This is a genomic window from Kitasatospora sp. NPDC088160, from assembly GCF_044741445.1.
Taxonomy (GTDB): domain Bacteria; phylum Actinomycetota; class Actinomycetes; order Streptomycetales; family Streptomycetaceae; genus Kitasatospora.
Genome location: NZ_JBIUSS010000002.1, coordinates 333,994 through 384,127 on the forward strand (window position 1 = coordinate 333,994; position 50,134 = coordinate 384,127).

Sequence of the window (50,134 nt, forward strand, 5' to 3'; positions counted from 1 at the left end):
GTCGTGATCAGCCCTGGAGGGCTCGCAACCACTGCATCAGGCCGTTCGGCGACTCCGCCCAGACCGTCGTGATCAGCCCTGGAGGGCTCGCAACGCTGACCTCCGGCGACAAGACCGCACGGAAGTGGCCGGTCGTGATCAGCCCTGGAGGGCTCGCAACAGGCGAACCGGCGGGCGTGGCTCGACCAGAACCCGGGTCGTGATCAGCCCTGGAGGGCTCGCAACACGCCCTGGCCGAGGCTGTCCGCCTGGCCGCCCGAGTCGTGATCAGCCCTGGAGGGCTCGCAACCGCAACTTCATCAGCCCTTTGAGGGGCAGCGCCAGTCGTGATTAGCCCTGGAGGGCTCGCAACACGTGGACCCCGGCGACGACGATCCGTGGGTGCCGTCGTGATCAGCCCTGGAGGGCTTGCAACAGGAGGGAGTAGGAGGAGGCGAGGTGGCCGCGTCCCGTCGTGATCAGCTCTGGAGGCCGTCCTTCGGAAGCGCACTGCTCCACTGCTTGAGCTCGACCACCACGTACGACGGTTCGCCCGTGCTCGGGTGGACGCCGGCGAGTATGACGTCGGCGCGCTTGCTGTTGAGGGGCAGCGAGTACTCGAGGAGTACCTCCACCATGCCGAGTCCGGCGTCCAGGAGCGCGTTGGTCAGAACCGGGATGCTCCGCTCCCAGGAGCGCACCTCGGACGGGCCGGGCTTGTGGCCGTGCTTGTGAACGAACTGGTCGATGAGACGCACGAACAGTGATCCGGCCAGGCTCTCGGCGGCGACCGCGGACGCGGAGTCGTGGAACAGCAAGACATGCTCCCAGGCAGCACGAAGAGACTCGTGTGGGTGGGGGCATGTCCCTGAAGGGAAGCCCGGCGGGCCGCCCTGACGACAGGGCCAAACCTACAACGGGGAGCCCGAACTCGTACCAGAACGTCTGCATGGGACTCGCTCTTCTACACGAACAACCCGTTCCGTTCAGCATCGCCGGGCGACTATGGGCTGAACTGTCGCCTCAGCAAGGCCAACTTGAGCGGTGGCCCTCCGTAGTATGGCCTCAGCCTGATAAGTTCCGGCTGCGCGCCCAAAGTGACGCCGCGCTGGTGCTTGACTCCTCCATACCGATTACTAGTCTCTTGGCGGCCTCGGCGGTCGGGGAAGCCATGCGGCGTCCATCCGCCGAGACAGTCGAGAATCGCAACAATTCTGACTCCGTCTGTGATGCTGGCTGCCGAACGTGGTCGCCCTTCCGCGGTTGCCGAGGATCGCAATGGCGGCATCGACTGGGTTCGCAATATCGAGGGTCGTGTGGCAGTCATCCTTCGGGGCGTCTGAGGATCGCAACGCCGATTACAAGACCAAGGAGATGACCGGCCAGGGTACGGTTGCCTTCCGGAGCAGCCGAGGACCGCAACGCGTAGGTCGCCGCCGGACCCCGGCCCGCCGGGCCGTGCCGGTCGTCTTCTCGGGCGGCCGAGCAACGGAACATCAGCCAGGCGCTGATGCCTGCGAACCAGCGCCGGCGGCGGTCGTCTTTCAGGCGACCGAGGATCGCAACTTGTTGGTGAGGGAGCCGCGCCAGTCAGCGGACTGATGGCGGTTGCTCTTCGGAGTTGCCGAGGCTCGCAACACCCAGTTCGTGTGGGCCCAGTTGCTGGACGAGTGGCGGTCGTCCTTCGGGGCGGCCGAGGATCCCAACACGCTTCGGCGGGTGATTCGGACAACGAATCGTCTGGTGACGGTCGCTCCCCAGGGCGGCCGGGAGCCGCAACGCCTTGCAGGTGGCGTCAGTCGGCCAAGCGTAGGAGAGTGGCGGTCGCCCCTCGGGGCGGCTGAGGATCGCAACATCCGGGTTGAGCGGGTCGGGGGTACCAGTGCGACGGGTGGCGGTTGCCCTCCCGGGCGGCCGAGGATCGCAACCCTGACGGCGGACGGCTCGCCGCCATCGAGAAACTGGTGGCGGCCGCCCTCTGGGGCGGCCGAGGATCGCACCGCCCACGCTGACCGCTTTACCATCGCCAGCCCGGCCTGTGGCGGTTGCCCTCCGGGGGTGACCGAGGATCGCAACACCGAGGACGGTGTCGAGCACGAGTTCAGCGAGGAGATGGCGGTCGCCCCGCGCTGCGACCGAGTATCGCAACCCCGACGGCGTGTGTCCGCCGACCGCCGACCCGGCGTGGCGGTCGCCCTCAGGGGCGGCCGAGTATCGCAACTTGCTGTCTCCGACGACGACCTCACTGGCGAGGCCGTGGCGGTTGCCCTCTCGGGTGGCCGAGGATCGCAACGGCCAGTTCCCCGAGGCGAACCTGACCGTCTTCCACGTGGCGGTCGTTCTCCTGGGCGGCTGAGGATCGCAACTGCTACCACCCCGGCGCCGCCGCCGATCTCCACCAGTGGTGGTCGTCCTTCGGGGCGACCGAGGATCGCAAGTTGCTCAACAGGTAGAGCGTGTCCGTCCTCGTGGCGTGCAGGTAGCCCTTCGGGACGACCGAGGATCATAACGTGTCGGTCGACTTGGATGATGAGGAGATGGAGCGTCGCGGTCGCCCCCCCCCAGGGCGACCGAGGATCGCAACACCAAGCGCGCCACTCCATCAAGGCCAAGATCAAAGGTGGCGGTCGTTCTCCGGGGCGACCGAGTATCGCAACCATCGTTCCGCGATCCAGCTCGTTTCCGGCGCGCCGCCGTGGCGATCGCCCACCCCGGAGCTGCCGCTGATCGCAACCCACACCTCAGCAGGGCATCGGCCTCGTCGGGACGTGGCGGTCGCCCCCAGGGCGGCTGAGGATCGCAACGACGGCGTCGCCTACCTGTGCCTCAGGGCCGCGTCGTGGCGGTTGCCCCCTCGGGCGGCTGAGGATCGCAACCGCGTGCACGCGGGTCAGGACAGTGATGGACCCGTCGGGTGACGGGGTTGCCGCGGACCTGGTCGGTAGATGGCAGTCGCCCCCTCAGGCGGCCGAGGATCGGACCAAGCTGGACGCCGCGAGCGTTCGGGACGTGTTGGGAGCGGCGGTCCCCGTTTCGGGGGCTGAGGATCGCAACAGCGACATCGACCAGAGCAGGTACGCCTGGGCCGAGGTGGCGGTCGCCCTCCGGGGGCGGCCAAGGATCGCAACCAGTCACCGTCCTCCCACTGCGCGCTGGCCAGGGCGGTGGCGGTCACCCCCGGGGCGACCGAGGGTCGCAATACCGGTATCTCGCCGAGCGCGGCCGGGTCGATCTCGTGGCGGTCGCCCTTCGGGGCAGCCGAGGATCGCAACTCGTACAGCGGGAGGCTTTCGGGGGTGGCGATCAATGTGGCGGTCGCTCTTCGGGGCGGCCGAGGACCGAAACGAGAGGAGCATGTCCGGCGTCGAGGCGGTGGCGGAGTAGCGGTCGCCCTTCGGGACGACCGAGGATTGCAACATCGCTTACGCCCGCGCCGACGTCCCCGCCCTGGTCATGACGGTCGCCCTCTGGGACGATCGAGGATCGCAACCCGTGCTGGCGGGTATGCCGGAGCAACATCAGGGCATGGTGGCGGTTGCCCTTCGGGACAACCGAGGATCACAATCAGTACGGTCCGCTGGTCACCGCGATGACTGAGGCCGGTGTCGGTCGCCCTCCGAGGCGACCGAGGGTCGCAACATCGTCTTGGTGGAGCGGGTCATCAGGGTCCGGATTGGGTGGCGGTCGCCCTTTGGGGCGACCGAGGATCACAACGATGAGTTCGCGCTCGAGCTGCGGGAGGAGGCGACGTGGCGGTTGCTCTTTGGGGTGACCGAGGATCGCAACGCCTCCAGGTCGGTGCGCAGCGCGCGGGCCCGGGCCGTCGTGGTCGCCATCCGGGGTAACGGAGGATCGCAACGGCATCCAGGATATGCTGCCCTGCCGCAAGGCCGACGTGGCGGTCGCTGTCTGGGGCGGGTGAGCGCGTCACCGGTGGTGGTAGCCAGTACCTGGGATTGCTACTTCTCCTCTGGGTAGTTTGGGCTTGTGCAGCGGCTTGGTCGCAGTCGTAACTCCTGTGTAGTGGCGGATGGGTAGCCTTGTGGGTCATGCGTGACGAGCCTCTCTATGCCCACTCGCCCAATGGTGCTGGCCGGTGGCATCTGTTGGGTGATCATCTTCGTGGGTCGGCTGAACTGGCTGCGCGGTTCGGTGCGGTGTTCGGTATGGCTGCCGCGGCTGAGTATCTGGCGCTTGTCCACGATGTGGGGAAGGGCGGGTGTGTGTGGCAGGGCCGGCTGGTGGAGGTTGCTGGTACCGGTGGGACGGTCGGGATCGACCACAAGAGGGCGGGGGTCCGTCTTGCGGCGCAGTGTTTGCCGGGGCCTCTTGCCGGGGTGGTGGAGGGCCATCACGGGGGTTTGCGGTCCTGGGGTGAGATGCGTGCTTTGCTGAGGGAGTTGCGGGCACGGCCCGGCGTTGTGGAGGAGGCGATTCGCCGGGTCGCGGCGGAGGTTCCCGAGATCGAGTCTGCGGGGATCGCGGTACCGCAGTGGCTGTCAGACCCCGACAGTGACAGCGACTTCGCTGATGTCGACCTGATGGTCCGGATGCTTTTCAGCTGCGTCATCGACGCCGATCGCCTGGACACCCGCGCGCACCGCCTGGGCCGGGTTCCGTATGTTCGCCCGGACGCGGACATGGCCGCTCTGGGCAAGCGGTTCGAGGAGGCCCGGAAGGCCATGCTCGCCGGCCGGCAGCCGTCGCGGATCGATGGGATCCGCACGAGCATCTACGAGCAGGCTGTGGCCGCGGCGGACGGTGAGCCGGGGATCTACCGGCTGCACGTGCCGACCGGCGGGGGAAAGACACTGGCCGCAGCCGCGTTCGGACTGCGCCACGCCGCGCGAAACGGTCAGCGGCGGATCATCGTCGCGGTGCCGTTCATCAGCATCACCGAGCAGAACGCCTCCGTCTACCGGAAGATGCTCGGTGAGCGGGACGTCCTCGAACACCACTCCTCCGTCGATCTCGAGCGTGCGGGGTGGGCCCGGTTGGCGGCGGAGAACTGGGACGCGCCGTTCGTGATCACTACCACGGTGCAGCTGTTCGAGTCCCTTTTCAGTCGTTCGCCGTCGAGGATGCGCAAGCTCCACCGGCTGGCCGGAGCGGTGATCGTCCTGGACGAGGTCCAGGCGCTGCCGGACCGGCTGCTGGTTCCCATCCTGTCCGCATTGCGGGGTCTGACCGAGCGGTTCGGCACGACGGTGCTGCTGTCGTCCGCGACACAGCCGGAGTTCAGCAGCATCGACGGCACCGGGCACCGGCACGTCATCCCCGACCCGGCGCCGCTCTTCTCGGCTCTCGAACGCGTCCGCTACGAGTGGCGCGAGGACACCACGCTGGCCGCCATGGCGAGCGAAGCCTCCCGGCACGAGCAGACGCTGATGATCGTCTCGACCACCCGCGACGCCAACGCCGTCCACGAGCAACTGCCCGAGGGTGCCCTGCACCTGTCCACCCGCATGACCTCGGGACACCGCCGGGAGACGATCGAGGAGATCCGAACGCTCCTGGCAGCCAAGCAGTGTGTCCGGGTTGTGTCGACGTCGCTGATCGAGGCCGGCGTCGACCTCGACTTCCCGATCGTCTTCCGTGCCTGGGCCCCGCCGGAGAACCTCCAGCAGGCGGCCGGCCGCTGCAACCGTGAGGGCCGCCTGCACCGAGGAACGGTCGTCGTCTTCAAAGCCCACGACAGCGGCAGGATCCCGGACCCGTCGTACATGCTCTCGCTCGGCATCGCCGCCAACCGCTTCGGCGACGGCCCCGGAAGGGCCGATCCGGACGACCTCACCGCACTCGCCCGCTACTCCAGGACCCGCTACCGGCTCCAGGGCCTCGCCAACCTCGGGGACCCGATCGAGGCGCTGCGCCGGGAACTCGACTTCCCCGCCGTGGCGGAGCAATTCGTCATGATCGGTGAGAGTACGGCGAGCGTCGTCCATGTCCGGCCCGAGCTGAAGCCCGAGGAGCAGGCTGCGGCCCGTGCTGCTATCGACATGCTTCGCACGGGTCAGCCCTGCGGGCCCGAGACCCAGCGCGTCCTGCAGCCCCACATCGCCGGCATCCCCAGGGCCGAGGCGGACGCGGCGCTGGAAGCCGGCCACGCGAAGCTCATCGTCGACGACCTCGTCGAGTGGGTCGGTCCCTACCATCCACAGCGTGGCATCGAGCCGCCGAATCGGTAGCGGTGCCCGGGCGGCTGCCGGCCCCGACCACTCTCGCCCGGAAGCGAGTCGGCTGGCCACGTCGCGAGGGACTCCCTGCGCCTCCTCGCCCTGAGCGTGCGGAGGCCTGACTGCGGTCCGGCGAGGACAGTCGGGTCGGAACGCGCGTGTTGGGTAGGCTCCCGGACCGTGGCGCCGCCTCCTCGGAGGGGTGGCGAGGATCGAAACACAGGCGTGCTGGTGTCTGTCAGCACGTTCGCGCCCCCGTCGGCTTGCCGGCGGGGGCGTCATTGTCAGTGACCCCTGATACACATTCGGCAACGACATGGGCCGTGGGCATCACGGTGCCGTCGAGGCTGTCAAGCCCTCCCGGGAAGCAGCTTCATAGGAGTGCTAGTGATGCTACGGTCCGTGTCTGACACATCGTCACATTGCCCTGGAGAGGGTGATTTCCTTGCCGAGCCATGCCCAGACGCGCTGGCCGGAGCCGCCGGTGACCGTCGAGCTGTGGGGACCACTGGCCTGCTTCACGCGACCCGAACTGAAAGTCGAACGGGTCAGCTACCCCGTCATGACGCCCTCCGCGGCCGTCGGAGCGCTCAGCGCCATCTTCTGGAAACCGGAGATGCAGTACGTCATCCAGTCGATCGAGATCCTCACCCCGATCGACTGGATCAACATCCGACGCAACGAGGTCAAGTCCGTCATCACCGCACCCCGCATCAAGGCCCTGCGCGCGGACCACAAAGAGCGCTACGACGTCGAGCACGACCGGGACCAGCGCAACACCGTGGCGCTGCGCGACGTCGCCTACCGGGTGAACACCCAGATCATCCCGACCCGCAGCGCCAAGGCACCGGCCGCCAAATACCGGGAGCAACTGCGGCGCCGCACCGAGCGCGGCGGGTGCTTCTCGCAGCCCTTCCTCGGCTGCCGGGAGTTCTCCGCGGGCTTCGGCCCCCGCGGATCATGGCCCGGCAGCCCCGCCGACACGAAGGCCGGCCCCATCGAGCGCACGGAGGAACTCGGTGTGATGCTGCACTCGATCAGGTACGGTGACCGCGGCCAGGAGACCTACCACTGGTTTCGCGCCCGCCTGGACAACGGCGTGCTCCACGTTCCGCGACGCCCTCTGGGCGACGACGAGGTCCACATGCCCGCCGGCTCCTGGCGAACCGGAGCCTGACCATGCTGCTGCAACGCCTCACTGAACGCGTCGCCGACCAGGAACACTCCTACACGAAACCGGCGACGATCAAATGGGCCGTGTTCCTCGACGGCGACCTGGCGGACCTCCAGGACATGCGAATGCCCAAGGGCGAGCCCGCGCTCCGCCTGGCCGTGCCGACCTCCACCCGCACGGTCGCCATCGCGCCGTGCCTGCTCGCCGACAACGCCCAGTACGTCTTCGGCGTACCGAAGGCCGACCCCAAAACCGGAGAGGTCAAGGAAAAGGACGCAGCCCGGGCGGCGAAATGCCGCACGGCCTTCGCCGACCTCGCCCGCCAGTGGGCAGCCGCCAACCCCGGCGACCCCACCGCTGAAGCCGTCCTCCGCTTCCTCGCCACCACCATCGACCTGCCGGCCGACATGGCCGCCGGCGACCTGGTCGCCATCAGCATCGACGGCCAGTGGGCCCACCAGCACCCGAGCGCCCTCCAGTTCTGGGCGGACAAGGTCAGCGACTCCAAAGGAGCCGGCAACACCGGACTTTGCCTCGCCTGCGGACACGAACGCCCGCTACTCGCCACCGTTCCAATCTCGATCGCCATGGGCGCCATCCCCGCCAAGCAGGCCAAGAGCACCCAACTCGTCAGCGTGAACACCGCCGCACAAGGCCGCGCCGGCGTCACCGCCGGACTCGCCGCCACGCCCCTGTGCGAGAGGTGCGGGACGGCCGCCACCACCTCACTCGGCGAACTCCTCGCCGACCCGAAACACCGCCGGCGCGCCGACACTGCGGTGACGGTCTGGTGGACCCGCGAACCCGTCAAATGCAACCACTTCGGCAACCTGGACGACCCACAGCCCGAGGACGTCACCAACCTCATCGGGAAGATCTTCAAACCGGGCACCGGGACCACCGAATACTCCGCCGACGTCAACAAGTTCTACTCCGCCACCCTCGGCGCGAACTCCTCACGCGTCGTCGTACGCGACTGGATCGACGTCCCCCTGCCCGTCATCGAAGACTGCCTCGGCCGCTGGTTCCGCGACCACCGATACCTCGACCCCTGGTCACCCCACACCACCCAGGACCACCCGGCCCCGGACACCGACCCGCGCTACCAGGCCTACCCAATCTGGCGACTCACCCTCGCCTGCGCCCGATGGGTCAAGACCGACAAGAAATACCACCCCAAGACCATCCCCGAAGGCCTCGACGAAGCACTCCTCCACAGCGCCCTCCACGGCACACCACCCCCCGCCTGGATGCTCCCCCGACTCCTCGCCCGCATCCGCGCCGACCGCCGCATCGACGGCCCCCGCACCGCCCTCCTACGCCTCGCCCTCACCCGCCACCACGCCCAGGAGCACGGCATGCCCGGCCTCGACCCCAACGCCACCGACCCCGCCTACATGTGCGGCCGCCTCTTCGCCACCCTCGCCGCAGTCCAACGCCGCGCCGCCAAAGACACCGGACGAACCGTCAACACCACCATCACCGACAAATACTTCGGCACCGCCATGAGCAGCCCCGCAACCGTCCTCGCCAACCTCCGCGCCGGCGCCGAGAACCACCTCCGCATCATCCGCCGCCGCAACCAGCCCACCGCCAACGCCCTCGAAGCCCGCATGCGCGACATCTACCACCACCTCAACGACGTCCCCCTGCTGCTCACCGTCCCCGAGCAGGGCCGCTTCGTCCTCGGCTACGAACACCAGCGTGCCGCCGACATCACCGCCGCACGCGCCCACAAGGCTGCCAAGGAGCAGGCCGCCGGGCCGGCCGAGCCCCAGCCCGCCGGGGCCGGCGCGCTCTTCGACGTCTCGGACCTCGTCGAAGCCTCCCCGGCCGATGCCGAAACCGTCTGACCACCCACCCACCGGAAAGCGAGAGCCCACCATGACGATCCCCGCCCACCTCGACCCCGCGCGCAAGCACGACTTCGTGTTCCTCTTCGACATCGTCGACGGCAACCCCAACGGCGACCCCGACAACGGCGGCGCCCCCCGCACCGACCCCATCACCATGCAGGGCTACGTCACCGACGTCGCCCTCAAGCGGAAGATCCGCAACACCGTCGCCCTCCTGAACGCCGGCCGCCCCGGCTACGACATCTACGTGGAAGCCGGCGTCGCCCTCAACGCCCAACACGAGCGCGCCTACGATACCGGCGGCGCCGCCAACGAGTCCGAAGCCCGCGACTGGATGTGCCAGACCTTCTACGACGTCCGCATGATGGGCGCCGTCATGACCACCGGCAAGAACCGCGACCGGACCGCCGGCCGCGTCCAGGGCCCCCTGCAGCTCACGTTCAGCAGGTCCATCGACCCCGTCACCACGATCGAAGTCCCCATCACCCGCGTCACCCCGACCCGAGTCGAGGACCTGGCCACCAAGCAGACGGAGATGGGCACCAAGAACATCGTCCCCTACGGCCTCTACCGCGGCGCCGGCCACTTCTCAGCCCCGCTCGCCGCCAAGACCGGCGTCACCAGCGACGACCTCCACGCCCTTTGGCAGGCCTTCGAAATGATGCTGGAACACGACCGCGCCGCCGCCCGCGCCTCCATGGCCCTGCGAGGCCTCTGGGTCTTCAGCCACTCCGACGCCTACGGCCAAACCCCCGCCCACAAGCTCCTCGATCGCGTGCACGTCACCCCGCTCGGCCACACCGCAGCACGCTCGTACTCCGACTACAAGGTAACCGTCGACGCAGACGTTCCGGAGGGAATCTCCCTCACGGCGCTCGTGGACTAGGTAGTGTCTGCTCAGCATCAGAAGGTCACCGGTGCTGTTGCTGGGCCCACGCTTGCTGGCGGTCGCTCTTAGGGACGGCCGAGGATCGCAACCGCAACGGCACTGTCGACCTTCGGACGGGCAAACTGCGGCGGTCGCCCTGGGCGGCCGAGGATCGCAACAAAACGCCGACGGCGAATCTGGGCGTCAACGGTGCTGCACCGACGGTCGCCCTCCGAGGCGGCCGAGGATTTGCAACGCGAGCGGCACCACATGGTCTATGTCGAGCTGTTTGGGTGGCAGTTGCTCTTGAGCGGCTGAGAATCACAACGCTGAATGGCTGATGGGCCTGCTAGCGGGGTGGGTCACTGGCGGTCGTCCATCGGGGCGGCCGAGGATCGCAACTTGTACGCGCCGGTGGTGCCGATGTAGGCGTACAGCAGCGGCGGTCACCCTTCGGGGCGGCTGAGGTTTGCAACATCTGTCGGGACAGTGGTGAGGAGTCGGTTTAAGAGAGGCGGCCCATCCTCCTCGGCGATCGGTGATCGCACCTGCCCTCGACACCTGGGTCATTGTCGTCGACATGGCTGCTGTCCTTGGGGAGAGCTGAGGGTTGAAACGTCGCCCCGGTCGGTGGCGGGCCAACTCGGCGGGGAATAGTGGTTGTCCCTCGGGGCGTCTGAGGATCGCATCGACAAGAAGGCCGACGAGAGTGCCATGGGCATGAATGTGGCGGTCGCCCCGCTGGGCGGCCGAGGATCGCAACGGCACCAAAGCCGAAGAGCTGGGCACAGCACTGTTGGCGGTCAACCCTGGAGTGGCCGAGGATCGCAACAGGGTCACGTCGGTGCCGGTGAACCCGGCCACCTGGTGGCGGGCGCTCTTCGGGGCGGCCGAGGATCGCAACTGGTACTCCGCTATCGACATGCTCTGGATTTCCTGGGGCGGCGGTCGCCCTCAGGGGGCAGCCGAGGATTGCAACATCGTCATCCTGCGCAAGGGCGATGTCCCCAGGCAGGTGGCGGTAGCCCTCCGGGGGCGGCCGTGGATCGCAACGGCACCAAAGCCGAAGAGCTGGGTCAGGCTCTGTTGGCGGTCGTCTTCCGGGGCGGCCGAGGATCGCAACACCTTGACGGGGCTGTCGTAGCGCTCCTTGATGTAGTTGTGGCGGTCGTCTTCCAGAGCGGCCGAGGATCGCAACCGTGTGATCGACGCAGCCAAGGCAGCGATGGCGCATTGGCGGCCGCCCTCCGGAGCGGCCGAGGATCGCAACCCTGACGCCACCGCAGCCTGCACCCTGTTGCGTGGTGGCGGTTGCCCTTTGGAGCGGCCGGGGATCGAAACGAGACACGGAACTCGGCGACCGGCCTGGTCGTGCGTCGTGGCGGTCGCTCTCTGGGGCGGCCCGGGATTGCAACTCCCGCGCCCAGGCCGAGGTGATGAACTGGGCGGCGGCGGTCGCCCTCGCGGGCGGCCGAGCATCGCAACGAATTCGATGTCGGCGAGAGTACCCACGCCGCAGGCAGTGATGGCCGCCCCTCGGGGCTGCCAGGGATTGCAACGGCCAGCTCGCCGGCCTGCTCACCCAGATCACCCAGTGGCGGTCGTCCTTCGGGGCGGCCGAGGATCGCAACGAACGCGCCTCGCGCATCCCGGGCGACCGCGCGCTGGTGGCGGTCGCCCTCCTGGGCGGCCGAGGATCGCAACAACGTCGCCCGCGTGCAGGAGTACCAGGCCTTGGCCGGTGGCGGTCGCTCTTCGGGGCGGCCGAGGATCGCAACGCGATGCCGCGCTGTCCGCGCACCCAGCGCCGGAGGGTGGTGGCGGTTGCCCTCTTGGGCGGCCAGGATCGCAGTTCCGGTGCGGTGCCGAGCTGGGCCCTGAGACGAGAGTGGCAATCGCTCCCTGGAGCAGCCGAGACCGAGTCGGGGGGACTTGCTGGGGACCACGCGTCGTTCACCACCGTCTCTGAGGCGCCTCTCGGTGAACGAACAGCGCGGGCTGTCTACCGTCTGACGTGCAGGGATGGCTATCGCCGGGCGACTGGGGGTCAAGGGGTCGCAGGTTCAAATCCTGTCGTCCCGACTTGCGTAACCGCAGGTCGGAGGCCGTTCTCATCTGAAGATGGGGACGGCCTTTTTGTGCGTGTCTCGGGGTAGTGGTCGCAGGGTGGTCGCACCTCGTCCGGCCGTGGAGCGCAGCCGGGCGCGGGCTGACCTAGTCAACTCGCCGCTGTATGGCTGGAGTTAGCGCACATGGCCCGATCGGCGGCCGGATCGTTAACCACTCACGACGTCCTGTGGAGGGTGACCCCGTGGCGCGGGGTTGACGCGGCCGGGCGTGAGCATCGTTCAATTTATGCGCCTCCTTCCGCTCTGTCCGCATTTTCCGGATCGGATGTCGGTGCGGGGGCGGCCTCGCAAGGCGGAGGTTTGCGACCACCATGCGACCACCACGCAGGCGGGAGCCGCCCTGGCCGGGTGGTCCTCCTTGCTGGGGCGCAAAGGGGCCCGGCAGGCCGTGGGCTTCGGGAGACGTTGTGCTGAGGGGTGGAGCGCGCCGGGTGCGGCTGGGGCAGATCTTCGGCGATGACGTGCCCCTGGGTGCGCTGGGTTCTCTCCTCCTGGACTGCTACAGCGTCCCCGGGAGCCAGGCTGTGCTTCACGGCGACCTGGCATGCCGCCAGTTGGGCCGGGTGCGCGGCTGCGCCGTGTTGGGCTCGCGGCCGGGCCGTTGTGCGGCTCCTGTGCGTGGACGTTGCCGGCAGACCATTCCGTGAGCGAGTTCGCGGTCGTGGTGGCAGGGCTGAGAACTCCTGCCGTGGTGGCGGGCGCCGGCGCGCCAGCGGGTCCGGTGACGGCATCAGGGCTGGCGGGCGCTGAGGCCGCCCAGGCGGTGCGGGTGTGGCGACGCGCGCAGTCGCGCGCTTGAGGGCTTTGCGGCCGCTGCCGCTTTCCCCTGGCTGGAGCCCTGGGCAGGGCCCAGGCTGTCCGCGCTGACCGGCGCGGTCGAGCAGGCTCGCGGAGCGGTTGCCCGCCGTGTTGACCCGCGCGAACTGCTGACGGCTGCCTGCGTGGCGGCCCTGCCCGTGCCGGTCGGGCTGCGGGAAGGGCTGCCGGCGTGTGTGGGGAGTTGGGGGGTCGACGGGGAGTGGCTGCTGCTGGAGGCGTGGATGCGCGGGCAGAGCGCCTGCGCCGAAGGCGAGGCGCCGGTGGCGGACTGCGTGCGGGCGGCGTCCGCAGCGGTCTACGAAGCGTTCGGCAGACGGCGCAAGGCGCGTGATGAGGCGCTGGACAACGTCCAGCGCCTCATCACGGCCTCGACCGACCAGGCATGGCGGCTCGCTGAAGAGGAGTACGCCGGGCCCGGACACCTGGTTCAGATGGCGCTCCCGCTACTTGAGAAGGAGCCGTTCACCGGTCGGGAGCACGATTTCCTCACCTTCTGGCAGGCCGAGGTGATAGCGGCCCACCAGACCGGTGTCGACTGGCTGGCTGGCCAGGTCTCGCTCACCGTCCCCCAGGCGGTGGCCGATCTGCTCCTGGGCAGCTGACACCCGGGCCGGTCAAGCAGCGTGGCGGGGCTGGAAACCGGGCCAGTCATCAAGGTCCGTGGCGGCCAGTTCGTAGGCATGGGCGAGCGCGTTGACCGCGTCGTCCGCAGCGTGCTTGAGCAGGTGCCCATAGATGTTGATGGTCGTCGCGATGGTCGAATGCCGCAGCGCCTTCGACACGATCGCGATGGACACCCCGGAGGTGATCATGATGGTCGCCACCGTGTGCCGCAGATCGTGAATCGTGATCTGCGGCAGCCCGGCCTCGGCCTGGCGGCGGCGCAGCTGGTCCAGGAGGTACTGCGGGTGCAGCGGGGCTCCGTCGACGTCCGCGAAGACGAGTCCACGCAGTGGTGCTCCCGGAGGGAGCAGGGACTGCTGGTGGTCGGCTTGGCGCTGCAGCGCGGCCAGGACCCGCGGGTTGGCGCTGACCCAGTTCCTGCTCGCCTTGGTCTTCGGCGCGCACAGGTGCAGTTCGTTGTTGTCGATGGTGGCCAGCGTCCAGCGGACGAAGATCTTGCGCTCCATGAAGTGGACGTCCTCCCAGTGCAGCCCCAGCACCTCCCTGCGCCGCATCCCGGTTCCCAGCATCACCTCGAACACGTCGGCGACCTGGTCGCGGTAGTACAGCTCGTTGTGACGCAGAAACGCCGCCGCCTGCACTGCGGTCCAGCACAGGCGCTCGGCCGCCGCCGGCCGCGCGCCGATGGCACCCTCGGCCGCGTTGTAGCCGATCAGACGTTCCTTGTGGACGGCATGATTCAGGGCACTGCGCAGCGTCGCCCCGAGCCGGTAGACCGTCGGCGCGCCGCGGCCCTGATCCCGCAGGTTGGCCTGCTAGGCGGCGACGTGCCGGGAGCGCAGGTCTTTCAGCCGCATCCGGCCGAACACTGGAAGAAGCTCCTGGCGGACGCACTTGGCGTAGGAGGCCGCAGTGGACGGCTTGAGCGTCTACTCCTTCAACGCCACCCACTCCAGCAGGAACGCACCGACCGTGAGCTTGCGGTCCTCGAATACGCCCGTCGCCTCCGCGTTCAGCACGCACTGCAGTGCGTACACGGCATCCTCCCGCGTCCCGTAACCGCTGCGCCGCCGGGTGCTGCGCCCCTCGCCGTTCGTCGGCATGTCCACCGCGTACGCCCAACTCCCGTGCAGGTCATCCGCCGCCAGTCGCGGGCAGCGCGCCCCGGTCGGACGTCGATCCGCGCCCCGGCAGCCACAGCGCCGATAGACCCGCCCACGCTCGAACTCAGCCGCAGTGCTCACCATTGAACTTTCCCTTCACGCAAGCAACTTCCGCCACATGCATGCCCGCCAAGCAGCCACGAAGTCGCACCGAGCAAAGGGGCCCGAAGCACACCCACAGCGCACGACACGGTGCTCACCCCAATCCGACTCGGAGCCAGGGTTGACCCGGCGGCGCTGGGTGCGCGCTCTGCCAATCTCGTGGGCGTAGCCGCAAGAGGCGACGCATCTGGGCACGTCGGGGTCAGGGGCAGCTGCCCCTCGGGCTCGTTGGCCCCCTCTCCGGCTGACGTGGTGCTCGCGCGGACCGGGTGGGCGACGGACTTCGGGCCGGGGATCTCGTGACGGGGGTCGCGGGGGCATGCAGCCCGGCGTGGCCACCGAACGCCTACCGCCGCAGGACCGCCTACACGGTGTCACCGAATGGCGGGGCAGCTGGGCTGGTCGATACAGCGCTGGTGCTCCAGCGGGCTCGGGAAGAAGGAGCCAGCGCGGATCTTGGGGATGGCCAGTTCCAGGTGGCCAGCCTGCGTGGTCAGGGGCTTGTCCCAGCGACGGTTGCGCCAGGCGGTGATGCGGGCCTCGGTGTGTTCGCCCCGCTCCGCGCCGATCCGGGCGGTGGCCTCGGCCTCGATGCGTTCCTGCAGGATCCGCTGGGCGAGAGTCCTGATCAACTCGATTCCGTCCGCTGTACGCAGTGACTCCATGAGACGGAGTAGGGCAGGCTAGGAAAAGGCCATCTCGCACCTCTCCTTTCAACGAGCACCAACTCGGAGAATTGCGCGGTGGCTGCTTCATGACCAGGGGTTGCACCAAGATCCCTGCTACACCACTCCACGGGACGCCATACTGCTCTGTCCGTCGCCTGCTTTGGGCGTCGCAGACCAGGAGCATAGAGGCGGCAGTCGGTTGCGCAGGTGTCCTTGCCAGGGAGACCGGGCAAGGACACCTTTCCAGTCAACCGCGCGCTTGCAGAAGCTGCCGCCGAGTGCCCCCGGTGCCCGGGAAGACCCGATGTACGCGGGGGCGCTCGTTCGACGTTGTCGCGCTACACGATCGCCCCGCGCCGAGCTTCGTCAAGGACGGCCTCGAGGAGGCCGGGCACGTCCCGACCGCCGAGGACGAGTTGGCGGTCCAGCAGGCGGTTCGCCGTCTCGCACGAGGTCTCGCTGACGAGCGCGCAGCCGTGGCATGCCGACAGGTTGAGCGAGGAGGAACCCTGATGGTCGCTCTCGATGCACACGGGATCGTTCGAGCAGACATCCGCGTCGTTGAGGGCGGCCAGTAGCAACGGGAGGAGCTTGTCGGTGGCGCCGAGTCGGACGAGTCCGCCGAGTGTGCCCTGGGCGTCGCCCGCAGCGGTGTAGATGAGGATGCCGGCGGTGCGGTCCGCACGGTCGGAGTTGGCGTAGACCCTTTCCTGGAGTGCCGCCGATGCGTAGCCGCTGGCGAACGCGAGCCGGCGGATGAGCAGGTGGGCGATCGTGTGCAGGGCGATGAAGCGGGGCTCGGGGGAGTCGAGCCGATGGGCCCACTGGCTCGCCGCGCGTCGGTCCACCAGGATGTCGGCCCGGTCACGAACCTTCGGCAGGTTCTCCCAGTGCGAGAGCCGCTCCTCGTCGAAACGGAGGAAGATCCCTTCACCGAAGACCTCGACGGCCGGGTAGACCGGCATACGCCGCCGGTCGGGACCGAGATCGGCGGGGATGAGGTCGGCCTCGGCGTCGTGGCGCCGGAAGCCCCTGAGGGCCCGTACCTCCCGGACGCGCCGGACCTGACCGATATTGACGAGGTGGCTCGTCAGAGAGGAGGGCCACTTCGGGCCGGCGGGGACCTTCCAGCCGTCGACGACGAAGTCACCGGCGCCGTCGTCCCTTCCGGCTTCGAGCTTCCCGAGGAACGCGGCCCACTCGCCGTCCTTCAGATCGAGGAGGGGAGTGTCCGCGGAGCCGTCGTCCCCGGCCGCGACGCGCAGGACCTCCTCCGCCGTCACGCCGACCTCGCCCGCGATCCATCCCGCCACCATCTCCGCCTGCGGACCGCCGTTGTCGGCGACCACCTTGTCGAAGTAGAGGTGGCCTCGGATGCGTTCCGTGACCTGTGCGGACTGCGGACGTTCCTCGGGGATGTCCAGGGCCGAGAGGCGTTCGGCGATGTAGTTGCCGGTGGCGCCGCGCTGGACGGCGATGAGCCGGTGGTCGCAGGCGTCCCCGGGCTTCGGCTCCTCCCACGGCTGGGTGCCGTCGCAACGGATGTAGTCGCGGTGCAGGGAGTCCTCGCCGGTCAGATCGGAGAGCGGGCGGGAACGCTTGCACGCGGTGCAGTGGACGCGGAGCGCGGCCAGGCCTTCACCGTGCCGCATCGAGCGGACGAACTTCAGCTCCGTGTACGCGCGGCAGTGTCGTACGACCTCGGTGACGCCGCCGTCGGAGCCGCGGTGCGCCCACTTGAACCAGGGGATGTCCTGGATGTGGCTGCCCTTGCGGCACACGGCGACGTAGCGCATCGGCACGAGCGCGCCGCCGCAGTCGCACTTGTTGATCCAGCGGCCGTTCTTCCGGCCGGTGACCTTGGAGAGTCGCGTGCACTGCTCGCAGAACCGCCAGGCGGGGAAGCGCCAGTAGAGCAGATGGTCGGTGTCCTTGGCCGCCCGCCCGGCGTGAGCGGGCGCCTGGCGCAGTACGCCGGCGCCCAGCCGCGCCAGCAGCCGGTCACAGCTGATCTCCGGGGCCCGTTTGCGGTCCCACCACGAGGTGTCGGGGGCGATCAGAGACTCCCCGAGCACGTCCACCACGGCCCCCACCCCGAAGGGCGTGATCGTCTCCGAGAGACGCAGGTCATGCAGGATTCGTTCCACGGTCGGCTCCTTCCGACGGCTCGCGTACCTGTACGGCGACGTTCGGTTCGACGGACCGCATCGAGTCGCCGACGAGCCATCCCTCCCTGTTCTGGTTGAATCGTTTCAGCAGCGCCCGGTCCTCGGACTTCTTGTACTCGTACAGCAGCGGGGCGTGGTCGTCACGGGCGCGATTCGCGCGGTGGTCCCACTCGTTCAGTAGTCGCCACACCTGGGCCTCGGTCTCCTCGGTCTCGACGGCCTCCGAGCGGCTTACCAGGGCGACGAACGCCGAGACGATCCGTTCGACCGACCCACGCATCCGGTCGTCGTGCAGATCGAGGCGGTCTGCGGCGTCGTTTGCGGCGAGGGACGGCAGCGAGTGCCGCAGCAGCGCCACGAGGGCGCCCGCCAACGACCGGTCACGGGACGCCGTCGACCAGGGGGTGACGCTCGTCGGCTCGACGTTGCGGTAGAGCGCTTCGTGGAAACCGCGAAAGGACTCGAAGTGTGAACGGTCCCGTGCCCGGTTGGAGCGGAACAACGTCGTGACGATGCCGTTGTTCTTCCCGCGGCCGACCCGGCTGGTGGCCTGGATGTACTCCGAGGTCGTCTTCGGCTGGCCGACCATCAGCATCAGGGCCAGGCGGGGGATGTCAATGCCGACGGAGAGCATGTTGGAGGACAGAACGACGTCGACGGCGTCTTCGGTGGCGTCGACGCTGCGGCCGAGTTCGCGCAGGTCGTTGGGCAGTTCCTCCGGGCCCCGCCTACTGGTGAGCTCCAGCACCCGCCCGGCCCTGACCCGGCGCAGCGGTAGGGCCAGCCGGTCCGAGCGCGGTTCGAGACGCCCGTTGACGTCGTCGACGACCAAAGACCCGGTGCGCCCGAGCTCGCGGAGGCTGTTGTGGTACATCACGGTTGTCCAGTACGAGTCGCGCGTCCCTCCCGAGTCGGGGGTCCGGGCGAGCACTTCCGGGATCTCGATCAGCGGCGCCGCCGCGGAGATGACCGCGGAGACCTGGGACAGGGACTGCGGCATCAGTCCGACGTAGAGACGGCCCTCGCCGCTCTCGACGGGACGGGAGAAGAAGGTGCGGTCCCCGTCGAGCCCCGCTGGCGGATACAGGGCGACCTCGCGCCCGTACAGCCCTCGGACCTGCTCGCCGGAGGCGCGGATCGTGGCCGTCGAGGCGATGATCTTGGGTGGGGTGTCACCCCGGCTCAGGAGCAGCTGGATCACGGCGTCGAAGACGGCGACCGTCGTGCCGAGCGGGCCCGAGAGCAGATGGAGCTCGTCCTGGATGATCATCGACGGTTGCAGGTACGGCCTACCGAGACCGAGGAGGGCGCCCGCCGCGGTGTTGAACTGCAGGCGGGCGAACTTGTCGACGGTCGCCAGCAGGATCGTCGGCGGATCCTCGTAGAGGACCTCATCGACCACGGCCACGGGGAGCCCTCGGTTGAACCGGCAGGCGCCGTCCGTGCAGTGGACGAGGACGTCGTTGCCGACGAGCCGGAAGCCGTACCGGGCCCGGTCCATGTTCCTGGATTCAGGTACGAGTGGGACGCCGCACCACGGACACCCCTCGATCTGGAACTTGTTCGCCTCCTCGGGCTTCGCGGCCTTGTGGAGACGGTCGAGGGCGCCCTTGGCGTCGGCCCTCGAACGGGGAGTGACCTCGTTGCCGACCCAGAGCCCGATGGAGAACCGGGCCATCCCCGCCGCCCGTGGGTCGTCGTGCCGCAGAAGCTCCATCGCACAGACGAGCGAGGCCGCGCGCTGGAACTGCTGGGCCGTCAGGAGGCGAAGCGTGTAGCGGGTGATGACCGCGGTGCCGGCGCCCTTGGTCCCGTGGACGAGCCGGCGGCGGAAGATCTCGACCGCCGCGAGACCGAGGTATGCCTCCGTCTTGCCGCCACCGGTGGGGAACCAGATCAGATCGACGAGTTCCCGGTCGCCGTGGGCCTCGTCGACGGTCGAGGCCAGCGCCACCAGCAGGAAGCCGAGCTGGAAGGGGCGCCACCGGGGCTCCTCCACGTTCTCCGAGGCCCCCTCGCGTCTGATCGAAGCCTGGCGAATCTGCAGCCTCATCGCAGCCATGCCCAGTGCGAACGCGATCCTCAGCTTCTCCTGCCCCGGGTCTCGCAGAAGGTCGACGCCGTCCGCCATCCGGTCCGCGGCGGCGCGTGCCCGGTCGGTGATCGCCCGCGCGACCGGGGCGTCCGCGCCGAAGTCCTTGACGCGCCCCTGCTGCTCCGAGACCCAGTCGGAGAAGGACCGGACGAACGCGTCGAGCATTGGCACGACCTCCTCCGGTCGGGTGTCGATCCGCGACAGGTTCTCCAGCAGCAGTGCCCGGGCCGCCTCCGAGTCGACGTCGAACCCGACGGTCTCCACGGTGGGCACCACGAACGACGGCACGGGGGCCAGGAGGACGCGCGTGCACACACCGTCCTCGACCTTCCAATCGGCCGCCATGCCGTGTCCCACCGCGTAGACCTTCTTGTCGCGGTAACGAAGGCGCAGTTCCGCCGACTCGTCGTCCACGTCGAAGGACCGCGGGACGTCGTACTCCAGGATCCGGCCGCCGGGAGCCGGCATGGCGTGGAGCGCGACCTGGAAGAGCATCCGGGCGATGTCCTTCCGGTCATTGTCCTGCGACTCCGACCGTACGCGTGCGTGGACCGTCACCAGATGGGCGTCTCCGTGGGGACGCCACCTCGAGCCGATCTCGAACTCGACGTCGCCCGCCCGGAGTGCATGCGGGGCGAGCTTCTGAGCGAGCTCCAGTCCCTTGAAGGAGAACGGGCGGCGCCGCCAGCGCGGTGGACCGTCGTCCGCGATCGGCTCGTACGTGCCTCCGGAGAAGTCGCAGAGCACCGTGGACTGGTCCGTGACGAAGGAGATCGCGACGGACGACGGGCGCCAGTCCTCGGCGAGGGGCGCGGACGCGGCGCCTTCCTCCACCTCTCCCCGGGGTACGTCCGCCTCGACGTCGTCGTCCGCGATCCCGGCCGTGGACGCCGGTTCCGTGGTGGGAGGACCGAACGGCGCGGGCGGGAACAGCATCCCGACGGCGTACTGCCGGTCCGGCAGGTTGAACACCACCTCTTCGTCGCCGCCGTCCGGTCCGACGTAGGCCGCTCGAAGGTGCTTCAGGGCGCTCCTCTGCGCCGCGGTCATGCTCATGCGGTCTCCAGCTGGTGTCGGACGAGCTGTTGGAGGCGCCGCCTGTCGTCCTTGGACGCGACGATGTGCAACGAGACACGGGCGCGGGTCACCGCGACGTAGAGCGCCGCCGTTCCGGCGTCGTCGAAAGTCGTGGGCAGATCGCAGACGACGACGTGTTCCGCCTCCAGGCCCTTGGCGTACCGCGGGCTCGTCACGACGAATCCGTCGTCTGTCCTGGCCGGAGCGGCACCGGACGCGACGTCGACAATCCAGACGTCGTCCTTGCGGACTCCGTCGGTGACCAGCTTCCGGGCGACGGCCGCGGCCTCGTCCATGCCGGTGTCCCCGTCGGGTGTGTGCCACTGGACCTTCTCGCCGTGCACGATGCCCGGGTCCCCGACGTCCGCGGCCAGGTACTCCTGGACCATGTGCACCATCGCCCGGGTATTGCGGACGTTGAGGCTGAGGTCGAACAGGGAGGCCTCGGGTTTGACGAGTTCGAGGACGTCCTCGTCGAAGTTGCCGTCGACGTGCGCCTGGTTGTTCATGTCGAGGAACATGCGCCATCGGCCCGCGGCCCGGCCGCCCGCGACGACCTGGTCGAGCGTGTCCATCGCCTCGGCGGTCATCAGGTCCTGTGCCTCGTCGACGAACACGGCGTCGTAGGTCTTGTCGGGCCCGAGCCGGTGGAACGGGACGACGTCGATGTCGAGGCCGACCACGTGGGGGGCGAAGAAACGCAGGAGCTCGGGGGAGTGGAAGGTGATCAGGACGGAGCGTCCCTGGTCCGCCTCCTGCTTGGCCGCTTCCGCGAGGACGAGTGACTTGCCCGTGCCGGCGCCGCCGAACACCATGATTCGGGGGTTGCGCGCCATCGAGGCGAGGACCCGGGTCTGGCCAGCGGTGGCGTGGTTCTGCTCCTCGATGACCGCGCCGCGCTGGGCGTCGACGACGGGCATGCGCGTGAACTCCCCGAACAGGCGCGTGCGCAGCTCCTCCGGCCGGGCGAGCCTCCGGTTCCCCGGAGGCGCCGCCGACGCCTTCGCGATCGCGTCGAGGGCGGCCGTCAGCCCCGCGACGGTCATGTCGTCCTTCGCCAGCCAGTGGGTCGGGCGCCATTCGATCGCGTGTGGGGGCGTGGGGATGTCGGGCGTGACGACGACGGCCTCGTGCGCGAACCAGCCGGCGCCCTCCTCCTGGAGGACGTCCCTCAGCGCGTACATGGCGGACTCGGCCTGCTTCATCGGAGGGTCGGACAACTTGTGCCAGTCGCCACGTCGGTCGACGCTGTACCACTTCCCGTCGTGCTTGCCGACCCCGCCCCCCTTCACCTCGACGACGATCACGACCTTCTTCCACAGGATGACGAAGTCCGCCTCCGCCCGCTGCTTGTAGGCGTGCGAGCGCAACCGCACCGAGTGGAAGGCGACGGCCTCGGGATCGCCCTCCACGTCCCGCAGCAGACGGGCGAGCCGGAGCTCGGCGTCGCTCGCGGCGTTGCGCTCGATGTCCTTCAGACCGGGAACCAGGATCACGCGCGCTGCTCCTGCCAGAGGTCCTCGTACTCGCGGTACCCGAGGAACGAGTTGATGTCTCCTCCGAAGTTGTCGGCCATGTCCACGATCAGGCACATCTCCTTTCCACCGTTCTTCGGGCCGCGCAGGCCGCGGCCGGCCATCTGGATGTAGGCGTTGGGGCTGAAGGTCGGACGGGCGATGTAGAGCGCCCGCACGCCCGGTGCGTCGAAGCCCTGGATCAACAGGTCGCAGTTGGCCAGGACGCGGATCTTCCGGTCCTTGAACCGTTCGATGATGTCGCGGCGCTCCTGCCGGCCGGTCTGTCCGCTCACCGAGGCCGCCTCCACGCCGCGGTATCGCAGCGTCGCGGCGAGTACCTGGGCCGACAGGACGCTCGGGGTGAACACGAGCACCGGCCAGTCCGGATCGCGGCTGATGATGTCCTCGACCAGGGTCTTCATCCGAACGTGGCTCTGGCCGATGCGGTCCAGAACGGTCGGACTGATGCGTCGCAGTCGTGTGGCCTCGTCACGCTCCTCGTCCTTGAGGACGACCTTGATGCCGTCGAGCACCTCGTGCTCGACCCGTGCCAGCACTCCGCGCGCGACGAGCTCCTCGTAGACGTTCCCCTCGAACGCCTTGAGCTTGTGCTTGCCGAACCGGCTGGCGAGAGCGGCGGTCCCCGTCGTGGACCTGCCCTTGAAGGGCGTCGCGGAGAGTCCCACCAGAGGCCGTTCCCAGCCGCGGCCGGCCACGCCGAGCCAGTTCAGGATCCGGGTGTAGCGCTCGGACTCGCCCGCTCGGTGCCCCTCGTCGACGATGACGGCCGAGGCCCTGCTCAACCACTCGTACTCGGCCGCGCCCAGGACGACGTCGAGCTTGGCGTCTGTCGCCACCACGACGCTGAACTCGGTGTCCGGCTGGTGTACGACGTTGTTCTCCCACAGACGCCCGATCGTCAGCGGACGCTCGTCACCGAGCCCCCGCCACACCGTGCTCCAGGTCTGGACGGCCTGCTCGCAGAGCTCCGACGACTGCGCGATCCACAGCACAGCGCCGCGGAGACGGCCCTCGATGAAGAGCGTGAGCACGGTCTCCACCGCGACACGGGTCTTGCCCGCACCGGTAGGCAGTTCCACCATCGCCTTCCGATGGCGGCCCCCCTCCTCCCGAAGAGTGAGCACGTCGGCCAGCCGGCGACTGATGTCGGCCTGGAAGTCGTGGAGGTCGTTGAGCTTCACGGCGCCCGGGACGACGAACTCGGCGGGCTGGCGTTCGGTCCGACGGCCGGCGTACTCGGCCGGAAACCCCATCCTCCGCAGCCAGGAGACGGTAAGAGCACCGCCGGCCCACGTCGTCGGAACGTCGGGGAAGCCCATGTCCCGGAACAGGGTGACGAGCAGTCTGATCGAGTCCGCGCCGTAGACCTTGAGGAAGAGGTCGGCGACGGAGGTGTCGTCGTCGACCAGACCCTGTGCCTCGAGCGCCTGCCACAGGCCCTTGGGCAAGGCGTCGCGCAGGTCGTCGGGGCCGATGTAGACGTCGAGCCGCTCCTCGTCGCTCGCGGCGGCGAGGGCCTCCTGACGGAGCAGTTCGAGTCTGTCGCCGATGCCGGTCTTGCGGACGTCCTCGAGCTCGGCGTTCGTCAGGCGCAGCTCGAAGGCGTCGTTGACGATGCGCAGGAGGCGTTGGTCGTCCGCGTCGCCGCGGGCGACCAGATCGTGCCCGTCGAGGTGCCACTCGAGCGAGTCGTCCTCGACGCCGTCGTCCTTGGTCACCCGCTTGACCACCTGGACGGCCCTGGTGATCGTGGCGTCGACAAGGCGGTCGGCCACGAGTGTGCCGCGGAGCCCGGTGAAGACGTCGAGCACCCGCTCGCTCTCCTGGACCCCCTCGACGATCATCGAGAAGGCGAAGCTGTCCTCGAACCGGCCGCAACCGGCCAACGCGACGAGTTCTTCGGCCTGCTCCTCCGTCACCCTCAGGCGGGGGCGCTGACGTGTGGAGAGGTAGTCCTCCTGCTCGTCTGTGGTGGCGAGATACACCGATGACGGGGAACGTCGCTCGATCACGCGCCCCACCCTGGCGGGGATACCGGGGGGTCGGGTACCGGGATAGGCGACGCGGCACGCCGTGCGGAGGAAGTCGACGAGCACGGTGTCCCGGGTGTTGGGATCGAACAGCGGTGCGTCGAGCGCCTCCCTGAACACATGGGCGGGCACGGCGTCGAGCTCGTCCGGCAGTTCCAGGACGTCGGCCACCCGCTGCGACCCCTTGAACAGCGGAAGCAGGCTCGCGTACTGCACGAGGGACGGCGCCACCACGTCGGCGGGCGCGTGGAAGCCCCGGTTCGACTGCAGCAGCCCGGCCTGCTCCACCGCCCAACGGACCGGTGGCCGGACGGCGTGCACCGCGCCCGTGTCGAGGTCCTCGCAGGTCCAGTCCGGGTCGCCCGTCTGAAGCAGCCCGGTCGTCCAGGTCGCGCGCAAGTGCTTCGACGCGTCCGCGTCGCGCAGGAGCAACAGGACGGAGAACGGACCCGGACCCTCATTTCGGAGGAAGTCGATGTTCTGGATCGGACGTTCACCCGGGCCCCGTTGGGCGTTGAGCGTCTCCAGGACCCACTCCCGGTACCGCCCGAGGCACGGCTCGTCCTCGAGCGCGTAGTCCTTCACGGGGGCGCGGACGACCCCGAGCCCGTGGGCGACCTCCGGCAGGCAGCGCTTGCGGTCCAACGACCTCCTCTTGTGGTCGTCGCCCCCCAACGGCTCATCGAGGTCGAGGACTTGGTGGGGCCAGGCCCAACCGCCCTCGAGCGTGGGTACCTTGACCGTGGCCGGGTGAGCGGCGAGGGCCTTGAGTGCGACGGCGCCGGTGACGCCTCGGACCGCGGTCCAGAGCTTGACGAGCTCGTCGTCGCCCGACACGGTGGAAAGGGCGGCGAGGCGCGCGTTGAGGATCGCGAGCGGGTCCAGGTCCCGGAAACCTGTTTCCCTGAGGCCCGCCTCCACTCCCGGTTCTGCCAGGAAGCTCGGGGAGACGAAGACCGCCCCCTCGATCTCGACTCCTTCCTCCTGGTGCAGGAAGACGGTGTTCCGGTCGCAGATCGCGTGCAGGCCGTCGGTGGTGGGGATCACCTTGGCCCGTTCGATGTCGGGCAGGTTCCGGTGCCCGAGCGCGAACTTGAACGCGTTCGCCGCGGACGGCGCGTCCGTTCCCTCGGCCCACTCGCGTAGCCAGGAGAGAAGCCCGCGCTTTCGCAGCTCCGTCAGCGCCCGCTTCATGTCCCGGTCGTCCTGGCCGAAGACATTGCGGGACGTCGACGCCGCGAAAAGCTGCCGAAGACGGGTGAACCGCTGTCGGGACGCGTAGCAACGCCAGTGCGGAACGTCGTCGCCGGTGTTCGGGGAGTGGATCCACGCCTGATGGACGGTCTGGTCGACCTCGACGGCGAAATCCAACGCGGTGAGTTCGGAGGAGTTCCGCAACGTGCCCGTGGCGTCGGGGACGAGCGCGTGGGAGGCCGAGATCCCCGGCATGAACGCGCACAAGTACTCGTCGCCGAACGAGAGCTGTTCCCTTCCTCGCGCCGGCATGTAGTCGAAGTGGGCCGCCTGGTCGTCGGGTGTGGCCACTAACGGCAGCACGTCGACGAACATCGCCGACAGCGTCTCGAGGATCTCCTGGTTGTATTTGTTCCTGAGCAGCGTCGTCCGGTCGTCGTTCACGCTCCACGGGGCGTTGAACAGCGCCGACGCCGAGGTCTGGTCCTGGAGCGGGAAGTAGGACCAGAACCGCCCGATGCGCTGCCTCGCGTGGCGCCTCGGAACGGCGACGGTGACCTTGACCTGGTTGCGGGAGACGGCCTCCCCGACCTGCCGGCGTGCCTCCGGGGAGGGCGTGTGCATCCGGTTCTCGACGATCCACTCGTCGCCGTTGCCGTCGGGGTCCTCGATCCTGAAGACGCCTCCTCCCAGGTCCCGGGACGTGTGCGTCGTCTCGAACGAGTCCTGCCCGAGCACCCTGAGCCGCACCTCCCGCACGGCCCCGGCGAACAGGAGGAACTCCGAGGAGAACTCCTCGATCTCCTCGCGGATCCTGCCGAGGCCGGACGCGTCCGAGAGCTTCACGACGGTGGACGCCCACGACGCGAGCCCCGCGAGAACGGGGTCCTCGGCGAACGCGGCGTCCGGGTCGAGGACCGTTGCGGTGCGGAGGACCGGATACCGCTTCACGGCAGCCGTGATCTTCGCGAGCTCGCCCCGGGCCAAAGGCGAGTTGAACTCGAACGACACCGAGCGGCTGAACACCTGAGGGACGCTCGAGACCGCGAGAACGGACTTGAACCCGAGACCGAAACGCCCGATCTCGTCGCCCCGCTTGCCGCTGAGGTGCGCGTGGGTGATCGCGGTGAGCCCGTTCCTCGAGAACGGGCGACCGTCGTTGGCGCAGTAGAGGGTCCGGTTCTGCGTGTCGAGGACGATCTCGACACGGCCGGTGAACCCGCCCTCGTCCCCGCCCACGCCCGACATCGCGTCGGCGGCGTTCTGAACCAGCTCCAGGAGCGTGCGGGTGGCGTATCCCCCGACCCGGATGGACTCCTCGTGGTTCGCGTGCTCGGAGACGAGGTGCGGGTTCGCCCGGTAGGAGGCGATGGCTCTGGCGAACTGGGTCTCGACCTCCTCGACAAGACACGAGTCCGGTGTCCAGGACAGTCGTTCCGTCGTCACAGGTGTGTACTCCTCGCGTCCGGGTCTTCCGCGCTGCGGCCAGTCGTACATCCGCTCGGAGCAGTCTGAGACTTCCTGGAGCCACGCGATGTCGGGTAGGGAAACCTTCTGTGGGCGGGGTCGCCTGCGCCGCCCGCCAGGTGATTCGTGAAGGCGCGCCTCGGGCGTCCGACGACGGCACAGTCGGCCGCGATTCGGGCTGTGTGCCGATCCTTCAGTCCGTCCCCCGCATGTCACCGCTTGCTGGCAGGACGTGCACGTCCCCCGCACATCCCCACTGCACAGGACTCTAGACCAACGGACCTGACGACACGACGGATCCGGGATGAGAGGCCGAACCGAGATCTTCCGATCAGTGACGGCCCGCCTCGTGAGCCCGGTGGACCTGTTCGATGACCAGGCGGGCCGCCTCCTCGGCGGGGACGTGTTCCCAGATGCGGATGACCGTCCACCCGTGATCCTGCAGCAGCCGTACCGTCTCGGCGTCGCGAGCCCTGTTCTTCTCCAGCTTCTCGACCCAGAAGTCCCGGTTCGTCGCGGGCACGCTGCGATGTTCCGGGCAGTAGTGCCAGTAGCAGCCGTCCACGAAGACTGCGACCCTGTCCCTCGTGAAGACCACGTCGGCGGTCCGGCGCAGGGTGGGGACCGGCCGGGCGGACACCCGGTACCTGAGCCCGGCCCGATGCAGCAGTGACCGCAGGCGCAGCTCGGGCTTGGTGTCCCTGCCCGTGTTCGAGCGCATGGACGCCCGCGTCCCCAGGGAGGAGGCCCACGAGTCCGGAGGGAGGGAGGCCTCGGTCAGCAGTCCGGCCTCCTGGGCCAGGTGCCAGCCCTCGCGCAGGTTGGCGGCTCGCGTGGGGTGATCCACCTCACCGAGGGACACGGTCTTCGACCGTCCGTCGGCGGACCAGCGCAGGACCGCCTTGATCCGGCCGGTCCGGGCGGACCTGTTCAGCACGACGCTCGCGGGCCGGAGTCGTCCCTCGCCCGCGTCCACCAGACGGTGGTCGTAGCCTCCGGCGGCCCGGTCCTGTTCCTTCGAGCGCTGGGCCGTGTCCAGTCCCGGCTTCGGCCGCCATGAGCGGTCCGTCGAGCCCGGCTTCGACGACCCGCCGGGAGCTGCGACAGCCACCGATGATCCCCTACCCGTCGTGTGTGCGGTACGGAGTCGACGATACGGCCGTGGGTCGACGCCGGGGTCCCGCCCGTCGGAACGGGGCGGAATCAGGGCCGGCGCGATGCCTCCTCGCGTAGTAGAATCCAAGTTTGCGCTGTGTGTTGTTCCTGATAGGTCCGGCCGGCTAGAGTGCCTGCATGGCCGACACCCCCTCCACGATCAGCGCATTCGACCCGCCTCGCAGCGGTAAGACCCCCCGGGCCGGGGACTTCCGGGTGATCGATCTCTTCGCGGGTTGTGGCGGCTTGACCAAGGGGTTCGTCGACGCCAGGCACCACGGGAAGTCGCTGTACCGCCCCATCGCCGCAGTGGAGCTCGACAAGGCCGCCGCGGCCACCTACGAGGCGAACTTCGGCGCTCACATCCATCAGGGCGACATCGCCGAGTGGGTGAAGCGCGAGGCGGGGATCCCCAAGGCCGACGTGGTCCTCGGCGGTCCCCCGTGCCAGGGGTTCTCCAGGCTCGGAAACCAGGATCCCGACGACGAGCGTAACCAGCTGTGGCGCCACTACCTGACCGTCGTCGCTGCGGCCGAACCGAAGTTCTTCGTGATGGAGAACGTCGACGCCTTCCGGCGGTCCCCCGAGTTCGCCCTGCTCGTGAACGAGACCCGCACCGGGGGGCTTCTCGAGGACTACCTCATCCGGCATGAACTGATCAACGCCGACGATCACGGTGTGCCGCAGCGCAGGAGGCGGACCATCCTCGTTGGGGCGCGCAAGGACCTCATCGCCCCGGGCGCGGGCAAGCGGCTCGACCAGCTCTCGGAGATGGAACTCGTCGCCCTGCTGATCCCCGCACCTACCGTCGGCCGGCCACGTACCGTCTGGCAGACGATCTCGGAACTCGTCCTGAAGAAGCAGACCCCGCAACTGCCCACCCGAGGGTCGACGGTCAACGGCGTCCCGGGTCCGTTCTCCATGGAGGAACTGCACCTCCGGCGAAGCGGCATCACCCAGAAGTCGATGGAGCGCTACGCCTCCATCCCGGAAGGCGGGAACCGCTTCGATATCCCGTTCGACCTGCTGTCCGCCTGCTGGAAGAAGCACAAGAGCGGCTCCGCCGACGTCATGGGCCGGATGTTCCGGGACAAGCCTTCCGTGACGATCCGGACCGAGTTCTTCAAGCCGGAGAAGGGTCGGTACCTCCACCCCTGGCTTCACCGCCCGATCACCCATCTCGAAGCGGCGCTCCTGCAGAGCTTCCCCATGGACTTCAAGTGGTGTGGAAGCCGCGGCCAGATCGCCCGCCAGATCGGCAACGCCGTGCCCGTCGGTCTGGCGCGCGCCATCGCGGAGCACCTCGCACCGCTTCTGGTGGCTCAGGTCGAACAGTTTCCCTCGCCCGCTCCGGAGCGGCGCCGTCGCGCCAAGGAGCTGGCCCTCGTCGCCGCCTGACAGTCGGGCCGCGCGCGACCGCGACATTGGTGCGTATGGGAACGATGGTCGCGTTGCTGTACGGTCGTCACGTCGTGGGGTCCGGCCGAACAGGGGTTTCGTGTCGGGCCGGGTGTGGGGCGGAAGGGGATCCGTGGACGAGTTCGACGCGCAGTACGAGCAATTCCGGAGCTTGATCAAACTGCATACGCCGGAGCAGGCCCTGGCGATGCTCAAGCTGTTCCGGGTGGACGAGGACATCGTCAAGCGCATCGGCGAGCGCCACCAGCGGGAGACCATCGAGATCCGCGACAAGCGCCAGCCCGGCTCGGTCGTCCGCAACAACCGCGAGACCTGGTACGTCGGCCCCCAGGAGGGCGACCGCTGCTGGCCCGCGTTCCACGACCTCCTGGGACGGCAGCCGTCGTGGCACGGCGACGGCCTTCGGGACCTCGACGCCGCCTCCACCAAGGTCGTCTCGCTGCTCGACCACCCCAAGGAGAAGAAGTTCTCCACCCGTGGCCTCGTCGTGGGCTACGTACAGTCCGGCAAGACCACCAACTTCACCGCTCTGATCGCCAAGGCCGCGGACGCCGGATATAAGTTCTTCATCGTGCTCGCCGGCATCCACAACGGTCTCCGCCGACAGACCCAGCTGCGGCTCGAGCGACAGCTCCTCCAGCCGGTGATCGACCAGTGGCACCCCCTGACCGGAGTCGACGGCGACTTCGAACCGCCCGCCGGCAACCCCGCCGCGTTCTTCACCCACAAGAGCGAGCAACACGTCCTGTGCGTGGTGAAGAAGAACGTCCCCAGGCTCAGGAAGCTCAAGGACTGGCTGGAGAAGGCCCCCGAACACCTGAAGAACTGCCCGACGCTCATCATCGACGACGAGGCGGACCAAGCGAGCATCGCGTCCAAGCGGACCAACCCGCTGATCCGCGAGATCATCGACCTCTTCCCCCGGGGCGGATACGTCGGATACACCGCCACCCCCTTCGCGAACCTCCTCATCGACCCGACGGCCAAGGACCTCTATCCGCGGGACTTCATCGTCAACCTGCCCAAGCCGCGCGGCCACTTCGGCACCGAGGTCCTGTTCGGGCGGGAACCGTTCGACGGGGAGGACCCGCAGGAGGTACCCGACGGCTACGACATGATCCGGACCGTGCCCGAGGAGGAGGTCGAACTCGTCCGACCGGGCCGGGACGAGATTGACGGATTCAGCCCAGAGATCGACGGCTCCCTCCGCACCGCCGTCCTCTACTTCTGGCTCGCCACAGCGGCCCGACGCGTACGCGGACAGGGCGTGCCCCACTCGACGATGCTCGTCCACACCAGCGTCAGCACGGTGGTCCACCAGAGCTTCGAGGAACCGCTCAAGCGCTTCAAGTCCACGATCCTGGACATGATCACGGCCGAGGAACCGGAACTTCTCGACGAACTGCGTGAACTGTGGGACACGGAAACGGCCCGGGTGCCCGCGGCGGACCTCGGTGAATGGAAAGTGCCCTTCGAGGAGCTCCTCCCGAAATTCCCCGGCGTCGTCGACGACTGCCGCGTCATCCTCGACAACTCCAAGAGCCTCGAACGTCTCGACTACGAGACCGGCCCGATCGTCGCCATCGCCGTCGGCGGCAACACGCTCTCCCGCGGCCTGACCCTCGAAGGCCTCGCCGTCAGCTACTTCGTCCGAGGCGCCTCCACCTACGACACCCTGCTCCAGATGGGCCGCTGGTTCGGATTCCGCGACGGTTACGCCGACCTCCCCCGCATCTGGATGACCGACGAACTGCGGGACTGGTTCCGCCACATCGCCACCGTGGAGTCGGAGATGAGGCGGGACATCGACTCCTTCATGATCGAGGACAAGACCCCGCTGACCTTCGCCGTCCGCCTTCGCAATCACCCTGCGCTGCGCATCACCGCCGCGACCAAGATGCGGGACGCGGTCAAGGCCAGCGCCGCCTACGGGGGGCAGCGGGTTCAGACCCGCTACTTCCGCACCGCGGACGCGGAATGGCTCCGGGCCAACCGGAAGGCCGCCGGCGAGCTCGTCGAACAGGCTCTCCGCGTCGGTGGGGCCCGTCACGAGGATCGTTCGGCCCAGGGCCGGCACCTGTTGCGCGACGTTCCCTACGACATGGTCCTCGACTTCCTCGGCCGCTACCGCTTCCACGAGAAGTCGATGGACTGCGACGCGGATCTGCTCCGTCGGTACGTGGAGAGGCGGCTCAAGGCACCGGGCGGTGGGGCGTTGAAGCGGTGGAACGTGGCGATCATCGGCAAGCCGCTCACCGAGGATCCCGACGCCGCCTACGAGTTCGCCCCAGGCGTCGCCGTGAACCGGGTGATCCGTGCGAAGTTGGAGAGCGCTCACGACGCCGCCGACATCAAGACCCTCATGAGCCGTCGGGACGCCGGCGTCGACCTCGACCTGAGCCGGTTCGAGGAGATCACGGAGAAGGTCCTGAAGGTGGCCCGCCAGACGCAGTGTCCCGAGACCGCTCTGCTGACCCTCTATCCGATCGACCGGATCTCGCCCCCCACGAAGGAACGCCGCGTACCGCTGGACGCCGCCGACCACGTCATCGGGGTCGGTCTCGTCTTCCCCCTGCCCCGCGGTGAGGACAGCGAGGTCGAGTGGTACAGCGCCGATCTCTCCGGCGTCGTCCACGACGACGAGTTCGACACGATCGACGAGGACGAGCTCGCCCTCCTGATGGAGGACGACGGCAGATGAGCGCGCCCGGCCTCCGTCTCGTCCTCGACGAACACTGGCGAGGTCTCGACGTGGCCCCGGTCGCGGAGGGACACGTCCTGAGGACCTCCTCCCTCCCGGTGACGACTGCCCACGGTCCGCTCCTGGCGGCGGTCGACGCGGACGGTATGAGGCACCTGCTGATACCGCTGGCGACGCGACAACGACTCTCGGCGGGCGTCGCCGGTGGATCGCTCCGGATCTTCGAGCGCCCGCTCGAAGACGACGATAGCTACGGCCGCTTCGCCGACGTAACCTGCACCAACCGCGAACTCGACGACGTGTTCACCGGCCTCTGCCATGACGTGCTCGTCGCGCTGGCCGCCGACGGTGATCGGCCTTACCGCACCGCCCGCGCGGTCGTGGAACGCTGGCGCCGCCTGTTCAGCGGTGGCAGGCGTCCTCTGACGGACGAACAGGTCGTCGGTCTCTTCGGGGAGCTCCTCGTCCTGATCCGCCTGCTGGAAGGCGACTCGGGAGCCGTCCGCCACTGGGCGGGCCCCGAGGGGGAGCGACACGACTTCACCGACGGCCGCCTGGCCGTGGAGGTGAAGAGCAGCACCACGGTCTCCGAAAGGAGACTCCTCCAGGTCCACGGACTAGACCAACTCGAACCGCCGGAGGACGGCGAGCTGTTCATCGCCTGGCAACGGCTTCAGCCGGATCCGCGAGGACGCACCCTCGACGAACTCGTGACACACGCGAGGGAACTGTGCGACGACGAGGTCGCGTTCCTGTCCAAGCTCGCCCGCCTCGGCTACCAGCGGTCCGACCAGGGTCAGGAGGGCCAGCGGCTCTCCCCGGTCGAGAGCCGCTGGTACCCCGTCGACGACGGGTTCCCGAAGCTCACCACGACCTCCATACCGGGCGCGGAGGTACCGGCGGGGGTCCTCGACGTCCGCTACACGGTGGACCTCGCCAGCGTCCGGACCGACCGCCTCGACGACGACGCCGTGAACGACGTCCTCGCCCGGATGGGAGAGCCGACGTGACAACGACGCCACGCTGGCTGTCCGAGTCCTACGGACCCGGTGGAGGAGGAGCGGCCGAGGGCATACTCCGACACCTCGACGCCACCGAACTTGATCCGCTGACCCTTCTCGTCCGCGAGTCGGCGCAGAACAGCTGGGACGCCCGGACCGGCGACGGCCCGGTCGACTACCGCGTCGAGCTGCGTTCCCTGAGCCCCACCGAAGCGCCGATCTGGCGGGACCTGCTCCTCGAGAACGCCCCCACGACCGAACACCTCGAACTGCGCGCCTCCCTCGCTCGACCGGTCATCCGCGTCCTCACGGTCACCGACACCGGCACCAAGGGGCTCGGCGGCCCGACCCGCGCCGACGTCGTCGCCGACGGCGACAGCGACTTCGTCTCCTTCGTCCGCAAGACCGGCAGCTCCCAGGACCTCGACAGTCGCGGCGGCACCTACGGCTACGGCAAGGTGGTCTTCCACCTCGCCTCCAAGCCGCATACGGTCCTCGTCCACACCCGCTGCCGGGCCAGCGGCCGCCTGGAGACCCGACTCATCGGCTGGGCTGTCAACGAGAGCTACAGCACCGACACCGTCGAGGGCCCGAAGACGTTCACCGGCCGGCATTACTGGGGACGCGTCCAGGACGGATACGTCGAACCGCTCGTCGGCGAGGAAGCCGACGAGGTTGCCCGAAGGCTCGGCCTGAGGGCGTTGCCCGAAGGCGAGACCGGCACCACCGTCGCGGTGATCGAACCCGGATTCGGAGAGCGGGACGACGCCGAGGCGATGCGCTGGATCGCCGACGCGATCGTCTGGAACCTCTGGCCCAAGATGCTTCCCGAAGGCGGGCAACCGCCGATGCGGTTCTCGATCACGTACGACGGGACGGACGTCCCCGTCCCCCGTCCGTCCGAGGTACCGCACTTGCGCCCGTTCCTCTGGGCCCACGGCGACATGAACGTCCTCATCGAACACAAGACGAGGAAACGACCTCTGGGACGCTTCGGCGTACGCAAGTTCATCGCACCCCCCGGCAAGCCGCCGAGAGCCGCCCAGGAGGCCGGAATCGGGGGCCGGCTGCATCACACTTGCCTCATGCGCCCTGTGGACCTCGTGGTGAAGTACCTAGAAGGCCCGCCGTTCTTCGAGGAGCACGGGGGCTACGCCGCCGTCTTCCGCGCCGACAAGGGCATGGACCGCACCTTCGCGCTCTCCGAACCGGCCAGCCATGACAACTGGATGGTGGACCGGCTGCAGGACCTGGACGAGCGCAGGCTCGCGAAGCACGCCCTGAAGAAGATCGCGGACGAGATGAAGGCCGCCTCCGGACCCGCGGCCGTCGTGAACAACGCCGGGGACGGAGTCTCGCTCGCGGGTATGAGCAAGATGATGGCGGGGCTGATGGCGGGAGCCCCCGGACTCGGTGGCTCCGCGGTCTTCCCGGCGACCGGCGACACACGGTCCCCGGGACCGGCCAGCGGCAGTCCGGGCACCGACGCCTCGAACACCTGGGAAGCCGGGTCGAACCTGCCCGACCGCCCCGTGACACACGGCCGACGTGGCGCCAGGCTGCGCTACCTGGACGAGCCGTTCCACGACACCGTGGACGGTCGCGCCGTCCTCGTGCAGAGATTCGAGCTGGTCGACATCGGAAAACAGACGGTCCGAAGCCGACTCGCGGTGGCGCTGAACGACGCCCTGGGTCGAGAGGGCGAACCGCCACGGGGCGCGTTCGTGCCGACCGTGCTCGGGTGGCGGTCGGACACGGGGGAGATCCACAGATCCGATGAACTCTCCGCGGAGGGAGGCGACGGGCGGGTCTGGGCGCTGATCGTCACGCCCGCACCCGACACCGTGACCGAGATCGTCATGGTCTCGGAGCGTAAGGGCGGTGACGTGTGAGCCGTCGGGCCTACCCTTACCGACGCCCGCACCCGCATGCGGTGACCACCGACGGATGGCTCCTCAAACAGGAGGACGGCGAGGGCGTCCCGCTCCCGCCCTCGGTCGTCGACTGGGACTACCAACGCGATCTCGAACTCGAATGTACCGTCGAGGTGGACCTCGACACGGTCCGAGAGAGCGCGGCGCTGCCCCCGGACGCCGAACTCGCCCTCACGACCGTGTGGAGCTCGTCCGGCTCCGGCCTACGCATGCTTGCGGCCGAGGAGCGACTGACCGACGAGGGGAGGCGATCGGTGCACCTGGCCTTCACGGTCCTCGGACGAGACAGCGGAGGCGTGCTCTCGATCGACACTCAGATGATTCTCGCCAAGCACCTCGACAACCCCGACCCGACGGGACCACGGCGCGCCGGCTCCATCCTGTGGCAGCACCGTAAACAGGTCCGCCTCCAAGGAGACGCCTCACAGTTCCCGATGGCCGTCGTCGACTTCGCGGAGGCGGGTTATCCGGAGGACGCACCCTGGTACCTGGACATCGGGCCCAACCTCGAAGCCGCGACCATGGGCGCGGTCCTGCTGCTGGTCAACAGCCGAACCACGATCGTCCTCGACGCCATGCGGAAGGCCGAGAAGGCGACCCACGCGGAACGGCTGATCCAGTCGGCACTCCGTCAGGACGTCGTGCGGCTCATGATCGAGCACGCCGTCGGCAACGAGGACCTCGACGACGAATCGACCTTCGAGCCGGACACCCTGGGCCACATGCTCCTCGGCGCAGTCCGCACACACCTACCCGGCACGCCGCTGGCCTCGCTCAGACTCATGCGACGCAGCGACCCGTCGTACTTCTCCGCCTGTGTGCAGAGTGCCGTCGGCCTCTTCGCGAAGGACTCGTGATGGCGTATCTCTACCCACGCCTGCTCGCCGGAGCGGCCAAGGAACTGAGGGCGTCGTACCTCGACAAGTCGCCCGACGAACTGAGCGGCTGTGCCGCGCAGTCGCACCTCGCCATGTTCTACGCCGCGACCGGTGGCGTACGGCTACCCCCGGAGCGACTGCTGAGGCTTCGGGCCGCCATCGTCGACGCGGCCCGCGAGAGAGGCTTCCCGGCCCCACACAACCGGAAGCAGGCCGGCGGGTTCGACATCGCCGTGGCCGAGATCCTCCATCGGGACTCGGGGATCATCCCCGCCGAGGCGGTCGTGGGCGATCTCTGGGCCTTCCTCTCCCTCGTGGTCATGCCCGACGTGGCCGCGTGGCGATACACCGACTTCCACCACGACCGGGTCCTGGGTACGGACGTCACCCGGCACGTCTTCGGTCGTCTCTGGTGGCGGGCCCATCTCGTCCACGATCGGGACGTTGAGTCCGAGGACCTCTACGCCGCCCTCTCCGTCCTCGGCGAGTCCGCCTTCGACCAGATCTACGCCCGCCGGACCTCCATCGGCGGCAGCCCCCACATCGTGCGCGGGATCCTCAGGGTCTGGCAGACAGTAGATATCCCCCTGGAGACGGTGACCGAGCGGGGCTTCCTCCGAGACCTCCTGAAACGGATCCTGAGGCTTCAGGCCTTCATATCCTTTGACTCGTTGTCCGTGGAGGACCTCGACGGAGAGCTCCGGACGCTCGTCGATGACTCGCTCCGAAGCTTTACCAGCCGAAGGTAATCGGAGTTCGTGGACTCTAACCTCGCCGGCCGGGAGGGTGGATAGTGGCCGGGGCTGTAGGGGCCGGTTTCGCGAACATTCATCCGGCGGCCATGGCCGAGCATCCCATCAAGCAGTCGTCCGCCAGGCGCTACGACGCCATCGGCACCGTCTTGGACAGCATGAAATCCGCCCGAAGCGTAGTTGGCCAGGCTGGCCACGGCGGGCTGCGGAACTAGCCTGCGCGTTTCATCTGGGGTCACGTCCGGATCATGATCGGAAAAGCGAAAGTGCCTTCTGAGCTGCAACGATTGGCTGCAGGCCGGCGAGACCGCACGCCCGATACCCGCCTCGCATGCCGGAATACATCAACTACCAGGCCTGGTCCTGGACATCGACGCCACCCTGGTCACCTGCCACTCCGAGAAGGAACAGGCCGCCGCCACCTACAAACGTGGCTTCGGCTACCACCCGATGCTCTGCTTCCTCGACAACACCGGTGAGGCCCTCGCCGGCATCCTGCGACCGGGCAACGCCGGAGCGAACACCGCCGCCGACCACATCACCGTCCTCGACCAGGCCCTCGCCCAAATCCCCGACGCCCACCGCCACGGCACCCCGATCCTCGTCCGCGCCGACAGCGCGGGCGGCGCCAAGGCCTTCCTGGCCCACCTGCGCGCCCTGCGGCAACACGGGATCCGGACCACCTTCTCCGTCGGACACGCCGTCACCGAACAGGTCCGAAAAGCCATCCGTGCCCTACCCGAACAGGTCTGGCACCCGGCGCTGGAACAGGACGGCTCCCTCCGTGCCGGCGCCGAGGTCGCCGAGCTGACCGGCCTGGTCGACCTCACCGGACACCCGGACGGCACCCGCATCATCGTCCGCCGCGAGCGTCCCCACCCCGGCGCCCAGCTGTCCCTGCTCGACCAGGACGAAGGCATGCGCCACCATGCGTTCCTCACAGATACCCCGGTCGGCGAAGGTTCGCTGCAGCACCTGGAGGTCCACCGCGCCCACGCCCGCATCGAGGACCACATCCGCTGCGGCAAGAGCACCGGCTTCGGCCGCTTCCCCTCCCGCCACTTCGCCATCAACCAGGCCTGGCTGGAACTGTCCCTGACCGCCCTCGACCTGCTCGCCTGGACCCGAACCCCGCTGCTAGAAGGCGAGTTGGCCACCGCCGAACCCAAGAAGCTCCGCTACCGCCTCCTGCACACCGCCGCCCGGATCACCCGCGGAGGCCGCCGCTTCCCAGTAGTTTGGCCACATTGGTGGTGCGTACCGACTTCTCCAGCCCCGTGTCGTGGGAGCGTCTGCGCGAGGTCCTGGCCACCCCGAACGAGTACGGTTTCCTTCCCGGCGTAGAGCTTGTGGACAATCCCTATTTCGCGGGTGCGACCTGTGCTGAGGCGAGGAACCTGCTGCCGGGCGATTACTGGCACGCACTGCTCGTCCTGGCGGACGCGGATGTGCTCGGCTCGGCCGAACTGCCGGTCGTCGTCGTGGACCTGTGGGGTGAGCCGGGGCGCTGCATCAGGGTTGTCGCCGCTGAGCTCTGGGGGATCGAGAACAACCTGTCGATCGCGAACATGGACTTCGACGAATTTGCCGACGCCGTCGATGAGGACGGGGTGTTCAGGGACTTCTGAGGCGGACCGGTCGGCAGGCAGAGGTCATTGGTTGCCGCCGACCTTCTTGGGTGGTCGAGCTATCTCGCTGCCGGAGAGTGATCATGAGTTCGCCCGGACTCGGGGCAGTGGGCTGGCCGGGCGGCGAGGCGCGGCAGGGCGGCTCGGTTGCTGGCCGCGGCGCTGAGCGACCGGATTCAGTACCGTATCCGTAGCGTGTGGCGCATGACGGGCCAGAACGCGTGGCGGCAGGCGCACGAGGCATTGCAGGACCGGGGCTGACACCAGGACGAACTCGCGGTCGGACACGACCCGCTGATTCCTCCGGCTGTCGAGGCCACCATGGTGGAGACGAAGACCGCCCCGGCCTCGCCCCCCCCGCGGACCGTGCGTTCGGTCTGGCCCTGAGAGAGGTCTGCGCACGCGGGAGATCACAGGCCTGAAAGCGGCAGACGCCGGTGGCAGGGCCATCGCCGGGGTTTTCGAAGAAGGTTGGGCGCCCGTCCTCGCCTCCGTCCACCGCCAGATCGACCTCTGGCAGCGGGCCGATAGCGTGGCCAGCGGCCTGAATGGCGACTCGAAGATCCACGGCGCCCACGGCGCGGTGGGCGGTAAGCGCAACTTTCGCCGCAAGAGCGGCGGTTGATGGGCCCGGTTCACGCCGGGGGCCGCTAGACCTGGTCCTGACCGGGCGGCCGTAGCTGTACGCGACAGGCAAGGTCTTCGTTCGAGTGTGCCGGGTGCGGGGCCTTGCTTGCCGGGGATCAACAGGGCACCTGGAGAAGGCGGCGCCGGGTGCCGGCCCCGGACCCGTCCCGCCGAGCACCGCCGCCCGTGACAGTGAGGCCGACTGAGCGTGACTCTGTCGGGGATCTTGGTCGCCGCCGTGTCAGCTCTGTGCACATGGTGCAACCAGTCGACGAGCAAACGCAGTCAAACGACCTGTCCGTTCACTCCGAGGGGTTCGGTCACTGCTACACCACATCGCTGCGCTGCCGGCCACCACGGCGTCCGTGAACCTCACCTCTCCACCTGGAGGGCGTCATGACTCCGGGGGAGAGGTTGATCCAGGTGCGGCTGGCCTCGGTCTTGGGCTCGCGGAGGTGGGTCTTCCCGTTGTCGATGGCGGCGAGGGTCCAGCGGACGTAGAGCTGGCGGTCCATGAGGTGGACGTCGGACCAGTGCAGGGCGAGGATCTCGCCACGGCGCATGCCGGTGTCGAGCATGACCTCGAAGAGGTCGGTCAGCCGGTCGGCGTAGTGCTCGGCGCAGGATGGTGGCGGCCTGCTCGGGGGTCCAGCAGGTGCGCTCGGCAGCACGGGGCCTGGGCGGGAGAGTGCTTGGCGGGGTTGTAGCGCAGCCCCCAGGTGCGCACGGCGGTGTTGATGGCGTTGCGAAGGGTGGAGACGATCCGGTAGATGGTGACCTTGCCGCGCTTGGCCTTGCGCTGGGCGGCGATCCAGCGCGCGATGTGCTTCGGGCGTAGGTCCGGGAGACGGTAGCGGCCGAGTGCGGGGATCAGGTCCCGTTCCACGCACGCCTCGTAGCCGGCGTCGGTGTTCGGAGCGAGCTCTTCCATCTTCACCGCCAGCCACTGCCGCAGGAAGCCCGCCACGGTTATGCGGCGGTCCTCGTACAGGCCGCGCAGCTCACCGTCCAGCACCGCCCTCATCTCCCGGGCCGCCTCCGCACGGCTGGCGAACCCGCCCCGCCGGCGGGTCTTTCGCTTCCCGTACTCAGGGGCCAGGTCAACGCAGTACGTCCACGACCCGCGACCCGCCTCCTCCAGCAACCGCACACACCACGGACCCAACTGCCTCTCGTGCCCGTCCGAACAAGCACACCGCCGATAGACCCGGCCACGCTGCGCACGTTGTCCCATGAGCTTCCCCTTCTCTCGGACTGGGTGGTGCCTCTGGGATAAGAGTGGCTGCCATGTCGGGTGTGGCGGCAGAGCGTGCGGGGCGGTGCACGAAGCGCGTCAGAACCATCTGGAGACGACACGCTCAAGACGACACACCGTCCGGACGATCACGATCCGCAACCGGTGGGTAAGCGAGCGTGATCCGCCCGTAGGAGGCGGCCCTGCGAGCTGACCGGCGCCGTCGGCGCAGCGGCTGCCGGGATCACGCGGTGGTGCTTGCTGAGGAGCCGACAGATCTCGGTCACGAGCAGTAGCTGTCGCGGGGTGGTCGGCCTGGGGGCCATTTTGGGACCACGCAGGATGAGCGCTCATGAACGCCGATGGGCGAAAGCGGACGCTTGTGCGCAAAGCAAACATTGGCGAACTGTCAGCTCCTCGCCGTATCGCTCTCGTCGAAAACCACCAACTCGCTGGTTCCTCAAGATGGTTGGGAAACAAGAGCCCGAGACCTCAAGGTCCTTGCTCCCGACGATAGTTGAACCTCTTGACTTGGGGGTCAAGGTGTCGCAGGTTCAACTCCTGTTTTATCGAGCGGAGTTCAACTCCATAGTCGTAGGTCAGAGGCCATTTTCTCGTTCACGAGAAAGCGGCCTTCGGCGTACACGTTCGAGCTCCTGGAGAGCTCACCGAGCTGAGACCAGGCCAGATACCCGCTGGCCTGACTTTTCCCGGCACTCGCAGTCTCTCGGATTACTCCGTGGCCCCTCCTGTCGCATCCTGAGCCTCCCCCGCCGGTAGGCGAGATTGCGCGTCGGCGAAGCGGTGCGGCTACTCGGGTGGGAGCCGTTCGGCGCGCGGAGCCTCCGGTGCGGCGGGGCGGGCGTCGTTGCGGGCTCCGGGCAGTAGGCCGAGCCGTACGAGCTCGCCGTAGGGGTCGACGCTGAGGACGTCGGGGGCGGGGCGGTCCTCGTCCGCGCGGCGGAGGGTTGCAGCGGTTCGTTCCTTCACGCTGATCGGCTCCTGGGTCGTTGGCGGGACTGGCGAACTGTGGTGTGCCGGGCGGCCGAGCGGATCTCGAACACGATCTGGTCGATGACGGTCCGGACGTCGCCGCGGAAGTAGAAGTGGCCCCCGGTCCGCACTCTGAGGCCGAGGAAGTGGTCGGTGTGCTCGGCCCAGCTGGCGGCCTGGGCCGGGCGGGCGAGGCGGTCCGCGGAGCCGCAGAAGGCGGTCAGGGGGACGGGTAGCGGGGCGCCGAGCCGGTCCCGCGACCAGGAGGCCACCAGATCCAGGTCCTGGCGCAAGGGAGGCTCGACGAAGGACCAGAGGGTGTCATCGGCGAGGAGACGGGGCTCCAGCCCGCCCCATTCGCTGACCAGCGCCCGCAGTTCCTCGCTGGGCAGGGCGGTCGGGGCGGGCCGGCCGCCGACGTGGTGGGCGGGGCCGGGGTGTGCGGAGACGCCGAGCCACAGCGGCGCAGGCAGGCCGTGGACGATCAGGGTGCGGGCCAGGTCGTAGCAGACCAGCGCGCCCATGCTGTGGCCGAACAGGGCGAGTGGCCGGTCGGGCAGCGAGGAGAGTTCGGCGACGAGCCGGTCGCTCAGCTCCGCGATGGTGCGCACGACCGGTGCTCCGCGGGAGCCGCCCCGGCCGGGCAGCCCGACGGCCAAGACGTCCCACTCGGGCGGGAAGTACCGGGCCCACCGCCGATATTCCACGTCAGAGCCGCCAGCGTGGTGCACCAGCACGACCCGGTGCGTCGCATCCCGGGGCCCCGGAGGGCGGGTGGGGCCGGGGTGGAGGAGGGTCATACCGGGTCGGCCGCCAGTCGTGGCGTGCGCCGGGCGGGGGCCAGCTCCCGGATCCGGCGGGCGATCCGGGGATCGTCGAACCGGCAGGCCAGCGCGATGATCCCGTCCGGACGGACCAGGATCACGCTCGGTTCCCGGGCTTCCAGCGCGGAGTGCGCCGCGCCGGTGGAGTCCGCGGGGTCGGTGGCGGCCGCCCGCCGGGACAGGACGACCTGACGGATCCCGACCGGGCTGGAGGCGGCATGGTCCCGTACCCGCGAGACCAGTCGCTGGGCCGACGCGAGCCGGCCGGGGTCGCGCCGGTCGGCTGGGAGGACCAGCAGCAGCAGGTCGTCGGGAGACAGCAGGTCCCGCAGCCACCCGCCTTCGAAGCGGACGTCGGGCAGGCGCATGCCAGCCCGCAGCGAGCCGATGCCGGGCCCGTCGCTCGGGTAGGAGTTGCTCAACTGGGCAAACCTGGCGGGCATGTAGCGGTTGAGCAGCCCGGTGCGCTGGGCCGCCGCGAGGGCGAGGTCGCGGACGGTGGCTCGCCGGCCGGTCAGCATCCACATCCGGGTCTGCCGGTCGGTGTCGGCGACCACGATGCCAGCCATGTGGCGCCGCTCGGCGGCCCATTCCTCCAGCACCTCCTCGGAGTGGATGCCTCGTTGCACCTGGGTGAGCCGCCAGCCGAGCCCGTGGGCGTCCTCGATGCCAGTGTTGAGCCCCTGGGCGCCGACCGGGCTGTTGACGTGGGCCGCGTCGCCGAGGATCAGCACCCTGCCGACCTTGAAGGCGCCGGCCAGTCGCCGCTGGACCCGGAAGTCCCCGGTCCGCTGCTTCCTGAGCAACTGGAGCGGCACCGGGCAGCGCTCGGCGGCGGCCGCCTGGACGAAGGCGACCGGGTCGTCGATCTTCATGTCCGCGGCGACACTGGCGACGACCCGGTAGTCGCCTCCGGGCAGGCCCAGGACGGTCAGGACGCCGGTGTCGGTCATGAAGTGGTGGGCTTCGTCGTGGGCCAGCGAGGTGGCGCAGGCTCCGTCGGTGAGTACGAATTTCTGTTCGTACGGCGCGCCCTCGAAGCTGACCCCGATGAGTTCACGGACCTTGCTGTGCGCCCCGTCGCAGCCCACCAGCCAATCAGTCCGGACGGTTTCGGCCCGGTCTGACCCCGGGGATACCAGCGTCGCCTCGACCTTCCCGCCGGTATCTTTGAGGTCGGCCAATTCGACGCCGAACTCGATTTGCCCGCCCATTTCCGCAAATCGTTCCCGTAGAGCCTTTTCGGTTTCCAGTTGTGGGATTGATACCGGAGAGGTGAAACGGGACCCGGCCAGCCGTTCGAAGTCGACCCTGGCCTTGCGGCTGCCGCCGGAGTAGTAGACCTGGCCGTGGATGGGCATCGACTGCCGGGCCAGAGCCGCTCCGGCCCCGAGCCGGTCGAGCACCTCGAGGGCTCGGGGCCACAGCACGAGCGCGCGGGAGTGCGGGTGCGGGCGTTCGGCGCGGTCGACCACACGTACCGAGGTGCCTCGGGAGAGCAGTTCGACGGCGAGGGTCAGACCGGTCGGGCCGGCGCCGACGACGAGAACGCCGGATGAATCAGACATCATGAATCCTTTCGGAAATCTTCCATGAATGCGGGGCGCATAGGATTTCAAACGCAGAGCTCTCGTGAACTTTCTTACACGGGGTCGTTCTGTGCCGGATGGCTAGTTTTCGACCAGCCGAGACGCGCCAGCCGAATGAGAGGCTGGAGGGTTGATCGGCGGGTTATGATGTGGGAAAGGCAGGCTTTGGGATTGGAAACATTCCCCACGGGAGGATTGTCTGTGATTTCAACGATGGAAAACCCTATCCGCATCCTCGTCGCCGACGATCACACGCTGTTGCGCGAGGTGCTGTGTGAGGTGCTCTCCGCGCAGTCCGACTTCGATGTGATCGCCCAGGCAGGGGACGGGTCCGATGCGGTCGCACTGAGCGCCAGGATCAAGCCGGACATCGCGCTGCTGGACATCGAGATGCCCGGCAGCAAACCGTTGCTCACCGTGCGCCGGCTGCGTGAGGCCTCGCCCCGGACGCAGGTGATCATCCTCAGCATGTACGCGGACCCGAGACTCATCCAGGAACTGCTCGAACTGGGCATCCGCGGCTACCTGCACAAGACCATCAGCCAGCGCGATCTGGCCGCCGCCATCAGGGGCGTCTGGCAGGACCGCGACCGGGTGATCCTCTCCGTGACAAGGGACAGCATCCAGCTCACCCCGGCCGTCGGCGACGCCGAGCTGCTGTCGACCCGCGAGCAGGAGGTTCTGGCGCTGGTCGCGGGCGCAATGAGCAACCGGCAGATCGCGGCGCGGCTGTCGATCGCCGAGGGCACCGTAAAGCTCCACCTGCGCAACGTCTTCCGCAAGCTCGACGCGGTCTCCCGGATCGACGCGGTGAACAAGGCTGTCGAGGCCTCGCTGATCAGCCGACCGGAGCCGGTGCGCGCACCACGACACATCCAGCATTCCCGTCCGATCCGACCGCGGTGACGAGCCCGACCCGGCCGGCCGAGTCCGGCCTTTCCTGCCATTCGCCCAGCAGGGCGGCCAGTTGCAGGGAGCCGGCCGCGCTGTAGCACTCGCCGAGCGCTTCCCCGGCGCGCAGGACCCGTTCGGGCACCCGCTCCAGCGCCGCGGTCACGGCGCGCTCCTCGATCCGCCGCAGTCCGCGGTGGCCGCAGGCGCCCATGGAGACGAGGTCGACCTCCTCGGGGCGAACGCCGCTCCGCCCCATGGCCCGCGTGATCACCCTGGCCAGGCCCTCGGCTAGGCGGCCCCGATGGACTTCGCCTCCCAGATAGGCGACCTCGCAGGCGAGCAGCCAGGCGAGTGGCGGGGCGGCCGATCGACCGTCTCCGGTAGGGTCCGCAGTTCCGCCGTCCGGAGCCGCCTCCGGGGCGCCGGAAACGGCGAACACCGCGCACCCCTCGCCCAGCCCCGCCTCGGGCGCCAGACCGCCCGCGAGGTGCCAGGCCCAGGCCGATTGCGGTCCGAGCTCCTCCACGCCGCCGACCAGCAGGCGTGGGGACTGCCGCCCGACCAGGGCGTTGCGCGCGTACCGGAGGGCGAGCAGGCTGGACAGCTGGCCGCCCGCGAGGGTCGCGTTCACGCCGTGCAGGCCGTAGCGGATAGCGATCTGGCCGGCGCAGCAGTTCATGACCGTGTTCGGGAACGAGCCGGCGTCCACCAGGTACGGACGGTCGTGGACCAGGGTGTCCCGGCAGAACTCCGCAGTGCTGCGGATGCTTCCGGTGCTGGTGCCCATGACCACGCCAGTGGCCGGATCCGAGGCCTGGTCGTCGGTGCTGTCCAAGGCCAACTTGCATGCCAGCAGTCCGAGTTTGGTGGTCCGGTCCAGGTGGCGCAGCCCTTTTCTGCCGAGGTGCTCGGCGAAGTCCACCGGCGGCACGGGCCTCATCGGGCCAGCCGGGTAGTCGCCCGGCTGCGGGTCGGCCGGCGGCGAGTCGGCGAGCGGCTTCCCGGCGATCGCGTCACCGAGCGCCGCCAGGCCGAGCCCGGCTGCCGACACCACGCCGGCGCCGGTGATCGCGAGGGGCTCGACCGTCCCCCGAGGAAGGGTCTTCGGCATTACGTCAACCTCCCCAGAACAGTGATGGCGTTGTTCCCGCCGAAGGCGAAGCCGTGGTTCTGCACCACGTCGAGCCGGGCGGGCCGGGCCTGCCCGGGGACGCAGTCGAGCCCCGGTCCCAGCGCGGGGTCGACGGTCCGCACGTTGGCCGTCGGGGGGAGGAAGTCGCCCTCCAAAGCCTTGCAGCAGACCAGCGCACCGAAACCGCTGGCGGCCCCCATGGTGTGGCCGATCATCGACTTGATCGAACTGATCGGTGGCAGCCGGTCCCCGAACACCTCGTGGACCGCCCGTACCTCGGTGGCGTCGTTGGTGGGGGTGCCGGTGCCGTGCGCGCAGATGTAGTCGACCTGGTCGGGCTCGATCCCCGCGTTCCGGTGCGCCTGCCGGATGCAGTTCGCGATGCTGGTCGGGTCGGGGTGCACCATGTGCGCGGCGTCGCAGTTCACGGCGTATCCGAGGACCTCCGCGTAGATCCGCGCGCCGCGCCGGACCGCGTCCTCCAGCGGTTCGAGGAGCAGCGAGACGCCGCCCTCGGCCGTGATGATGCCGGCCCGGTCGACGTCGAACGGGCGGCAGGTGTTCTCGGCCAGGGCGCCCAGCCGGTAGAAGCCGGCGTGGGTGTAGCGGTTCACCGAGTCGGCACCGCCCGCCAGCATGTAGTCCGCCTCGCCGGTGCGGACCAGGTCGTAGGCGTAGCCCAGCGCGTAGTTGCTCGCGGAGCAGGCGGTGGGGATGGTCTGCGCGTCCCCGGTGAGCTGTAGCTCGTGGTTGACGGCGTTGGCGATCCGGCTCGCCGGGACCTGGGCGATCAGGGCGGGGTCGAGCCCCTGGAGGCCGTGGGCCACCCACTGCTCGGTGAGCTGCTGGACGACGGTCGACTCTCCACTCGTCGTTCCCATCACCGAGCCAGCGGCCGAGCGGGACAGCTCGTCCGGGTCCAGGCCCGAGTCCTGGAGGGCCAACCGGGCCGCGGCCGCGGCCAGCAGGCTGCTGCGGCCCCAGCGCTCGGGGCGGATCCGTTCCAGGATCGCGGACGGCTCGAAGTCCTTCACCTCGCCGGCGTTGATGTACGGGAATCCGGCGGCGTCGAAGCTGGTGATCGGTGAGACGCCGCTGCGGGCGGCGCGGATCCCGTCGCTGAAGGCGCCGGCGCCGATGCCGAGGCTGCTGACCGCTCCCAGGCCGGTGATGACGACCCGCCGGTGCGTGAACTCAGGCACCGCTCGGTCCCCCGTCGACGTACCGGGCGACGACCTCCTCAATGGCGTCCAGGCTGACCATCGCCGTCATCTGGCTCTGCGGGATGGAGACCGCCAGTTCCCGTTCGATGCGGGAGAAGATCTGGATGAGGGAGAGCGAATCGGCCTCCAGGTCCTCGATGAAGAGCGCGCTTCCGCTCAGCTCGGCGGTCTCCAGGTCCAGTTCCTCGGCGACGATCCGGCGGATCACTTCCTGCCGGTCGGTGGTGAGCTCGGTGCTGTTCGGGGCCATGGTGCGAACTCCTTCCGGGTTTGCGGACGTCAGCCACGCTAGGCGGGGTCGATCCGCTCTCGGTTGCCGCCTATCACCAAGAGGAGTGCCGGATATAACCAAAGTGATGGGTGTACCCGGCTCTTGGGTTGATCGGCCGGGTGGAGGGGCGCGGCGGTGGCCCATCCTGCGGGCATGACGTCGAATCAACTGAGTGACACCAACCCGGAGGCAGTCGGCGTGATCAGCTTCGGTCGAACCGTGGAGCGGCAGTTGGTGCACCGCACCGCGCTCGCCGAGGTCTTCGTGACGGACATGAGGCCGGTTGGTGGCGACCGCTACCTGGCCGGCGCGCAACTGCCGCTGGCGCACTCCTACTACAGCGATCACCTGGCCGCTGCGGCCTTCGACCTCCTGCTGCTGCTCGAAGCGTCCCGGCAGGCCGCCGTCTACGGGGCGCACCGGTTCCTCGAAGTGCCGGTCCGGACCGCGTTCCTGGTCAACACGCTGGCGATCGAACTGGACGGTCCCACGGCGGCGCTCCGCGGCCGACTGCCCGGAGAGCTGCACATCAGCACCGGTTACCCGGAGGTCACGCGGAAGGGCGACCGGATCCGGAGCATCGTCGTGGACCAGCGGCTCTACCTGGACGGCTCCCCGGTCGGTTCGGCGACCATGGCCGTCAGCGCCCTCACCGCCCGGGAGCATGACGCCCTGCGCTACCTGCAGCGGCGCGACCCCCCGTCCTCCACCTCGGACGCCGGACCGGCCCCCGCAGGGACGGCGGTGGTGCCGGAACGCGTGGGACGGGGACGGGCCGACAACGTGGTCCTGGCCGATCCGGGGTGGGCCGGGGGCATGCTCCGCGCCGTCGTCGCCCCGCGCTTTGACAACCGCAGCCTGTTCGACCACGCCTACGACCACCTACCGGCGATGGTGCTGCTGGAGGCCGCCCGGCAGCTCGCGCTGCTGGCCTTCGCCGAGGGCGCCGGCCGGGTGGCGGGCCGCGTCGCGGTGGTGGGTGCCACCGCCGGGTTCCGGCGGTTCACCGAACTGGACGAGCCGGTGACGGTGGCCGTACCCGCGGCCCTGTCGGAGAGCCCGGCCGGCCGGTGGACGGTCCCGGTGGCGTTCACCCAGGGGGACGTGACCGTCGCGAAGACGACGGTGACTCTGGCCCCCGCCAACTCCGTCGAGGAGGACTGACATGGCGATCCGCGCGGTCTGGACCGACTTCGGGGGCGTGCTGACCCCGCCGATCGAGGTGACCATGGCGGCGTTCTGCCGTCCGATGGGCCTGGAACCGGAGTTGCTCCGGCGGGCCATGTACGAGGTGGCGGCGCGGTACGGCACCGATGTGATGGCTCCGCTGGACACGCCCCTGGTCTCGGAGTCGGAGTGGTCCCGGCAGGTGGAGGAGGTGCTGCGGACCGAACACGGCGCGGTGGTCGACCTCTCCGACTTCGCCGCCAAGTGGTTCACCGACCGCCAGGTCAACGAACCGTGGTTGGCGAGGCTTGCAGAGCTCCGCGATGCCGGGTACCGGATTGGCGTGCTGTCCAACATGGTGCCCAGCTGGGACGAGCACTGGCGGCGGATGGTCCCGGTCGAGCTGTTCGACGAGATCGTGCTCTCCTTCCAGGTCGGGCACCGCAAGCCGGAGCCCGGGATCTTCCGACTAGCTGCCGAGCGCCTCGGGTTGAGGCCCGAGGAGTGCCTCCTGGTCGACGACCTGGGCGCCAACTGCACGGGCGCCCGGGCAGCGGGCTGGCACGCCGCGCACTTCACCGGCACGGCCGAGGCCCTGGCCCGGCTGTCCGGTCTCACCGATGCCGGGGGTGAGGCGCCGGCGGACCTGTCGGTATCCGCCCAGGAGGGGAAGCGATGAGTCGTTCCGTACTGGTCACCGGTGGCAACCGCGGAATCGGGCTTGAGGTCGCCCGTACCTTCGCGGAGGCCGGCGACAAGGTCGCGGTCACCTACCGGTCCGGGGAGCCGCCGGCCGGCCTGTTCGGCGTACGGTGTGACGTCACCGACCCGCAGTCGGTCGAGCGGGCCTTCGCCGAGGTGGAAGCCCAGCAGGGACCGGTGGAGGTGCTGGTGGCCAACGCTGGCGCGACCCGGGACATGCTGATGCTCGGGATGTCCGAGGAGGACTTCGCGGCCGTCATCGAGACCAACCTGATGGGGGCGTTCCGGGTGGCCCGTAGGGCGGCCGTCCGGATGGCCACGGCACGGTGGGGCAGGGTGCTCCTGGTGTCCTCCACGGTCGGGATGGCGGGCTCGCCCGGCCAGACCAACTACGCCGCCTCCAAGTCCGCCCTGATCGGCTTGGCCCGGTCGATGTGCTGGGAGCTCGGCCGGCGCAACATCACGGTCAACGTGGTGGCACCCGGGCTGATCGAGACCGACATGATCGCCCACCTCACACCGGAACGCCGCGCCGAGCTGGTCGCCGGGACGGCACTGCGCCGCCCAGGTACCGCGGCCGAGGTGGCCGCTGTGGTCCGCTTCCTGGCCAGCGAGGAGGCGAGCTTCGTCACCGGCGCGGTCGTCCCGGTCGGCGGCGGCCACGGGATGGGGCACTGATCCACTCTCCACGACCCGCGGCGAGGGGCACCCGTCGGGCCATCGGCCCGGCGGGTGCCCCTCGCGTTCCCGGGCCTGGGCGGCTACCGGCCCGCAGGCTCCGCCGCCTCCGCCGCCTCCGCCGCCTCCGCCGCCTCCGCCGCCTCCGCCGCCTCCGCCGCCTCCGCCGCCTCCGCCGCCTCCGCCGCCTCCGCCGCCTCCGCCG

35 protein-coding genes, 3 pseudogenes and 1 CRISPR repeat array are annotated in these 50,134 nt (G+C 69.1%); of the genes and pseudogenes, 20 read left to right on the forward strand and 18 right to left on the reverse strand.

The window, feature by feature from the left end; translation table 11 throughout:
* Nucleotides 1-480: a CRISPR direct-repeat array (repeat unit 29 nt; unit sequence GTCGTGATCAGCCCTGGAGGGCTCGCAAC).
* A gap of 62 nt (nt 481-542) precedes the next feature.
* Nucleotides 543-746, forward strand: a complete 204-nt coding sequence (locus tag ACIOGZ_RS04140) for a hypothetical protein (RefSeq protein WP_363628915.1) — start codon at nt 543-545, stop codon at nt 744-746.
* 2,940 nt (nt 747-3,686) lie between these two features.
* Here ACIOGZ_RS04140 and ACIOGZ_RS04145 read toward each other — a convergent pair.
* The gene (locus ACIOGZ_RS04145; protein ID WP_400984735.1) at nt 3,687-3,815 is read right to left on the reverse strand and encodes a hypothetical protein; all 129 of its coding nucleotides are present in this window, start codon (nt 3,813-3,815) and stop codon (nt 3,687-3,689) included.
* Between the two features lie 213 nt (nt 3,816-4,028).
* On the opposite strand from ACIOGZ_RS04145, the gene ACIOGZ_RS04150 reads away from it, so the two are divergent.
* From ACIOGZ_RS04150 to ACIOGZ_RS04175, 6 genes are all read left to right on the forward strand, one after another.
* Entirely contained in the window at nt 4,029-6,167 is a 2,139-nt protein-coding gene (locus tag ACIOGZ_RS04150; protein WP_363628913.1) for a CRISPR-associated endonuclease Cas3'', read from the forward strand.
* 472 nt (nt 6,168-6,639) lie between these two features.
* Nucleotides 6,640-7,332: a type I-C CRISPR-associated protein Cas5c gene (gene cas5c, locus ACIOGZ_RS04155; RefSeq protein WP_363628911.1), complete on the forward strand. Its 693-nt coding sequence runs from the start codon at nt 6,640-6,642 to the stop codon at nt 7,330-7,332.
* A gap of 2 nt (nt 7,333-7,334) precedes the next feature.
* Nucleotides 7,335-9,182 carry a type I-C CRISPR-associated protein Cas8c/Csd1 gene (cas8c, locus tag ACIOGZ_RS04160; protein WP_363628910.1) on the forward strand — a complete coding sequence of 616 codons (1,848 nt, stop codon included), beginning with the start codon at nt 7,335-7,337 and terminating at the stop codon, nt 9,180-9,182.
* A 31-nt stretch (nt 9,183-9,213) separates the two neighbouring features.
* Nucleotides 9,214-10,071, forward strand: coding sequence for a type I-C CRISPR-associated protein Cas7/Csd2 (cas7c, locus tag ACIOGZ_RS04165; RefSeq protein ID WP_363628908.1), 858 nt, complete (start codon nt 9,214-9,216; stop codon nt 10,069-10,071).
* A 706-nt stretch (nt 10,072-10,777) separates the two neighbouring features.
* The gene (locus ACIOGZ_RS04170; protein ID WP_363628907.1) at nt 10,778-11,197 is read left to right on the forward strand and encodes a hypothetical protein; all 420 of its coding nucleotides are present in this window, start codon (nt 10,778-10,780) and stop codon (nt 11,195-11,197) included.
* 1,926 nt (nt 11,198-13,123) lie between these two features.
* Nucleotides 13,124-13,603, forward strand: coding sequence for a hypothetical protein (locus ACIOGZ_RS04175; RefSeq protein ID WP_400984740.1), 480 nt, complete (start codon nt 13,124-13,126; stop codon nt 13,601-13,603).
* A 12-nt stretch (nt 13,604-13,615) separates the two neighbouring features.
* On the opposite strand, the gene ACIOGZ_RS04180 is transcribed toward ACIOGZ_RS04175, so the two are convergent.
* From ACIOGZ_RS04180 to ACIOGZ_RS04215, 8 genes and pseudogenes are all read right to left on the reverse strand, one after another.
* Nucleotides 13,616-14,266 (reverse strand): site-specific integrase, encoded by a 651-nt coding sequence (locus ACIOGZ_RS04180; RefSeq protein WP_400984743.1) that lies wholly within the window; start codon nt 14,264-14,266, stop codon nt 13,616-13,618.
* A gap of 174 nt (nt 14,267-14,440) precedes the next feature.
* Nucleotides 14,441-14,542: pseudogene (locus ACIOGZ_RS04185) on the reverse strand (hypothetical protein); the annotation flags it as partial.
* 722 nt (nt 14,543-15,264) lie between these two features.
* Nucleotides 15,265-15,555, reverse strand: a complete 291-nt coding sequence (locus ACIOGZ_RS04190) for a transposase (protein ID WP_400984746.1) — start codon at nt 15,553-15,555, stop codon at nt 15,265-15,267.
* A gap of 341 nt (nt 15,556-15,896) precedes the next feature.
* The gene (gene drmB / locus ACIOGZ_RS04195; protein WP_400984748.1) at nt 15,897-17,705 is read right to left on the reverse strand and encodes a DrmB family protein; all 1,809 of its coding nucleotides are present in this window, start codon (nt 17,703-17,705) and stop codon (nt 15,897-15,899) included.
* Entirely contained in the window at nt 17,686-20,877 is a 3,192-nt protein-coding gene (locus tag ACIOGZ_RS04200; protein ID WP_400984750.1) for a helicase-related protein, read from the reverse strand. Before ACIOGZ_RS04200 ends, drmB begins: the two co-directional genes overlap by 20 nt.
* Nucleotides 20,874-22,394: an NERD domain-containing protein gene (locus ACIOGZ_RS04205; RefSeq protein ID WP_400811494.1), complete on the reverse strand. Its 1,521-nt coding sequence runs from the start codon at nt 22,392-22,394 to the stop codon at nt 20,874-20,876. The genes ACIOGZ_RS04200 and ACIOGZ_RS04205 overlap by 4 nt, the downstream gene beginning before the upstream one ends.
* On the reverse strand, nt 22,391-27,106 hold the full coding sequence (locus ACIOGZ_RS04210; RefSeq protein ID WP_400811496.1) for a sacsin N-terminal ATP-binding-like domain-containing protein: 4,716 nt from the start codon (nt 27,104-27,106) through the stop codon (nt 22,391-22,393). The genes ACIOGZ_RS04205 and ACIOGZ_RS04210 overlap by 4 nt, the downstream gene beginning before the upstream one ends.
* A gap of 352 nt (nt 27,107-27,458) precedes the next feature.
* Complete coding sequence (locus ACIOGZ_RS04215) at nt 27,459-28,238, reverse strand: very short patch repair endonuclease (protein WP_400811498.1); 780 nt, start codon at nt 28,236-28,238, stop codon at nt 27,459-27,461.
* A gap of 182 nt (nt 28,239-28,420) precedes the next feature.
* On the opposite strand from ACIOGZ_RS04215, the gene ACIOGZ_RS04220 reads away from it, so the two are divergent.
* The 9 genes and pseudogenes from ACIOGZ_RS04220 (at nt 28,421) to ACIOGZ_RS04260 (ending at nt 39,220) form a co-directional block, all read left to right on the forward strand.
* A complete protein-coding gene (locus ACIOGZ_RS04220; protein ID WP_400984753.1) occupies nt 28,421-29,680 on the forward strand; it encodes a DNA cytosine methyltransferase in 1,260 nt (419 codons plus the stop codon).
* 133 nt (nt 29,681-29,813) lie between these two features.
* Nucleotides 29,814-32,402, forward strand: a complete 2,589-nt coding sequence (locus ACIOGZ_RS04225) for a Z1 domain-containing protein (RefSeq protein ID WP_400811502.1) — start codon at nt 29,814-29,816, stop codon at nt 32,400-32,402.
* Nucleotides 32,399-33,412: a PD-(D/E)XK motif protein gene (locus ACIOGZ_RS04230; protein ID WP_400811505.1), complete on the forward strand. Its 1,014-nt coding sequence runs from the start codon at nt 32,399-32,401 to the stop codon at nt 33,410-33,412. Before ACIOGZ_RS04225 ends, ACIOGZ_RS04230 begins: the two co-directional genes overlap by 4 nt.
* Nucleotides 33,409-35,295 (forward strand): hypothetical protein, encoded by a 1,887-nt coding sequence (locus ACIOGZ_RS04235; protein ID WP_400811508.1) that lies wholly within the window; start codon nt 33,409-33,411, stop codon nt 35,293-35,295. The genes ACIOGZ_RS04230 and ACIOGZ_RS04235 overlap by 4 nt, the downstream gene beginning before the upstream one ends.
* A 41-nt stretch (nt 35,296-35,336) precedes the next feature.
* Nucleotides 35,337-36,194 carry a hypothetical protein gene (locus ACIOGZ_RS04240; protein WP_400811511.1) on the forward strand — a complete coding sequence of 286 codons (858 nt, stop codon included), beginning with the start codon at nt 35,337-35,339 and terminating at the stop codon, nt 36,192-36,194.
* Nucleotides 36,194-36,964: a DUF6339 family protein gene (locus tag ACIOGZ_RS04245; protein ID WP_400811513.1), complete on the forward strand. Its 771-nt coding sequence runs from the start codon at nt 36,194-36,196 to the stop codon at nt 36,962-36,964. Before ACIOGZ_RS04240 ends, ACIOGZ_RS04245 begins: the two co-directional genes overlap by 1 nt.
* Nucleotides 36,965-37,255: 291 nt before the next feature.
* Nucleotides 37,256-38,311, forward strand: a pseudogene (locus ACIOGZ_RS04250) (IS1380 family transposase); the annotation flags it as partial.
* Complete coding sequence (locus ACIOGZ_RS04255) at nt 38,245-38,595, forward strand: DUF6924 domain-containing protein (RefSeq protein ID WP_400984756.1); 351 nt, start codon at nt 38,245-38,247, stop codon at nt 38,593-38,595. The pseudogene ACIOGZ_RS04250 and the gene ACIOGZ_RS04255, both read left to right, overlap by 67 nt.
* A gap of 532 nt (nt 38,596-39,127) precedes the next feature.
* Complete coding sequence (locus ACIOGZ_RS04260) at nt 39,128-39,220, forward strand: DUF5302 domain-containing protein (protein WP_400811519.1); 93 nt, start codon at nt 39,128-39,130, stop codon at nt 39,218-39,220.
* A gap of 328 nt (nt 39,221-39,548) precedes the next feature.
* Here the strand turns inward: ACIOGZ_RS04260 and ACIOGZ_RS04265 are convergent, their stop codons facing one another.
* The 6 genes and pseudogenes from ACIOGZ_RS04265 to ACIOGZ_RS04290 form a co-directional block, all read right to left on the reverse strand.
* Nucleotides 39,549-39,800, reverse strand: a complete 252-nt coding sequence (locus ACIOGZ_RS04265; RefSeq protein WP_400811522.1) for a hypothetical protein — start codon at nt 39,798-39,800, stop codon at nt 39,549-39,551.
* Nucleotides 39,801-39,817: 17 nt separating this feature from the next.
* On the reverse strand, nt 39,818-40,246 hold the full coding sequence (locus tag ACIOGZ_RS04270) for a hypothetical protein (protein ID WP_400984869.1): 429 nt from the start codon (nt 40,244-40,246) through the stop codon (nt 39,818-39,820).
* A pseudogene (locus tag ACIOGZ_RS04275) lies at nt 40,247-40,456 on the reverse strand (Arm DNA-binding domain-containing protein); the annotation flags it as partial.
* Nucleotides 40,457-41,266: 810 nt separating this feature from the next.
* Nucleotides 41,267-41,446, reverse strand: coding sequence for a hypothetical protein (locus ACIOGZ_RS04280; protein ID WP_400811525.1), 180 nt, complete (start codon nt 41,444-41,446; stop codon nt 41,267-41,269).
* Nucleotides 41,443-42,249 (reverse strand): thioesterase II family protein, encoded by an 807-nt coding sequence (locus tag ACIOGZ_RS04285; protein WP_400984760.1) that lies wholly within the window; start codon nt 42,247-42,249, stop codon nt 41,443-41,445. The genes ACIOGZ_RS04280 and ACIOGZ_RS04285 overlap by 4 nt, the downstream gene beginning before the upstream one ends.
* On the reverse strand, nt 42,246-43,841 hold the full coding sequence (locus ACIOGZ_RS04290) for an FAD-dependent monooxygenase (protein WP_400811530.1): 1,596 nt from the start codon (nt 43,839-43,841) through the stop codon (nt 42,246-42,248). The genes ACIOGZ_RS04285 and ACIOGZ_RS04290 overlap by 4 nt, the downstream gene beginning before the upstream one ends.
* 222 nt (nt 43,842-44,063) lie before the next feature.
* Here ACIOGZ_RS04290 and ACIOGZ_RS04295 point away from each other — a divergent pair, with 222 nt between their 5' ends.
* A complete protein-coding gene (locus ACIOGZ_RS04295) occupies nt 44,064-44,768 on the forward strand; it encodes a response regulator (protein WP_400984765.1) in 705 nt (234 codons plus the stop codon).
* Here ACIOGZ_RS04295 and ACIOGZ_RS04300 read toward each other — a convergent pair.
* The 3 genes from ACIOGZ_RS04300 to ACIOGZ_RS04310 are packed head-to-tail and all read right to left on the reverse strand — an operon-like array spanning nt 44,701 to nt 47,361.
* The gene (locus tag ACIOGZ_RS04300) at nt 44,701-45,867 is read right to left on the reverse strand and encodes a beta-ketoacyl synthase N-terminal-like domain-containing protein (RefSeq protein ID WP_400811535.1); all 1,167 of its coding nucleotides are present in this window, start codon (nt 45,865-45,867) and stop codon (nt 44,701-44,703) included. The two genes, ACIOGZ_RS04295 and ACIOGZ_RS04300, sit on opposite strands and share 68 nt — an antisense overlap.
* A complete protein-coding gene (locus tag ACIOGZ_RS04305; protein WP_400811538.1) occupies nt 45,867-47,090 on the reverse strand; it encodes a beta-ketoacyl-[acyl-carrier-protein] synthase family protein in 1,224 nt (407 codons plus the stop codon). The genes ACIOGZ_RS04300 and ACIOGZ_RS04305 overlap by 1 nt, the downstream gene beginning before the upstream one ends.
* Nucleotides 47,083-47,361: an acyl carrier protein gene (locus ACIOGZ_RS04310; protein ID WP_400811541.1), complete on the reverse strand. Its 279-nt coding sequence runs from the start codon at nt 47,359-47,361 to the stop codon at nt 47,083-47,085. Before ACIOGZ_RS04310 ends, ACIOGZ_RS04305 begins: the two co-directional genes overlap by 8 nt.
* A 174-nt stretch (nt 47,362-47,535) precedes the next feature.
* Between ACIOGZ_RS04310 and ACIOGZ_RS04315 the strand changes: the two genes are divergently transcribed.
* The 3 genes from ACIOGZ_RS04315 to ACIOGZ_RS04325 are packed head-to-tail and all read left to right on the forward strand — an operon-like array spanning nt 47,536 to nt 49,929.
* Nucleotides 47,536-48,546, forward strand: a complete 1,011-nt coding sequence (locus ACIOGZ_RS04315; RefSeq protein ID WP_400811543.1) for a ScbA/BarX family gamma-butyrolactone biosynthesis protein — start codon at nt 47,536-47,538, stop codon at nt 48,544-48,546.
* 1 nt (nt 48,547) lies between these two features.
* The gene (locus tag ACIOGZ_RS04320; RefSeq protein WP_400811546.1) at nt 48,548-49,228 is read left to right on the forward strand and encodes an HAD family hydrolase; all 681 of its coding nucleotides are present in this window, start codon (nt 48,548-48,550) and stop codon (nt 49,226-49,228) included.
* Complete coding sequence (locus ACIOGZ_RS04325; RefSeq protein ID WP_400811549.1) at nt 49,225-49,929, forward strand: SDR family oxidoreductase; 705 nt, start codon at nt 49,225-49,227, stop codon at nt 49,927-49,929. The genes ACIOGZ_RS04320 and ACIOGZ_RS04325 overlap by 4 nt, the downstream gene beginning before the upstream one ends.
* Nucleotides 49,930-50,134: the final 205 nt, after the last annotated feature.

Coding starts and splice junctions, on each gene's coding strand:
- ACIOGZ_RS04145 (WP_400984735.1), bottom strand. CDS start 3,815: ATGGCGACCACGACGGCCCGGGCCCGCGCGCTGCGCACCGACCTGGAG.
- ACIOGZ_RS04150 (WP_363628913.1), top strand. CDS start 4,029: ATGCGTGACGAGCCTCTCTATGCCCACTCGCCCAATGGTGCTGGCCGG.
- cas8c (WP_363628910.1), top strand. CDS start 7,335: ATGCTGCTGCAACGCCTCACTGAACGCGTCGCCGACCAGGAACACTCC.
- cas7c (WP_363628908.1), top strand. CDS start 9,214: ATGACGATCCCCGCCCACCTCGACCCCGCGCGCAAGCACGACTTCGTG.
- ACIOGZ_RS04170 (WP_363628907.1), top strand. CDS start 10,778: ATGTGGCGGTCGCCCCGCTGGGCGGCCGAGGATCGCAACGGCACCAAA.
- ACIOGZ_RS04190 (WP_400984746.1), bottom strand. CDS start 15,555: ATGGAGTCACTGCGTACAGCGGACGGAATCGAGTTGATCAGGACTCTC.
- ACIOGZ_RS04200 (WP_400984750.1), bottom strand. CDS start 20,877: ATGAGCATGACCGCGGCGCAGAGGAGCGCCCTGAAGCACCTTCGAGCG.
- ACIOGZ_RS04220 (WP_400984753.1), top strand. CDS start 28,421: ATGGCCGACACCCCCTCCACGATCAGCGCATTCGACCCGCCTCGCAGC.
- ACIOGZ_RS04230 (WP_400811505.1), top strand. CDS start 32,399: ATGAGCGCGCCCGGCCTCCGTCTCGTCCTCGACGAACACTGGCGAGGT.
- ACIOGZ_RS04245 (WP_400811513.1), top strand. CDS start 36,194: ATGGCGTATCTCTACCCACGCCTGCTCGCCGGAGCGGCCAAGGAACTG.
- ACIOGZ_RS04265 (WP_400811522.1), bottom strand. CDS start 39,800: ATGCTCGACACCGGCATGCGCCGTGGCGAGATCCTCGCCCTGCACTGG.
- ACIOGZ_RS04270 (WP_400984869.1), bottom strand. CDS start 40,246: ATGAGGGCGGTGCTGGACGGTGAGCTGCGCGGCCTGTACGAGGACCGC.
- ACIOGZ_RS04285 (WP_400984760.1), bottom strand. CDS start 42,249: ATGACCCTCCTCCACCCCGGCCCCACCCGCCCTCCGGGGCCCCGGGAT.
- ACIOGZ_RS04290 (WP_400811530.1), bottom strand. CDS start 43,841: ATGTCTGATTCATCCGGCGTTCTCGTCGTCGGCGCCGGCCCGACCGGT.
- ACIOGZ_RS04300 (WP_400811535.1), bottom strand. CDS start 45,867: ATGCCGAAGACCCTTCCTCGGGGGACGGTCGAGCCCCTCGCGATCACC.
- ACIOGZ_RS04310 (WP_400811541.1), bottom strand. CDS start 47,361: ATGGCCCCGAACAGCACCGAGCTCACCACCGACCGGCAGGAAGTGATC.
- ACIOGZ_RS04315 (WP_400811543.1), top strand. CDS start 47,536: ATGACGTCGAATCAACTGAGTGACACCAACCCGGAGGCAGTCGGCGTG.
- ACIOGZ_RS04320 (WP_400811546.1), top strand. CDS start 48,548: ATGGCGATCCGCGCGGTCTGGACCGACTTCGGGGGCGTGCTGACCCCG.
- ACIOGZ_RS04325 (WP_400811549.1), top strand. CDS start 49,225: ATGAGTCGTTCCGTACTGGTCACCGGTGGCAACCGCGGAATCGGGCTT.